The organism is Streptomyces sp. NPDC050704 (genome assembly GCF_040654355.1).
GTDB lineage: Bacteria > Actinomycetota > Actinomycetes > Streptomycetales > Streptomycetaceae > Streptomyces.
Map to the genome: position 1 here is coordinate 57,672 of NZ_JBFAHW010000032.1, position 44,708 is coordinate 102,379.

The 44,708-nt window shown below is 70.9% G+C and carries 40 protein-coding genes and 1 pseudogene (1 of these 41 only partly in view); 27 read left to right on the plus strand and 14 right to left on the minus strand.

Going from position 1 to position 44,708, the window contains the following annotated elements; genetic code table 11:
• From AB0I18_RS20360 to AB0I18_RS20390, 7 genes are all read left to right on the plus strand, one after another.
• A protein-coding gene (locus AB0I18_RS20360; RefSeq protein WP_363106924.1) for a hypothetical protein crosses the window boundary here: on the plus strand, window positions 1-81 show its end. The gene continues 174 nt to the left of window position 1, outside the view; 81 of the gene's 255 nt are visible here — the last part of the coding sequence; the start codon falls outside the window, past its left edge; the stop codon is at window positions 79-81.
• Window positions 82-110: 29 nt separating this feature from the next.
• Window positions 111-1,208, plus strand: a complete 1,098-nt coding sequence (locus tag AB0I18_RS20365) for a BMP family ABC transporter substrate-binding protein (protein ID WP_363106925.1) — start codon at window positions 111-113, stop codon at window positions 1,206-1,208.
• Window positions 1,209-1,224: 16 nt separating this feature from the next.
• Window positions 1,225-2,808, plus strand: coding sequence for an ABC transporter ATP-binding protein (locus tag AB0I18_RS20370; RefSeq protein WP_363106926.1), 1,584 nt, complete (start codon window positions 1,225-1,227; stop codon window positions 2,806-2,808).
• The gene (locus AB0I18_RS20375; RefSeq protein ID WP_363106927.1) at window positions 2,805-3,926 is read left to right on the plus strand and encodes an ABC transporter permease; all 1,122 of its coding nucleotides are present in this window, start codon (window positions 2,805-2,807) and stop codon (window positions 3,924-3,926) included. Before AB0I18_RS20370 ends, AB0I18_RS20375 begins: the two co-directional genes overlap by 4 nt.
• Entirely contained in the window at window positions 3,923-4,858 is a 936-nt protein-coding gene (locus AB0I18_RS20380; protein ID WP_363106928.1) for an ABC transporter permease, read from the plus strand. Before AB0I18_RS20375 ends, AB0I18_RS20380 begins: the two co-directional genes overlap by 4 nt.
• A 152-nt stretch (window positions 4,859-5,010) precedes the next feature.
• Entirely contained in the window at window positions 5,011-5,823 is an 813-nt protein-coding gene (locus AB0I18_RS20385; protein WP_363106929.1) for an SAM-dependent methyltransferase, read from the plus strand.
• A gap of 91 nt (window positions 5,824-5,914) precedes the next feature.
• Window positions 5,915-6,910 carry an NAD-dependent epimerase/dehydratase family protein gene (locus AB0I18_RS20390; protein ID WP_363106930.1) on the plus strand — a complete coding sequence of 332 codons (996 nt, stop codon included), beginning with the start codon at window positions 5,915-5,917 and terminating at the stop codon, window positions 6,908-6,910.
• A gap of 30 nt (window positions 6,911-6,940) precedes the next feature.
• Here AB0I18_RS20390 and AB0I18_RS20395 read toward each other — a convergent pair whose 3' ends face one another.
• Both AB0I18_RS20395 and AB0I18_RS20400 read right to left on the minus strand, forming a co-directional pair.
• Window positions 6,941-8,053 (minus strand): HAMP domain-containing sensor histidine kinase, encoded by a 1,113-nt coding sequence (locus tag AB0I18_RS20395; protein WP_363106931.1) that lies wholly within the window; start codon window positions 8,051-8,053, stop codon window positions 6,941-6,943.
• A gap of 3 nt (window positions 8,054-8,056) precedes the next feature.
• Window positions 8,057-8,839 carry a response regulator transcription factor gene (locus AB0I18_RS20400; protein ID WP_363106932.1) on the minus strand — a complete coding sequence of 261 codons (783 nt, stop codon included), beginning with the start codon at window positions 8,837-8,839 and terminating at the stop codon, window positions 8,057-8,059.
• Window positions 8,840-8,943: 104 nt separating this feature from the next.
• Between AB0I18_RS20400 and AB0I18_RS20405 the strand changes: the two genes are divergently transcribed.
• The 3 genes from AB0I18_RS20405 to AB0I18_RS20415 are packed head-to-tail and all read left to right on the plus strand — an operon-like array spanning window position 8,944 to window position 11,251.
• Window positions 8,944-9,711, plus strand: a complete 768-nt coding sequence (locus AB0I18_RS20405; RefSeq protein ID WP_363106933.1) for a glycosyltransferase family 2 protein — start codon at window positions 8,944-8,946, stop codon at window positions 9,709-9,711.
• Window positions 9,708-10,325: a DUF2064 domain-containing protein gene (locus tag AB0I18_RS20410; RefSeq protein ID WP_363106934.1), complete on the plus strand. Its 618-nt coding sequence runs from the start codon at window positions 9,708-9,710 to the stop codon at window positions 10,323-10,325. The genes AB0I18_RS20405 and AB0I18_RS20410 overlap by 4 nt, the downstream gene beginning before the upstream one ends.
• Window positions 10,322-11,251: a class I SAM-dependent methyltransferase gene (locus AB0I18_RS20415; protein ID WP_363106935.1), complete on the plus strand. Its 930-nt coding sequence runs from the start codon at window positions 10,322-10,324 to the stop codon at window positions 11,249-11,251. Before AB0I18_RS20410 ends, AB0I18_RS20415 begins: the two co-directional genes overlap by 4 nt.
• A gap of 322 nt (window positions 11,252-11,573) precedes the next feature.
• On the opposite strand, the gene AB0I18_RS20420 is transcribed toward AB0I18_RS20415, so the two are convergent.
• Window positions 11,574-12,833 (minus strand): molybdopterin-dependent oxidoreductase, encoded by a 1,260-nt coding sequence (locus AB0I18_RS20420; RefSeq protein WP_363106936.1) that lies wholly within the window; start codon window positions 12,831-12,833, stop codon window positions 11,574-11,576.
• A gap of 113 nt (window positions 12,834-12,946) precedes the next feature.
• Here AB0I18_RS20420 and AB0I18_RS20425 point away from each other — a divergent pair, with 113 nt between their 5' ends.
• The gene (locus AB0I18_RS20425; protein WP_363106937.1) at window positions 12,947-14,290 is read left to right on the plus strand and encodes a hypothetical protein; all 1,344 of its coding nucleotides are present in this window, start codon (window positions 12,947-12,949) and stop codon (window positions 14,288-14,290) included.
• Window positions 14,291-14,383: 93 nt separating this feature from the next.
• Here the strand turns inward: AB0I18_RS20425 and AB0I18_RS20430 are convergent, their stop codons facing one another.
• Window positions 14,384-15,589 carry a cytochrome P450 gene (locus AB0I18_RS20430; protein ID WP_363106938.1) on the minus strand — a complete coding sequence of 402 codons (1,206 nt, stop codon included), beginning with the start codon at window positions 15,587-15,589 and terminating at the stop codon, window positions 14,384-14,386.
• Window positions 15,590-15,820: 231 nt separating this feature from the next.
• Between AB0I18_RS20430 and AB0I18_RS20435 the strand changes: the two genes are divergently transcribed.
• Window positions 15,821-18,631: a SpoIIE family protein phosphatase gene (locus tag AB0I18_RS20435; RefSeq protein ID WP_363106939.1), complete on the plus strand. Its 2,811-nt coding sequence runs from the start codon at window positions 15,821-15,823 to the stop codon at window positions 18,629-18,631.
• Window positions 18,632-18,664: 33 nt separating this feature from the next.
• On the opposite strand, the gene AB0I18_RS20440 is transcribed toward AB0I18_RS20435, so the two are convergent.
• From AB0I18_RS20440 to AB0I18_RS20450, 3 genes are all read right to left on the minus strand, one after another.
• On the minus strand, window positions 18,665-20,329 hold the full coding sequence (locus AB0I18_RS20440; RefSeq protein WP_363106940.1) for an MFS transporter: 1,665 nt from the start codon (window positions 20,327-20,329) through the stop codon (window positions 18,665-18,667).
• An 88-nt stretch (window positions 20,330-20,417) separates the two neighbouring features.
• Window positions 20,418-21,965: an FAD-dependent oxidoreductase gene (locus AB0I18_RS20445; RefSeq protein WP_363106941.1), complete on the minus strand. Its 1,548-nt coding sequence runs from the start codon at window positions 21,963-21,965 to the stop codon at window positions 20,418-20,420.
• Between the two features lie 116 nt (window positions 21,966-22,081).
• Entirely contained in the window at window positions 22,082-22,492 is a 411-nt protein-coding gene (locus tag AB0I18_RS20450; protein ID WP_363106963.1) for a helix-turn-helix domain-containing protein, read from the minus strand.
• Window positions 22,493-22,720: 228 nt separating this feature from the next.
• On the opposite strand from AB0I18_RS20450, the gene AB0I18_RS20455 reads away from it, so the two are divergent.
• Window positions 22,721-23,461 (plus strand): anti-sigma factor antagonist, encoded by a 741-nt coding sequence (locus AB0I18_RS20455; protein ID WP_363106942.1) that lies wholly within the window; start codon window positions 22,721-22,723, stop codon window positions 23,459-23,461.
• Window positions 23,462-23,566: 105 nt separating this feature from the next.
• Window positions 23,567-24,706: an AraC family transcriptional regulator ligand-binding domain-containing protein gene (locus AB0I18_RS20460; protein WP_363106964.1), complete on the plus strand. Its 1,140-nt coding sequence runs from the start codon at window positions 23,567-23,569 to the stop codon at window positions 24,704-24,706.
• Here the strand turns inward: AB0I18_RS20460 and AB0I18_RS20465 are convergent.
• The 4 genes from AB0I18_RS20465 to AB0I18_RS20480 form a co-directional block, all read right to left on the minus strand.
• The gene (locus AB0I18_RS20465; protein WP_363106943.1) at window positions 24,647-25,414 is read right to left on the minus strand and encodes a sulfite exporter TauE/SafE family protein; all 768 of its coding nucleotides are present in this window, start codon (window positions 25,412-25,414) and stop codon (window positions 24,647-24,649) included. The two genes, AB0I18_RS20460 and AB0I18_RS20465, sit on opposite strands and share 60 nt — an antisense overlap.
• A gap of 195 nt (window positions 25,415-25,609) precedes the next feature.
• The gene (locus AB0I18_RS20470) at window positions 25,610-27,031 is read right to left on the minus strand and encodes an aldehyde dehydrogenase family protein (RefSeq protein WP_363106944.1); all 1,422 of its coding nucleotides are present in this window, start codon (window positions 27,029-27,031) and stop codon (window positions 25,610-25,612) included.
• Window positions 27,028-27,906 carry an SDR family oxidoreductase gene (locus tag AB0I18_RS20475; RefSeq protein ID WP_363106945.1) on the minus strand — a complete coding sequence of 293 codons (879 nt, stop codon included), beginning with the start codon at window positions 27,904-27,906 and terminating at the stop codon, window positions 27,028-27,030. The genes AB0I18_RS20470 and AB0I18_RS20475 overlap by 4 nt, the downstream gene beginning before the upstream one ends.
• Entirely contained in the window at window positions 27,903-29,222 is a 1,320-nt protein-coding gene (locus AB0I18_RS20480; RefSeq protein ID WP_363106965.1) for an NAD(P)-binding domain-containing protein, read from the minus strand. The genes AB0I18_RS20475 and AB0I18_RS20480 overlap by 4 nt, the downstream gene beginning before the upstream one ends.
• A 255-nt stretch (window positions 29,223-29,477) precedes the next feature.
• On the opposite strand from AB0I18_RS20480, the gene AB0I18_RS20485 reads away from it, so the two are divergent.
• Window positions 29,478-29,972, plus strand: a complete 495-nt coding sequence (locus AB0I18_RS20485) for a GNAT family N-acetyltransferase (RefSeq protein WP_363106946.1) — start codon at window positions 29,478-29,480, stop codon at window positions 29,970-29,972.
• 160 nt (window positions 29,973-30,132) lie between these two features.
• Window positions 30,133-30,342 carry a cation transporter gene (locus AB0I18_RS20490; protein ID WP_363106947.1) on the plus strand — a complete coding sequence of 70 codons (210 nt, stop codon included), beginning with the start codon at window positions 30,133-30,135 and terminating at the stop codon, window positions 30,340-30,342.
• Between the two features lie 91 nt (window positions 30,343-30,433).
• On the opposite strand, the gene AB0I18_RS20495 is transcribed toward AB0I18_RS20490, so the two are convergent.
• Complete coding sequence (locus AB0I18_RS20495; protein ID WP_363106948.1) at window positions 30,434-31,294, minus strand: FCD domain-containing protein; 861 nt, start codon at window positions 31,292-31,294, stop codon at window positions 30,434-30,436.
• Between the two features lie 243 nt (window positions 31,295-31,537).
• Here AB0I18_RS20495 and AB0I18_RS20500 point away from each other — a divergent pair, with 243 nt between their 5' ends.
• The 6 genes from AB0I18_RS20500 to AB0I18_RS20525 are packed head-to-tail and all read left to right on the plus strand — an operon-like array spanning window position 31,538 to window position 38,317.
• Window positions 31,538-32,434 carry a proline iminopeptidase-family hydrolase gene (locus tag AB0I18_RS20500; protein ID WP_363106949.1) on the plus strand — a complete coding sequence of 299 codons (897 nt, stop codon included), beginning with the start codon at window positions 31,538-31,540 and terminating at the stop codon, window positions 32,432-32,434.
• A 19-nt stretch (window positions 32,435-32,453) separates the two neighbouring features.
• Entirely contained in the window at window positions 32,454-34,178 is a 1,725-nt protein-coding gene (locus AB0I18_RS20505; protein ID WP_363106950.1) for an ABC transporter substrate-binding protein, read from the plus strand.
• Window positions 34,175-35,203, plus strand: a complete 1,029-nt coding sequence (locus tag AB0I18_RS20510; RefSeq protein ID WP_363106951.1) for an ABC transporter permease — start codon at window positions 34,175-34,177, stop codon at window positions 35,201-35,203. The genes AB0I18_RS20505 and AB0I18_RS20510 overlap by 4 nt, the downstream gene beginning before the upstream one ends.
• A gap of 3 nt (window positions 35,204-35,206) precedes the next feature.
• Window positions 35,207-36,175, plus strand: coding sequence for an ABC transporter permease (locus AB0I18_RS20515; protein WP_363106952.1), 969 nt, complete (start codon window positions 35,207-35,209; stop codon window positions 36,173-36,175).
• Window positions 36,168-37,271 (plus strand): ABC transporter ATP-binding protein, encoded by a 1,104-nt coding sequence (locus AB0I18_RS20520; RefSeq protein ID WP_363106953.1) that lies wholly within the window; start codon window positions 36,168-36,170, stop codon window positions 37,269-37,271. Before AB0I18_RS20515 ends, AB0I18_RS20520 begins: the two co-directional genes overlap by 8 nt.
• 50 nt (window positions 37,272-37,321) lie before the next feature.
• The gene (locus AB0I18_RS20525; protein ID WP_363106966.1) at window positions 37,322-38,317 is read left to right on the plus strand and encodes an oligopeptide/dipeptide ABC transporter ATP-binding protein; all 996 of its coding nucleotides are present in this window, start codon (window positions 37,322-37,324) and stop codon (window positions 38,315-38,317) included.
• On the opposite strand, the gene AB0I18_RS20530 is transcribed toward AB0I18_RS20525, so the two are convergent.
• Complete coding sequence (locus AB0I18_RS20530; RefSeq protein WP_363106954.1) at window positions 38,307-39,326, minus strand: LacI family DNA-binding transcriptional regulator; 1,020 nt, start codon at window positions 39,324-39,326, stop codon at window positions 38,307-38,309. The two genes, AB0I18_RS20525 and AB0I18_RS20530, sit on opposite strands and share 11 nt — an antisense overlap.
• Window positions 39,327-39,448: 122 nt before the next feature.
• Here AB0I18_RS20530 and AB0I18_RS20535 point away from each other — a divergent pair, with 122 nt between their 5' ends.
• The 5 genes from AB0I18_RS20535 (at window position 39,449) to AB0I18_RS20555 (ending at window position 44,506) form a co-directional block, all read left to right on the plus strand.
• Complete coding sequence (locus AB0I18_RS20535) at window positions 39,449-40,621, plus strand: Gfo/Idh/MocA family oxidoreductase (protein ID WP_363106955.1); 1,173 nt, start codon at window positions 39,449-39,451, stop codon at window positions 40,619-40,621.
• Window positions 40,622-40,631: 10 nt separating this feature from the next.
• Window positions 40,632-41,372 carry an SUMF1/EgtB/PvdO family nonheme iron enzyme gene (locus AB0I18_RS20540; RefSeq protein WP_363106956.1) on the plus strand — a complete coding sequence of 247 codons (741 nt, stop codon included), beginning with the start codon at window positions 40,632-40,634 and terminating at the stop codon, window positions 41,370-41,372.
• A gap of 217 nt (window positions 41,373-41,589) precedes the next feature.
• The gene (locus tag AB0I18_RS20545; protein ID WP_363106957.1) at window positions 41,590-42,189 is read left to right on the plus strand and encodes a hypothetical protein; all 600 of its coding nucleotides are present in this window, start codon (window positions 41,590-41,592) and stop codon (window positions 42,187-42,189) included.
• Between the two features lie 123 nt (window positions 42,190-42,312).
• On the plus strand, window positions 42,313-43,716 hold the full coding sequence (gene sthA, locus AB0I18_RS20550) for a Si-specific NAD(P)(+) transhydrogenase (protein WP_363106958.1): 1,404 nt from the start codon (window positions 42,313-42,315) through the stop codon (window positions 43,714-43,716).
• A gap of 169 nt (window positions 43,717-43,885) precedes the next feature.
• The gene (locus tag AB0I18_RS20555; RefSeq protein WP_363106959.1) at window positions 43,886-44,506 is read left to right on the plus strand and encodes an L-threonylcarbamoyladenylate synthase; all 621 of its coding nucleotides are present in this window, start codon (window positions 43,886-43,888) and stop codon (window positions 44,504-44,506) included.
• Between the two features lie 15 nt (window positions 44,507-44,521).
• On the opposite strand, the pseudogene AB0I18_RS20560 reads toward AB0I18_RS20555, so the two are convergent.
• A pseudogene (locus AB0I18_RS20560) lies at window positions 44,522-44,708 on the minus strand (GDP-mannose pyrophosphatase); the annotation flags it as partial.

Sequence of the window (44,708 nt, forward strand, 5' to 3'; positions counted from 1 at the left end):
GCCCTGTCCGCCGAGGAACGCGAGACCTGCTTCGACCGGGCGCTGCGCATCGCCGCCACCGCCCTGCTCGCCGACGTCTGAAATTCCCACCCCGGAACAGGAGACTGATGATGAGGTACGGCAGAAGCGCCGTCGTCACCGTGGTGGCGGGGATGCTCGCACTGGCCGCGTGCGGAGGATCGGACGAGGACAACTCCGGTACGGGGACGGGACCGGACAAGCCGCGTATCAAATTGGTACTCAATGGCGGGCTGGGCGACAAGTCCTTCTTCGACTCCGCCTACGCGGGCCTGAAAAGGGCCCAGAAGGATCTCGGCTACGACCTCAAGGTGGTCGAACTCGGCTCCGACCGCACCAAGTGGCAGCCCGGCTTCGAGGACGCCGCCTCGGCCGACGACTACGACATCCTCGCCGCCGGCACCTTCGAGGTCACCGACTACATCGGCGAACTCGCCCCGCGGTTCCCGGACAAGAAGTTCTGGGTCTTCGACGCCCCGGTCGACTACAGCGGCAAGAGCGGCGCGTGTTCCGACAAGTGCGAGAACGTCTACTCCGTCACCTTCAAGCAGAACGAGGGCGGTTACCTCGCCGGATTCCTGGCGGAGAAACTGGTGGCCGCGAAAGCCCTCAAGGGGACCGGATCGCTGAACAAGGTCGGTGTCATGGGCGGCGTGAAGACCCCGTTGATCGAGGACTTCGTCGTCGGATTCAAGGCGGGGTTCACGGCGGCCGGCGGAAAGAACTCCGATGTCCTCGTGCAGTACGTGGGCGGCGACAAGCCGTTCAGCGACCCGGCCAGGGGCAAGGAGATCAGCACCTCGATGTACGGCCAGGGCGCCGCACTGGTGTGGCCGGTCGCCGGGCTCTCCGGGCTCGGCACCTTCGAGTCGGCCGTCGCCGCGAAGCGGTACACCTTCGGCGTCGACTCCGACCAGTACCGGACCCTCACCGACCAGGCGCAGAAGGACACCGTCGTCACCTCCATCCTCAAGAACGTCGGCACCGCCCTGTACAAGGCCGCGCAGGCGGATCAGCAGGACTCGCTGAAGTACGGCGCCGTCGACACCCTGGGCCTCGCCGAGGACGCCGTCGGCTATGTGAACGACGACCACTTCAAGGAACTGGTGCCCGAGAAGATCCGTACCGAGGTCCAGAAAGCCGCCGACAAGGTCAGGTCCGGCTCCGTCACGGTCCCCAGCGCCGTCTAACCGAACGGCCTTGCCGATGAACGAACCATGGGGCGAGGACGGACCGGCGGTCGCCTCCCGCGCCGTGACCAAGACCTATGCCAACGGGGTGCGCGCGGTGCGCGGTGTGGACCTGGAGGTTCCGCCGGGCGAGATCCGGGCGGTCGTCGGCGAGAACGGCGCGGGCAAGTCCACGCTGATGAAGATGTTCTACGGCCTGGAGCAGCCCACCGCCGGCGAGGTCCTGATCGGCGGACGGCCCCGCACCCTGCGCGGCCCGGCCGCGGCGATCGCGCTGGGTGTGGGCATGGTGCACCAGAACCTCATGCTGGTGCCCTCCTTCACCGTCGCCCAGAACGTCGTCCTCGGTGTCGAGCCGGGCCGTCGCGGCCTCGTCGACCCGAAGGCCGCCGTGGAGACGACCGCCCGGCTCGCGCGGGAGGCGGGCCTCGCCGTCGACCCCAGGGCGCGCGTCGACGAGGTGTCGGTCGGCATGCGGCAGCGCACCGAGATCCTCAAGGCGCTCCACCGGCGGGCGCGCGTGCTGATCCTCGACGAGCCGACCGCCGTACTCACCCCGCAGGAAACCGAGGACCTGTTCGCCGCCGTGCGCCGGCTGCGCGACGCGGGGATGACCGTGCTGTTCATCTCGCACAAACTGCGTGAGGTACGCGAGATCAGCGACCGGGTCAGCGTGATGCGCGCCGGTTCGCTCGTGGGCACGGTCGCCACCGCCGACGCCACCGAGCGGTCGCTGGCCGCCATGATGGTCGGCCGCGACCTCTCCCCGGACGTGGACCGCGCGCCCGCCCGCCGCGGGGAAGTCACCCTGCGGGTACGGAACTTGGCGTACGAGGCGCCGGTCGGGCAGTCCCTGCACGGCCTGGACTTCGACGTGGCCGGCGGCGAGATCGTCGGCGTGGCCGGCATCGAGGGCAACGGCCAGAGCGAACTCGCCGAGATCCTGGCCGGGTTGCGCCATGTCACGGCGGGCACGGTCCACGTCGGTGGCACCGACACGGCCGGTCTCGATGTCGCGGGCCACCGCGCGGCCGGCATCGGCCACGTACCGGAGGACCGGCTGCACAACGGCGCCGCCCTCGACGCGTCCATCGCCGACAACCTCGTCGTCGACCGCCACGACCGCCCGCCCCTCGCCCTCCGCGGCGTACTGCGCCCACGTGCCGTACGTGCCCACGCCGAGAAGCTGATCGACGAGTACGCCATCCGCACCCCCGACCCGACGGTCCCGGTGCGGGCGCTGTCCGGCGGCAACCTGCAGAAGGTGATCGTCGCCCGTGAACTCTCCGCCGGACCACGGCTGTTGATCGCCTCCCACGTCACCCGCGGGGTGGACGTCGGCGCGATGCGGTTCATGTACGAGCGGCTGGTCGCCGCGCGCGACGCGGGCGCCGCCGTCCTGCTGATCTCCGCCGACCTCACCGAACTGCTCGCCCTGTCCGACCGGTTGCTCGTCCTGAAGGACGGCACCCTGGTCGCCCGGTTCGACGACACCGCGGGACTCACCGAGAAGCGGGTCGGCCTCTACATGCTCGGCGTCGAGCGGCACGACCAGGACCACCTCACGGCGGGCCTGGCAGACCCGGGGAAAGCCCGGTGACCCCCACTCCCCTGACGCTGATCGAGGCCGAGGACCGACGCCAGTACCGGGCGACCCGGCGCCGCGACCTCGCCGTCGACCTCAGCATGGCCCTGGCCACCGTCACGGCCGCCCTGGCCATCGGCTTCCTCGTCATGTTGGTCACCGGCAACGACCCGGTGCGGGCGTACGAGGTGATGCTCACCGGCCCGCTGGAACGCTCCTTCCGTGTCGGCCGCTGGCTGGAGGACGCCACCACCCTCACCCTGCTCGGCCTTTCGGTCGCGATCCCCTTCCGCGCCCGGCAGATCAGCCTCGGCGCCGACAGCCAGCTCTACGCGGGGGCGCTCGCGGCTGCCGCCGTCGCGATCTTCCTGCCGCTGCCGGCGGTCGCCGCCGTGATCGTTCCGATGGTCGCGGCCGCCGCGGCAGGCGCCGGAATGGGCCTGGTGCCGGGGTCGATGAAGGCACGCCTCGGCGCCAACGAGATCGTGGCCACGCTGATGCTCAACGCCATCGTCGTGCGCGTCTACGACTACCTGGTCAACGGTCCGCTGAAGGAGTCGGGCAGCAGCGCCGTGCACTCGAAGTCCGTCCAGCCCGACTCCGCGCTCACGCCGCTGAGCGACTGGTTCGGAGTCCCGCTGGGCCGGGCCAACATCGGTCTCGGCGTGATGCTGCTGACCGCCGTCGCGCTATGGCTGCTCATCACCCGTACCCCGCTCGGCTACCGCATCCGGATGACCGGCGCCAACCCCGACTTCGCGGCGTACGGCGGGATCCGGGTGCCCCGGGCCATCGAGTGGAGTTTCGTCATCGGCGGCGCGGTGGCGGGCCTGGCCGGAGCCCATCTCGTCCAGGGCGTGTACGGGCGACTCGAACCCGGACTCGCCGGCAGCCTCGCCTTCGAGGGCATCGTGCTGGCCCTGCTGGCCAGGAACAACCCCCTGGTGGTCGTGGTCGCCGGGCTCTTCTACTCCTACCTGCGCGCCGGGGGCGACATCATGGAACAGCAGACGGACGTCGGCACCGAGATCGTGGTGGTCATCCAGGCGGTCATCGTGCTGCTGGTCACCGCCCAGGCGCTGCCGGACCTGCTCAAACGCCGGATCGCGCGCAGACAGGTGGGCGTCCGATGAGTTCCGTGCTCGACGTCGTCCTCAGCAGCGCCTTTCTGGCGGCCGTGCTGCGGATCGCCACCCCGTATCTGCTCGCCGCGATCGGCGGGCTGGTCGCCGAACGCTCCGGCATCGGCAACATCGCCCTCGAAGGCCAGATGCTCAGCGCCGCCTGCACCGGCGCCCTGGTCGCCGGCTACAGCGGCTCCGTCGCACTGGGCGCGCTCGGCGGGGTCGCGGTGGCGACGCTGCTGGGCGTCCTGCTCGCCGCGCTGCGGCTGGAGTTGGGCGCCGACACGATCATCGCGGGCATCGGCCTCAACCTGCTCGCCTCGGGCGGCACCGCCTACGCGGTCCACAGCCTGCTCGACGACAAGGGCGGCACGTCCGGCCTGAAGAGCGGCACCCTGCCGACGGTCACGCTGCCGGGCATCGAGAGCGTGCCGGTGCTGGGCGAGGTGGTCAGCGGGCAGAACTTGGTCACCTGGCTGGCCTTCCTGGCCGCGCCGTTCGTGGCCTGGCTGTTCTACCGCACCCGCTTCGGCTTCCACCTGCGGGCGGTCGGCGAGATGCCGGACGCCGCCGCGTCGGTCAGCATCCCGGTACGGCGTGTCCAGTACGCCGGTCTCGCGCTCAGCGGCGCGCTCGCGGGCCTCGCCGGGGTCTTCCTCAGCATGGGGTACGTGTCCTTCTTCGTACGGGACATGACGGCGGGGCGCGGCTTCATCGCCCTCGCGGCGGTCTTCCTGGGCGCGCTGCGCCCCTGGGGCGTCTTCCTCGCCGCGCTCGGCTTCGGGACGGCGGAAGCCCTGGCCGTACAACTCGGCACGCTCGACGTTCCGCCCCAGCTGGTGTCGACGATCCCGTACGCGATGACGCTGGTGGCACTCGCGGCATACGCGTGGCGACGCAAGCGCCGGGGCACCACCGGAGAGGTCGCCACCTCCCTCTGACCGGCCTGTCATCAAGGGACCGAGTCGGGGCGGGCAGCCCGAATCCCCGGACGCCGTGATCCGCGGGCGGCACAATGGCGGCGACGGCCCGGTGCCGCGTCCGCGGCCACATACGCCCGGAACGCCGCGCGGGTGCGCAGGGAGGGAAAGACGTGAGAGAGAGCCAGGCCCCGTCGGGCGGGTCGGGGAGGCTGAACACCCGGGTGGCGAACAATGCCCGGGTCTGGAACTACTGGATCGGCGGACAGGACAACTACCAGGTGGACCAGGCGGTCGGTGACCGCGTCGCCGAGTTGTTCCCGGTGATCCGCGACGTGGCCCGCGCCGACCGGGAGTTCCTCGCCCGCGCGGTCGGCCACCTGGCCGCCGACTGCGGCCTACGGCAGTTCCTGGACATCGGCACCGGACTGCCGACCTCGGAGAACACCCACGAGATCGCCCAGCGGATCGCGCCCGAGTCGCAGGTCGTGTACGTCGACAACGACCCCATAGTGCTGGCCCACGCCCGCGCCCGGCTGACGAGCAGTCCCGAGAGCGCCACCGACTACGTCGACGCCGACGTCCACCAGCCGGACACGATCATCCAGCGCGCGGGGGCGTCCCTCGACCTCACCCGACCGGTCGCGGTCATGATGCTCGGTGTCCTCAACTTCGTCCTCGACACCGGTCAGGCGCGGGACATCGTGCGCCGGCTCATGGCGGCGGTCCCCTCCGGCAGCCATCTGGTCCTGACCCACCCGACCACCGACGCCGGGCTTGGCGGCGAGGGCAACTTCGCGGCCATGAAGTTCTGGAACGAGAACGCCGTCCCGCCGATCACCGCCCGCAGCCGGGCGGAGATCACCTCCTTCTTCGACGACCTGGACCTCCTCGCCCCGGGCCTGGTCTCGTGCGGGCAGTGGCGCGCCGAACCCGACCGCTCGTCCCCGGTCCCGCAGTACGGCGCGGTGGCGAGGAAGGCCTGACGGGCCTGCCGCGCCTGACAGTCTTACGGACCCGTGACGTGACGGGCGCGGTGCTGCTGCGCGATGCCTTCGCGGTCCTAGCCTTCGGCGTATGCGAGTACTGGTCACCGGCGGAGCCGGGTTCATCGGATCCCATGTTGTCGAGGCGTTGGTCGCACACGGCCACGAGACGGTCGTGTTCGACCTGCGGGACGGTCTGGACGTGCGGGACGCCGAGGCGGTCGCGTCCGCTCTGCCCGGCGTGGACGCCGTGTGCCATCAGGCGGCGATGGTGGGACTCGGCAAGGGTTTCACCGATGCCGTCGAGTACGTCTCGTGCAACGACCTCGGTACGGCGGTGCTGCTCGGCGCGATGGCCGAGGCGGGGGTGCGTCGGCTCGTCCTCGCCGGATCGATGGTGGTCTACGGCGAGGGCTCGTACGCGTGCGAGTGGCACGGTGTGGTGCGGCCGCTCCCCCGGTCCGTCGCCGATCTGGACGCGGCCCGCTTCGAGCCCGCGTGCCCCGTGTGCGGCGAGGAGCTGACCCCGGGGCTGGTCGGCGAGGACGCCCCGGTCGACCCCCGGAACGTGTACGCGACGACCAAGCTGGCCCAGGAGCACCTGTCGGCGGCCTGGGCGCGGTCGACGGGCGGTTCGGCGGTGTCGCTGCGCTACCACAACGTGTACGGCCCCGGCATGCCGCGCGACACCCCCTACGCGGGCGTCGCCTCCTTCTTCCGGTCCGCGCTCGCCCGGGGCGAGGCCCCGCGCGTCTACGAGGACGGCGGACAACGACGGGACTTCGTGCACGTACGGGATGTGGCGGCGGCCAACGTGGCGGCGCTGGAGGCCGGTTCGCCCGACGGTCTGCTCACCGCCTACAACACCGGCAGCGGCGAGCCGCACACGGTCGGCGAGATGGCGCGGGCCCTGGCTGCCGCGTACGGCGGGCCCGCGCCCGTCGTGACCGGGGAGTACCGCCTCGGCGACGTACGCCACATCACGGCCGACTCGTCGCGGCTGCGGGCCGAGTTGGGGTGGAAGGCCGAGGTCGGCTTCGAGAAGGGCATGCGGGAGTTCGCGGCGGCGAGGCTGCGCGGGCAATAGCGTGCCCGCGCCTCATGCCTGCGCCATGCCTCATGCCTGAGCCATGGGGAGCGTCACCTCGAAGCGGCAGCCGCCGGGGACGTTGTGCACGACGGCCTGTCCCTGGTGGGCCTCCACGATGCCGCGCACGATGGCCAGGCCGAGGCCGGCGCCGGCGGGTGGCGTACGGGCGTGCGTGCCGCGCCACCCGGTGTCGAAGACGCGCGGGAGGTCCTCCTCCGGGATGCCGCCGCAGCCGTCGGTGACGGACAGGACGACACCGGCCGGGGAGCGCTCGGCGGCGATCGCGACCGTGCCGTCGGAAGGCGTCCGCCGGATGGCGTTGACGAGCAGGTTGCCCAGCACGCGGCTCATCTCCTTGCCGTCCACCTCGACCGGCAGGGGCTCGATACGGCCGCCGACGAGCCGTACGCCCAGTTCGCGGGCGAGCGGGTCCGCTCCCGCGAGAGCGTCGCCGACGAGGTCGTACAGGGAGATGCGGGACGGCGAGAGGGCGAGCGCGCCGGCGTGGATGCGGGAGAGTTCGAAGAGGTCGCCGACCATGTCGTTGAGCCGCTCGACCTCGGTGCGGATCTGGCGCAGGTAGCGGTTCGGGTCGGCGGCGACCCCGTCCTCCAGTGCCTCGGACATCGCGCGCAGCCCGGCGAGCGGGGTGCGCAGGTCGTGCGAGATCCATGCGACGAGTTCGCGCCGGGAGGTCTCCAGGGCGCGTTCACGGTCGCGGGACTCGGCCAGTTTCGCGCTGGTGATCGCCAACTCGCGCCCGAGCGCGGAGAGTTCGGCGGTGGCGGGGCCGGCGGGCGCCGCGAAGTCGCCGCCGTCGCCGAAGGAGCGGGCGGCGAGCTTGAGGGCCTCGCTGCGGGCGACGACCCAGCGGCCCAGCAGCAGCGCGGTGGCCAGGGACACGACGGCCGCCATCGCGACGACCATGGTGACGACCTGCAGGTCGTGCGAGTTCAGGAACATCGCCCACGCCACGGCCAGTGTTCCCGCGAGCATCGCGGTCACGGCGGTGGCGGCGACCACGGCGAAGGACGCGGTCAGCGACCGCTGCCGGATCAGCCGCAGCACACCCGCGCCGAGCAGTCCGGCCGCGGCGGCGCCGAGGAAGGCGAAGAGGGCGATGAGCAGCATGTCGCGCATGGTCTACCGCCCCTCGGTGGAGGTGTCGGTGGAGGTGTCGGCGTCGGTCTCGGCGGCCGCCGCCTCGAAGCGGTAGCCCACCCCCCAGACCGTCTGGATCAGGCGAGGGCTGGCCGGGTCGTCCTCGACCTTGCCCCGCAGACGGCGTACGTGGACCGTGACCGTCGACAGGTCGCCGAAGTCCCAGCCCCACACCTCGCGCATCAGCTCCTCGCGGCTGTACGCGTGGCCGGGGTTGCGGAGGAAGAACGCCAGGAGGTCGAACTCCCGGATGGTGAGGGCGAGTTCGGTGCCGTTCTTGGTGGCGCGGCGGGCGGCCGGGTCGACCGTGAGGCCTGCCGTATGCACGACGCGAGCCGCGATCGCGGGCCGGGTGCGACGCAGGACCGACTCCACTCGCAGGACCAGCTCCCGGGGGCTGAAGGGCTTGGTGACGTAGTCGTCGGCGCCCACTTCCAAGCCGAGGATCCGGTCGTCCTCGTCACCGCGTGCGGTGAGCATGATGACCGGCACGGGCCCATGACCGCGCATCCGCCGGCACACCTCCAGGCCGTCCATGCCGGGCAACATCAGGTCGAGCACCACCAGGTCGGGCCAGTGCGCGGCGGCCCGCGCGAGCGCGGACGGCCCGTCCCCGGCCCGGTCCACGTCGTAGCCGGCGCGGTCGAGGTAGCCGGAGACGACCTCGGCGACGGTGGGGTCGTCGTCCACGACGAGGACGCGGGTCGTGCCCGCGGACCCGCGCTGAGCGGGCCCGGCACCTGGGGATTCGTACGGCTGCTGCATGACGCCAGCTTCCCACCGAGGCCCGCCGCCCCGGCAGCCACGCGTCCCGACGTCCGTGTTTCGTAAGGACCTGAAGTCCGTTTTGTACGTTTCGTGCTCGTAGGGTGATTGACGTGACGACCTCTCCCAGCACGGAACCGGCACGGCACGCGGGGCCCGTGGACGTGATCCTGCCCTGTCTCGACGAGGCCGAGGCCCTCCCGTGGGTGCTCGCCCGCATTCCGCACGGCTGGCGCGCGCTCGTCGTGGACAACGGCTCCACCGACGGCTCCGCGGACATCGCCCGCTCACTCGGCGCGACCATCGTGACCGAGACCCGCCGCGGTTTCGGCGCCGCCTGCCACGCCGGGCTGACCGCCGCCACCGCGGACATCGTGTGTTTCTGCGACTGTGACGCCTCGCTCGACCCGTCCCTGCTCGTCCCCTTCGTGCGCCGGGTGCGTGCCGGTGAGGCCGATCTCGTGCTCGGCCGGCGCCGCCCGCGGGGCCGGGGGGCCTGGCCGGCGCACGCCCGGGCGGGCAACCTCGCGCTCGCCCGGATGCTGCGGCGCCGCACCGGGCTGCGTCTCCACGACCTCGGCCCCCTGCGGGCCGCCCGCCGCGAGCCCCTCCTGGCCCTGGGGCTCACGGACCGGCGCAGCGGCTATCCGCTGCAGATGGTCGTCCGCGCGGCGGACGCCGGCTGGCGTGTCGCCGAGTACGACGTGCCCTACCTCCCGCGCAGCGGCGCCTCGAAGGTGACGGGGACCTGGCGCGGCACATGGCAGGCGGTACGGGACATGAGCCGCGTCCTCGCGGAACCACCGGCCCATCAGGACGAGCCGGACACCGGCTCCAGCTTCTCCGCATCCCAAGGAGGCACCACCCAGTGACCACTCTCCTGGTCATCGCCAAGGAACCGCGACCGGGACGGGTGAAGACCCGGCTCACACCGCCGTTCACGCCCGCCGAAGCGGCGATGCTCGCCGAGGCGGCCCTCGTGGACACGCTGCGGACCGTGGCGGCGACACCCGCGAGGCGCCGCGTGCTGGTGCTCGACGGCACGCCCGGCCCGTGGCTGCCGCCCGGCTTCGACGTCGTCCCGCAGCCGGGAGGCGGTCTGGACGAGCGGCTGGCCGCCGCCTTCGCCGGCTGCACCGGCCCCGCCCTGCTCATCGGCATGGACACACCTCAGGTGACGCCCGGACTCCTCACCGTGGACTTCGCCGGCTGCGACGCGTACTTCGGCCCGGCGCTGGACGGCGGCTTCTGGGCCCTGGGCCTTGCGCGTCCCGAGCCCGGACTTCTGCAGGGCGTACCGATGTCGACGCCCACGACGGGTGCCGTGCAGCGCGAGCGGCTCGTCGCCGCGGGCCTGCGCGTGCGCGATCTGCCCCGCCTCCGGGACGTCGACACGGCCCGCGACGCGGAGACGGTGGCCGCGTCGGCGCCCGGCAGCCGCTTCGCCGCCGAGCTGGGGCGCCTCACGGCGGTCACCCCTCGATGAGCACCGCGCGCGAGATGGCTCCACCGCTCGGCGCGGAGCCGTCCACACCGACCATCGGGCACGAGCCCGCGCCGGGCGGCACACAGCGGCCGGGCGACGACTTCGCCCAGCCGGGGATCGCCGACTCCGGTCACTCCGTGCCCCTGCCCCTTCCCGTGTCCGTATCCGTATCCGTCTCGGCCGAAGGCACCCCGCGCCCCTGGGCGGCCGATCCCTACTCCGACGCCCTGCTCACCGGCCGCGGCCCGCTCTTCCTCCGCAGGACCGACGGCTGGCTGCTGCCCTTGGAGGTGGAACGGTGGTGCGCGCGAGCCGACGAGGTGGACCTGCGGGTGCTGAAGCGCTGCGAGGGTGCCGTACTCGATGTGGGATGCGGACCGGGGCGGCTCGTCGCCGAGCTCGCGGCCCGGGGCCGGCCGGCGCTCGGCATCGACGTCAGCGAGGCCGCCGTCGCCCGCACCGTGCGGCTCGGCGGACAGGCCCTGCGACGCTCCGTCTTCGAAACGCTCCCCGGTGAGGGCCGCTGGGACACCGCCCTCCTCATCGACGGCAACGTCGGAATCGGCGGCGATCCCGCCGCACTGCTGCGACGGATATCCCAACTCCTCACCTCCGACGGCCTGTTGATCGTGGAGACCGTTCCGGAGGTGGACGTCGACGAACGCGTCCGGGTCCGGGTCACCGACGCCCGCGGCACCGCGGGCCCGGCCTTCCTCTGGGCCCGCCTCGGCACCCCGGCACTCCGCCGGCTCGCGGCGCGCGCCGGCTGGCGCCCGGACGGTCAGTGGGCGACCGGCGGCCGCTCCTTCATCGCCCTGCGCAACCGCAGGACGAACAGCAGCGCCGAGCCGCCGAAGAGCACCGCCGTCACCAGCAGCCAGCGGGCCAGGAACACATCGCCCGGCAGGCCGGTCGCGGACTCGTAAGGCCTCGCCACCCGACCGCTGATCAGCGGGAACCACACCAGCAGGAGCAGCCCGGAGAGGGCCGCCGGAACGCGGACGTACATCGTCCACGCCCGGCGGCCGCCGGCCCCGAGCATGCGTACTACGGCCCGGTCCGCGGCGGCGTACACCGGAAGCAGCACCAGATCGTGCAGCACCGCGGCGCCCACGAACCACAGCGCGACGCCGAACCAGTCGTCCGCGAGCAGTCGCACTCCCGCGTATCCGGCGAGCGCGAACGAGCAGCCGAGCAGCAGGAGTTGCAGCGGGCTGCCCAGGACCATCTTCTGCCAGGGTCGTCGCATCACAGGTCTCCGAACGTCATCCGGGCCACCCATTTGGTGTTCAGCACGCCCGGCGCCGCCGGGACGATGACACGCGCCGGGTAGCCGTGGTCGGGGGTCAGCGGCTCGCCGTTGACGAACAGGGCGAGCAGGGAGCGCGGGTCGGCCACCTGGTTGGCGCGCAGGGCCGCCCGGCGGAACGCCCCGCGCCGCTGAAGGGACTCCACCAGGACGTCGGGCGGCTGCTCCTGGCCGACGAGCCGCGCCAGATCCCCCAGCCGTACGCCCCTCCACCACTGGTCGGACGTCGACCAGCCCTCCACGCACGCGATGGGCAACGCGGCGCTGTACAACGGGAGTTGCAGCAGGTCCTCCCGGCTCAACCGGACCGTGTCCGTGGGTCCCTCGACGACCAGCCGCCATGCCTCGTCGCTCGTCTCCTTCGGGCTGATCCCGCGCGACGCGGCCGTCTTGTTGATCTGGAACCCGGCCGGTCCGCCGCCGGGCTCGGGGCCACCGTGCGGCGCGAGCACGGCGGTGGCCCGGAGCGGACCGTCGAAGTTGCGCCCCACCGTCGTGCCGAACAGAAGCAGCGAACCGCCGCCGACCAGCCAGAGCGCCCCGCGCCGCGAGACGGTCGGCTCCGCCGGATCGGGTGAGACCAACTCCCCCTTCTCCTCTTGGAGTTCTCCCCCGCTCTCCGCTTCGAGTTCTCCTTCTCGGAGGCGACGCAGATTGCGTAGGGCCGCCGGTACCCGCAGTACCGCGTGCGTCACGAACGCGGCGAAGAACACCCACGCGCCGTAGAAGTGCAGCGGGTAGAAGGAGCCGGGGAAGAGGTAGTCGAGCTGGACGTTGAGCACGCCCGTCGTGAACTCGAACAGCGCGCCGCCGACCAGCAGGAGCAACGAGATCCGCTCCAGCGCGTGCGCGAGCGACCGCGCGGGCGGCAGTGCGAACAGTTTCGGCACCACGGACCACAGCTTCGCCAGGAGGACCGGGATCAGCGTGATGCCGAGCGTGACGTGGACGCCCTGGGTGAGCCGGTAGAGCCAGGGCGGGTCGGTCGGCCAGGAGAAGAGATAGAAGCCGAGGAGGCCCTTGTCCGGGGTCTTGTCGTTCACCGGCGACAGGCCCGGGTTGTACGCGGCGTACGAGAGCAGGCCCGTCACGAACAGCACGGTGATGCCGACGAGGAGCACCACGCCGAGCACCGAGGTGAACCAGGGACCGCGCACGGGACTGCGCCAGAAGGCGGGAGAGGAAGGAGAGCGTGCCATGTGCTGACCGTAGGCAGGGAACACCCCGCGAACGGGGACTCGAACCATGACGAAACGCTGACGTCGGCGCCCGGCGGAGCCCCGGGGCGCCCATCCCGCTCTAGCGTTCCCGTGTGAACCGCGATCTTCTGCGTGACCTGTCGGCGGCCCTGGCCGCGGCACTGCTCGTGGTGGCCGCCGCCCTGGTCGGCGCCGCCATCAAGCGGGAAAAGGACACCCTCCATGTCGGCCTGCCTCCCCTGTACGCCAACTGGGGGCCCCATGTCGGGCCCGGCACCCCCGCCGCACTCGCGGTCGCGGTCGCCGTCGTGGCGTACGGCCCGGTGCTCGCCGCCCGGCTGCCCTGGCGCGGGCTGCTGTACGCCGTCTGGGGCACGGGCACGGCGTGGACGTTCTCACTCGCCCTCGTCGACGGCTGGCACCGCGGGATCGCCCGGCGGCTGACGACCAGCTACGAGTACCTCCAGGTCATCGACCGCTTCGACGACATCCCCGGCACCCTGCGGGACTTCACGAACCACATCCTGATCGACTCGCCCGACCACTGGCCCGCGCACATCGCCGGGCACCCGCCGGGCGCCACCCTCACCTTCGTCCTGCTCGACCGGATCGGCCTCGGCGGCGGTGCGTGGGCGGGCGTCTTCGTCATCACCGTCGGCGCGACGGCGGGGGCCGCGATCCTCGTCACCGTACGGGCGCTGGCCGGGGAGGCCCTCGCCCGACGTGCCGCGCCCTTCCTCGTCCTGGCCCCGGCCGCCGTGTGGGCGGGCACCTCCGCGGACGGCTACTTCGCGGCGGTCGCGGCCTGGGCCGTCGCCTTCCTCGCCCTCGCGGTGACAGGCCACCGACCCCGGCTGACGGGCCTGGCCTCCGGCCTCCTCTTCGGCCTCACCCTCTACCTCTCCTACGGACTCACCCTCTTCGCGGTGATCGCCTGCGCCGTCCTGCTGCTCGGCTCCCGAAGAGTGCGGCCCCTCCCCTACGTTCTCCTCGGCCTGGCCGTCGTCCCGGCCGCCTTCACCCTGGCCGGCTTCAACTGGTGGGAGGCGTACCACCTGCTGGTAGAGCGCTACTACCAAGGGGCCGGCGGCTTCCGCCCGTACGGCTACTGGGTGTGGGCGAACCTCGCGTGCACGGTGCTGGTGGTGGGCCCGGCGACGGTGGCGGGCCTGCGGCGGGCCGGCGCGGCTCCCGTCCGCGCGCGTGTCCGCACCTGCCTGCGCACACCCGGCGCCGCCGCCGAAACCCGCCTGGCGCTGCTCGTGCTCGGCGCGCTGCTCGCGCTCCTGGTCGCCGACCTCTCCGGGATGAGCAAGGCGGAGACGGAACGCATCTGGCTGCCGTTCGCGATGTGGCTGCTCGCTGCGGGCGCGTTCGTCACCCGGCCCCGGGCCTGGCTCGCCGCGCAGGCGGTCCTCGCCCTGCTCCTCAACCACCTGCTGCTGACCGGCTGGTGAGGCGGCCCCGGATGCGGGCCATGCCGATCAGCATGGCCCGCGGCACGGTCCTGGCTGTCCGAGGCGCCGCCACGGCCCGGCCGGCCGCGGGGATCACCAGCGCACCGGGAGCTTCCGTACACCTCTGATCAGCAGCCCCGCCACCCACGACAGCTCGGCCTCGTCCGCGTCCGGCGCCAGGCTCGGACAGCGTTCCAGCAGGGTGCGGATCGCGATCCGGCCCTCCAGCCGCGCCAGCGGGGCGCCCAGGCAGTGGTGCAGGCCGTGACCGAACGCCATATGGCCGCGGGCGTCCCGGCGGATGTCGAACCGGTCCGGCTCCCCGAAGCGCTCGGGATCACGGTCTGCGTCCGCCATGACGATCAGGACGGTGGAGCCCGCGGGTATGGTCACCCCGCCCATCTCCACGTCCGCCAGGGCGAGGCGGTCCGTGCAGGCCTCCACCGGGCCGTCGTAGCGGAGCATCTCCTCGATCGCCCCGTCGAGCAGGCCGAAGTCGGCGCGCAGGTCAGCCAGTTGGCTCGGATGCGCGAACAGCGCCCGCATGCCGTTGCCGATCAGGTTGAGAGTGGTCTCGTGACCGGCGATGAGCAACAGGACGGACATGCCGATGAGTTCGTCCGGCGCGAGGCGGTCACCACCCTCGTCGGCCGTGTGGATGAGGGCACTCAGAAGATCCTCACCCGGATGTGCCCGCTTGTCCGCGACCAGCTCGGCGAGATACGCCGGCATCTCCTGGTAGGCGCGTGCCTCGGCCTCCGGACTGGTGCGGGCGACCATCTCGTTGGACCAGCCGCGGAAGGCGTCCCGGTCCAGCTCGGGAACGCCGAGCAGTTCACAGATGACGGTCATGGGCAGCGGGAAGGCGAAGGAGGCGATCAGATCGGCCCGCCGCTCGTCCCGGGCCAGCATCGCGTCGAGCAGCTCGTCGGTGACCTGCTGGATGCGAGGGGCCAGGGCGTCGATGCGGCGCGGGGTGAACTCCCGGGCGACCAGCCGTCGCAGCCGGGTGTGGTCCGGCGGGTCCGACATCAGCATGTGGGCCAGGGCGGGCTGGTCCTGCTCGGTGTTGACGATCTGGCTCATGTTCCCGGACCTCCGCCAGTCCCGGCTGAGTCGCGGATCGGTGAAGGCGGCCCGGCACGCGTCGTAACCGACGACGAGCCACACCTCCTCGCCGTCGAGGTCACGCACCCGGTGAACGGGCCCGGCCGCACGGAGCTCGGCGTAGACGGGATAGGGATCACGGGTGAAGTCCCCGCCGAGCCCCTGCAGATCAACGATGGATCCGGCTGCCATGCTGTTCCCCCTGTTTCCCCCAGTGACTGGTCGCACAGCACGCTAACCGCGCCTCTCCCACTGGCCAACCTTCATTTCGGACAGGGCTTTCCGGCTCCGCGACGCGCAGTCCCGGAACGCGGCGGCCGGGCGATCTCCGCCACTGGTCTGGACCACCTTGGCCCGCATCGCCACCAGTCACAGCACAGGGTGCCTCTCGCCTCTTGGCGCCGAGCAGTGTAGACATGGCACATGGTCCGACTATTGGGTCGATCATGGGCTCAGTCGACCCGCCGCCTCAACGGTCTGCGCGCCCGGCGCAGGCGTGATCGCGCTCCCCGGGCGCACGAACAGCACGTGCGGCAGACACCGCACAGACCGCTCGGTCGGCGAGGGCCGCACGAGAGCGGGCCCGAGCAGGGGCCGTCCCCCCGGCTGCGGTCGGCCCTGAGCGGGCGCAGCGTCGCCGGTCAGGTGTTCGTGCTGCAAGTGGTGATCGTGCTGCTGCTGGTCGTCTCCGCGGCGGTGGCGCTGGTGCTGCAGGTAAAACACGACAGCACGGAGGAGGCCCGGAACCGTTCGCTCGCGGTCGCCGAGACGTTCGCCAACGCGCCGGGCACCCGTGAGGCGCTGCGTGCCTCCGATCCCACCGCGGTGCTCCAGCCGCGGGCCGAAGCCGCCCGCCGGCTGTCCGAGGTGGACTTCCTCGTCGTGATGAACACCGACGGGATCCGCTACACCCACCCCAAGCCGGACCGGATCGGAAAGAAGTTCGTCGGGAACCTCGGACCCGCGCTGGCCGGCCGCCCCCTCACCGAGGAGATCACCGGAACCATCGGACCGCTGGTGCAGGCGGTGGTGCCCATCAAGGCACCCGACGGCTCCGTCGTGGGGCTGGTGTCGGCCGGTATCACGACCGCGAACGTGGGGGGTCTCGCGGACCGGCAGCTCCCGATCCTGCTGACCGCGGCGGCCGCCGCGCTCGCCCTGGCCACGGCGGGCACGGCGCTGGTGAGCAGGCGGCTGCTGCGCCAGACGCGCGGCCTGGGCCCGTACGAGATGACCCGGATGTACGAGCACCACGACGCGGTGCTGCACGCCGTCCGGGAGGGCGTGATCATCATCAGCGGCGAGGGACGGTTGCTGCTCGCCAACGACGAGGCGCACCGACTGCTCGATCTGCCCGTCGACTCCGAGGGGCGCCCGGTCCTGGAACTGGGCCTCGACCCGGACACCGCCGCCCTGCTGTCCTCGGCACGCGTCGCCACCGACGAGGTGCGCCTGGTCGGGGACCGGCTGCTGGCGATCAACCAGCGGCCCACGGACCTCCAGGGCGGCCCGCCCGGCAGCGTCGCGACGCTCCGCGACTCGACCGAGCTGCGCGCGCTGTCCGGCCGGGCCGAGGTGGCCCGCGAGCACCTCAAACTGCTGTACGACGCCGGGGTGGGCATCGGCACCAGCCTGGACGTGACCCGTACCGCCGAGGAACTGGCGGAGGTGGCCGTCCCGCGGTTCGCGGACTTCGTCACCGTGGATCTGGCCGACGCCGTGCTGAGCGGCGAGGAACCGGAGGCGGTCACCGAGCTCCAGCTGCGCCGCACGGCGTTCGGCGGAATCCGCAAGGACTCCCCCCTGTACCCGGTGGGCGAGCGGATCGGATTCGTCGCCTCCTCACCACAGGCCCGCAGCCTCAGAACCGGCCGGGCGCTGGTCGAGCCCGACCTCGGAGAAGCCCCCGGGTGGCTCGCACAGGACCTCGAGCGCACCGCGCAGGTCGTGGAGTACGGCATCCACTCACTGATCACCGTTCCGCTGCGGGTGGGACACCTGGTGCTCGGCGTGGTCAACTTCTGGCGCTCCGAGAAGCCCGAGCCCTTCGACGAGGAGGAGCTGGCGCTCGCCGAGGAACTGGTCGCCCGTGCCGCGGTCTCCATCGACAACGCGCGCCGCTACACACGCGAGCACACCATGGCCGTGACGCTGCAGCGGAGCCTGCTGCCGCGCAACCTGCCCGAGCAGAGCGCCCTGGACATCGCCTACCGCTACCTGCCCGCGCAGGCGGGGGTGGGCGGCGACTGGTTCGACGTCCTGCCGCTGTCCGGTGCCCGGGTCGCGCTCGTCGTGGGCGACGTCGTCGGCCACGGGCTGCACGCCGCGGCCACGATGGGACGACTGCGTACCGCGGTCCACAACTTCTCCGCGCTGGACCTGCCGCCCGACGAACTCCTCGGGCTCCTCGACGAGTTGGTCGGCCGCATCGACCAGGACGAGGCGGCGGACGACAGCAGCGCCGCGATCACCGGCGCCACCTGCCTGTACGCCATCTACGACCCGACCTCCCGGCAGTGCACCGTCGCCCGTGCCGGGCACCCACCACCGGCCCTGGTCCGTCCTGACGGCAGTGTCGAGTTCCCCGACGTGCCGGCCGGTCCGCCGCTCGGCCTGGGGGGACTCCCCTTCGAGACGGCCGAACTCAAACTGGAGGAGGACAGCCGTCTTGTGCTGTACACGGACGGGCTCGTCGAGGACCGGGAACGGGACATCGACGTCGGACTCGACATGCTGCGCACCGCCCTGACCGGGGCCGGCCGGTCGCCGGAGGACACCTGCCAGGCCGTGCTCAACGCGCTGCTCCCGGCCCGGCCGAGCGACGACATCGCCCTGATCGTCGCCGGCACCCGTGCACTCGACGCCGACCGCATCGCCCACTGGCAGGTACCGTCCGAACCGGCGGCCGTCGGTGAGGTGCGCGCCTCGGTCACCCGGCAACTGGCGGAGTGGGGGCTGGGCGACATGGCGTTCGCCACCGAGCTGATACTCAGCGAGCTGGTCACCAACGCGATCCGTTACGGCAGTGGCCCCATAGAGGTCCGCGTGCTGCGCGACCGCAGTCTGATCTGCGAGGTCTCCGACAGCAGCAGCACCTCACCCCATCTGCGCTACGCGGCCACCACCGACGAGGGCGGACGCGGCCTGTTCCTCGTCGCGCAGATCGCCGAACGGTGGGGCACCCGCTACACCCCGGCCGGCAAGATCATCTGGGCCGAACAGCCGCTGCCCTGAGCCGACTTCGGCACCCGAGCCGGTCGTCGGCGGTCAACCGTGGGGAGGCTCCTTACGCGGGTCCGGCTCCTGCTCCGGCGGGTCGGACGGCGGCTCCGTCACGTCCACCCCCGTCCTGTCGGCGCGATGCTCCGGGGCGTCGTCCCCGGCCGGTACGAGTGGCAGGGCCCCGCCGCCCTGCAGGCGTTCCAGGTCGGCGGGGCGCACCTGGATGACGAGCAGGGCGATCAGCGCGGCCAGGATGGCGATGAGGGCAGCGACGATGAAAGCCACCGAGATGCCCGATGCCAGCACCTGGTCGCTCCAGGGCGCCGGGAGTTGGTCGGTCCTGCGGAACTCCGCCTGCTGGACCGGGGTCGCCTCCGCCAGGAAGCGGGGCACCTGATCGGTGGCCTCGTTGCGGCTGGCCGTACCGAAGACGGTGACCAGCACGGACAGGCCGAGCGAACCGCCCACCTGCTGGGTGGCGTTGAGGACCCCGGAGGCCGCTCCGGCATCCTGCGGCGCCACACCGGACACCGCCATCAGCGTCAGCGACACGAAGTTCAGACCCATGCCGAAGCCGAAGACCAGCATGGGGCCGAGAATGCTGCCGGGATACGTACTGTCGACATCGGTGAGGGTCAGCCAGCCCAGTCCCGCGGCGGCCAGGATCGAGCCCGCCGCCATGAAGGGCTTGGGCCCCCATCTGGGCAGCAGTTGGGAAGCGAATCCCGCGCCCAGCGCGATGATCCCGCTCACCGGCAGGAAGGCGAGACCGGCCCGCAGCGGGCTGAAGTCCAGGATGTTCTGCACGAACAGGGTCAGGAAGAAGAACATCCCGAACATCGCCGCGGCCAGGCTCAGCATGACCGCGTAGACGCCGGCGCGATTACGGTCGCGGAACATCCAGAGCGGCGTGATGGGCTGCCGCGACCGGCGCTCGACGGTGATGAACGCGGCGAGCAGCACGACAGCGGCCGCGAAGGCCCCGAGGGTCATGCCGTCGCTCCAGCCCTCCTCCGAGGCTCGGATGAATCCGTAGACGAGCAACACCATGCCCACCGTGGACGTGAGTGCGCCGAGGACGTCGAAATTGCCCGGTCGGCGCTCGGACTCCCGGATGTAGCGAGGCGTCGCCAGCACGATCAGCAGACCGATGGGCACGTTGACGTAGAGGACCCAGCGCCAGTCGAGCCACTCCACGAGCAGCCCGCCCGCGAGCAGCCCGATCGCGCCGCCGCCGGCCGAGACCGCGGCGAACACTCCGAACGCCCTGTTCCGTTCCGGCCCTTCGCGAAACGTCGTGGTGATCAGCGAGAGAGCGGTCGGGGAGGCGATGGCGCCGCCGACGCCCTGCAGCGAACGCGCCGCGAGCAACTGCCAGGACTCCTGCGAGAGTCCGCCGAGCAGCGAGGCCAGCACGAAGAGCAGGACACCGAACATGAAGACCCTGCGGCGGCCGAGGATGTCGCCCAGGCGTCCGCCGAGCAGGAGCAGACCACCGAAGGTCAGCGTGTAGGCGTTGATCACCCAGGACAGGTTCTCGGTCGAGAAGCCGAGCGAGGTCTGGATGTGCGGAAGGGCGATGTTCACGATGGTGATGTCGAGGACCACCATCAGCTGGCACGAGGCGATGACGAGAAGTGCGATACCGCTGCCTCGGCCCCGCTCCGGGGATTCGGCAGGCGGCGGAGGTGTCGCGTGAGCGCCTGTCATGGGATGTGCACCCGTGTGTCAGGTCGGAAGTGAACGTGGAAGTTCACTCCATCGACGTTAGTCCTGCGCGCCCGGCCCCACCAATCGATCACCGGGTCCGGGCCTGGCCGGCCGGGTGACGCTGTTCGAGCGGTCGGGTCGCGGGGCCCTGGACGATCTTCCCGTCGGGGTCGAAGCGAGAGCCGTGGCAGGGGCACTCCCAGGCTCGTTCCGCCCGGTTGAAGGCGACCAGACAGCCCAGGTGCGTGCAGCGGGCGGAGACTGCGTGGACCTCCCCGTCCTCGTCGCGGTAGACGGCGCAACGGTGTCCGCCGACGCGGACCACCGCACCGTCCCCCGGGGCGATGTCGTCCACCGAGCCCCCCGTCGACGCCGAAAGCCGGTCCCCGACGAAGTGCCGGGCGACCTGAGCCTGATGTTTGAGGAAGGCCGGCGCCTCACGCACGGCCGTGCGCACCCGTCGGGGGTCGTACAACTCGCTCCACGGCGGTTTCTGACCGGTGATCAGATCCGAGAGAAGGCGGCCCGCCATGATGCCTCCGCTCAGCCCCCAGCCGCCGAAGCCGGTCGCGACGTAGGTGTGCCGGCTCCCCGCGTGGAGCGGGCCCACCAGCGGTACGGAGTCGGTGGAGTCGTTGTCCTGCGTGGCCCAGCGATGGGTGACGGTGAGCTCCCCGAAGTGCTCGCCGGCCCAGCCGGCGAGCCGCCCGAACCGCTCCTCCACGTCGCTCGTGCCCGGGGTGAAGTGCTCGCCGGTGACGATCAGCAGCCGCTTTCCGTCCTCGTACGGGGCGGTGCGCAGCGACCGGGTGCCCTGCTCGGGCGTGATGAACATGCCGGACGGAGCGAGGCCGGCCTCGACGGGCGCGGTCAGGACGAGTTCGCGGCGCGGGGAGAGCCTGGTGAAGAGGAGGGCACGGTCGAAAACCGGATAGTGCGTGGCGACCACGACGTCCGTGGCGGTCACCGTCGCCCCCGCACCGGTGGTGAGACGGCAGGGCTCGCCCTCCCTGAGCCCGACGACCCGGGTGTGCTCGTAGATCCGTGCGCCCCTGCGGAGCAGGTCGTCGGCGAGGGCCAGCAGGTACTTCCGCGGATGGAACTGGGCCTGCTCCGTCACCCGGACCGCGCCCGCGACAGGGAACGGCAGACCCGTCTCGGTCACGTACTCCGCGGACAGACCGGCTTCGCGGGCGGCGTCCGCCTCGGCCATCAGTTCGCCGATGCGCCCGGGGTCCTGCGCGTAGGTGAAGGCCTCCGTCTCCTCCCAGTCGCAGTCCACGCCCAGTTCGTCCGCGATCGCGGCGGCGTGCCGGATCGCTTCGGTCTGGGAACGCCCGTACAGCTTCGCGGCCTCGGTCCCCCGGGTGCGCCGCAGCCGTTCGTAGATGAGGGTGTGCAGGGCACTCAGTTTGGCGGTGGTGTGCCCGGTGACCCCCGTGGCGATCCGGTCGGCTTCCAGTACGGCCACGCTGCGGCCGCCGCGGACCAGCTCCCAGGCGGTACTGAGCCCCGCGATTCCCGCGCCGACCACGGCGACGTCCACCGTGAGCGTGGCGGCCAGGGGCGGATGCAGGTTCCCCGGTGGCGCCGTCTCGATCCAGTACGAGTTCCGCTCGCCCGCATGCTTGTCCATGGGCGCCGGGTTCCCCGAAGCCGTACGACGAAGCGTCACGGTCGCGGGCCGGCCCGTGCGGCGATTCCCGGCCTCGCCCGGGGTCCGCGCACCGGCCGGCGGATCCGCTGCCGGGGTCACTGGTCGACGGTGCGCCCTCGATCGTAGGCGGATGCCGCTTCCCGCAGCCGCTGCGGTCTGTTGTCCCGCCGGCCATCACGCTGGGTATCACGTTGGACATCACGTTCGGCGTCGTGCTGGGCCAGCACGCCGAGCAGGTCCGCCACGGTCAACCCGGCGTCGGCCGGATGCCGCAGGATGGTCCCCGACTCGATGCGGTACTCGTTCGAGCGCCCCTGCCGGGTGTGAGTGAGATAGCCCTGCTGCTCCAGATCAGAAATGATCTTCTGAACAGCGCGCTCGGTGAGCCGGCAGCGCGCGGCGATGTCCCGGATGCGGGTGTTCTGGTTTTCGGCGATCGCCGCCAGCACGCGGGCGTGGTTGGTCAGGAACGTCCAGCCGGAATGTGTCTCAGGTACTCCACCCATGCGCCCCAGCATATGACTTACCATTCACGCATACAAAAGGGTGAAACAAATTTCATGTATCCCTTGACGTGTGAAGGCCGAGAGCTGAGCCTGGAGGAGGTAGGGACGGTGGATGCCTCGGGAGCGACTGCCATGCCAGAACCTGCATCAACCGCGCAGCTCGAGAGCGGGTACGGAACCGTCTGCGCAACGTCGGTCGACTCGGCGCGGGGTCACCCGCCGACGTTCTTGAAGATCGAGACGCACGCTTTCGGTGAGCGGACGGCCGTAGTGATCACCGGTGAAATCGACATCGACACCGACCAGGCACTGCAGCACGCCTTGCGCAAGGCCGTCGCCCAGTCCGTCAGCGGCGTGGATCTCGATCTGAGCGGAGTCGACTTCTTCGACTGTTCCGGGCTCAACGTGCTGCTGCACATCCGCCGGCGCGCCCTGGAGAGTGGCAAGACGGTCGCCATCCGGGCTGCCGGTCCCCCGGTCGAGAGGGTCCTCGGCCTCACCGACACGTCCTCGCTGTTCACGCTCACAGGGAATGCCGCCATGGACATGACCCCTATGTGCCAGGACACGCGTCCCCGTGCGACGCACAACCCCACGGAGGAGGACGCGTTGCCCGAGAATGCCGAGCAGGACCTGCGCATCGAAGTCGTCCAGCTCAAGCGTGCCATGCAGACCCGGCCGGTCATCGACCTGGCCCGCGGGGTCCTGATGGCCTCCTTCGCGCTGAGCCCGGAGGACGCGTGGAGCGTTCTGGTCGCCGTCTCCCAGAACACCAACACCAAGCTGCACCACCTGGCCCAGGACCTGGTGGGTGCCGTCCAGGGAGAGGCGCTGCCCGAGCAGCTCCAGCAGCAGCTGGCCGCCGCGGTCACCGATGTCGTCACACCCCCGCCGGCATCCACCGGCCCGGCCGACGACCCGGGTGATGAACCGCCCCAGGAGGAAACGGCCCAGGAAGCCGAGCCGTGAACCGAAGGCGCGCCAAGGGCCGGATCGGGGGCTTCAGGGGCCAAACGCGGTTGCCGGTGAGGCCCGGTTGCTTACAGTGGTGCGCTCAGGAAGAAGGTGAGCGCGATGTTCGTCGCCGACGGTCCGGCGAGTGTTCCGGGAACCAGCCGCAGCACCTCGGCCACCATCCAGCCGAACATCCTGCGCTACCTCGCCTCGGTCGCCGACGAGAGCGGCGTGGACCTGCGGCCGCTGCTGAAGCAGGTGGGGCTGGACGAGACCCTCATGCGATCGGCGGCGCTGCGTGTCTCGTACCGCCAGGGCAGCGCGGTGATCCGCCGCGCGTTGGAGCTCACCGGTGACGAGCACCTGGGGATGAAGGTGGGGGCGGCCCAGCACCTGACGGCCTGGGGGCTGCTCGGCTTCGCCCTGATGGCCGACGACACCCTGCGGCACGCCATCGAGACCGGAGTGCGGTACCAGAACCTGTCCGGGGCGATGATGGTGTGGTCGGCCGGCGAGGAGGACGACGGTTTCGTGCTGCGGGCCGCGCTCCCCGACCCCGCCATGGACCCGGCCGTCGCCGTCTTCCTGATCGAGGAGGCGCTGACCTCCGTGATCACTCTGGCCCGCTTCGCCACCGGCCCGGCCTTCACTCCGCGTGGCGTGGAGTTCGTCTTCCCCGCGCCGCGCCGGAGCGACCTGTACGCGGATCTCTTCAACTGTCCGGTCCGCTTCAACGCGCCGGTCAGCCGCCTGGTCATCGACCCCGTCCGGGCCCGGGCGCCGATGCCGGGCCGGGATCCGGTGACGTACGCCTCGGCGCTGGAGACGCTCGACGCTCAGCTGGCCTCCCGCCGCCATCAGCAGGAACTGCTGGAGGTCATGGAGGTCTCCATCGCGCAGAGCCTCCCGGTGGTTCCCTCGTTCGCCGAGCAGGCACGTCGGCACGCGACCAGTGAGCGGACGCTCCGGCGGCGCCTGGCCGACTGCGGCACCACGTACGAGGCGGTCGTCGACGGGGTACGCCGGGAACGCGTCGAACTGCTGCTGCGCCGCCCCGAACCGACCTTGCGTGACATCGCCCATCAGGCGGGGTTCTCCGACGCGCGGACCCTGCGCCGAGCCGTACGCCGCTGGCACGGCACGTCTCCCCAGCGGCTGCGGGAGGAGATGGAGCTGGGCGAACCTGGCGAATGGCAGAGCTCAGTCGCGGAGCAGCTGGACGAGGGCGACGGCGCCGATCGTCACGATGAGGGTCCGTAGGACCGCGGGGCTGAAGCGGCGGCCCACGGTGGCTCCGAAGTGGCCGCCGAGCGCGGAACCGGACGCGATCAGTGCGACGGCGGTCCAGTCGAAGTCCGCGACGAAGAGGAAGAAGACCGCCGCCACCCCGTTGACGACGGCTACAAGGACGTTCTTGACGGCGGTGAGGCGTTGCAGCGACTCGTCCAGGAGCATGCCCATCAGGGACACGTAGACGATTCCCTGCGCGGCGGCGAAGTAGCCGCCGTAGACGCTGGCGAGCGTCAGGCCGGTGTACAGCAGCGGGCCACCGTCGCGGCGGGCGGAGTCAGGGGTTCGCGCGCGGCGCCGGTGCAGGACCTTGCCGATCAAGGGCTGGACGGCGACCAGGACGAGGGCGAGACCCACCACGGCCGGCACGATCTTCTCGAACGCCGCCGCGGGCAGGGCCAGCAGGAGCATGGCGCCGGTGAGGCCGCCCAGCAGGGCGCCGACGCTCAGTTTCAGGATGCGCCGGCCCTGTCCGGCGAGTTCCTTCCGGTAGCCGAACGCTCCGCTGACCGAGCCGGGGATCATGCCCAGGGCGTTGGAGACCGTGGCCGTGACGGGCGACAGGCCGGTGGCCAGCAGTACGGGAAAGGTGATCAGCGTCCCGGAGCCGACGACGGAATTGACGCCGCCGGCGGCCACGCCCGCGGCGAAAACGGCGAGCGCCTCCCCCGGTGTCACCGAGCGCCTCCCCGCGCGCCATCGTTGCCCGCGGGTACAGGCCATGCCGTCTGGCACCCGGTGTCCGACGAGGTGTTCATGGAGCCGACGCTAGACGGCGAACGCTTCGGCACGCACCGAAGCATCCCGGCACGTCCACCACCGCCACCGCCACCGCCACGGCACCGGCACCGGCACCGGGTCAGCGGCTACGGGTCAGCGGCTACGGATCCAGATGGTCTTCTCCCTGGTCCACTGCTCGAAGGCGTTCGTGGATTTCTCCGTACCGCCGAATCCGGACTCCTTCCAGCCGCCGAAGGGGGCCGTGATGTCGCCTTCGCTGTAGGAGTTGACCGAGACGACCCCGGCTTCGATGCCGCGTGCCAGGCGGAGGGCCGCATCGAGGTCCCTGGTCCACACGGAGGCGGCCAGCCCGTACGCGGTGGCGTTGGCCAGGCGTATCGCCTCCGTCTCCGAGGCGAAGGTCTGGAGAGTCACCACGGGCCCGAACAGCTCCTTGGTGAGCACGTCACTGCCCTCGGGCGCGCGGGTGATCACGGTGGGCGGGTAGTAGGCACCGCGCGGCGGCAGCCCGTCGGGCAGGCCCACGGTGTGGACGCGGGCCCCGGCGGCCCGGGCGGCCGCCACGGCTTCCGCGACCCGGTCGAAGGCGGCCTGGTTGATGAGCGGCCCGATGTGTGTCCGGGGGTCGGCCGGGTCGCCGATGACCAGTTCCCTCGCGGCGGCCGTGAACCGGACCAGGACCTCGTCCGCGATGCTGTGGTGGACCAGGATGCGGGAGCCCGCCGTGCAGTTCTGGCCCATCGTCAGGAACGCGGCCTCGATCATGCCGTCGATGAGGTCCTGCCCGTAGGTGAGGGCGTCGGCCATCAGCACCTGCGGGCTCTTGCCGCCCATCTCCAGCGAGACCCGCTTGAAGTTGCTCTCGGCCGCGTCCTTGAGGATGCGCCGCCCGGTCCCGGTCGAGCCGGTGAACGACAGCGCTCCTACGACAGGACTGCGGGCCAGTGCGGTCCCGGCCACCGGGCCGTGGCCGGGCAGCACCGTGAGGACCCCGTCCGGGAGGCCGGCCTCGGCGGCGAGCGCGGCCAGCCGAAGCACCGAACGCGGGGTCGCCTCGGCGGGCTTGACCAGCAGGCAGTTTCCCGCGGCCAGCGCGGGTCCGACCTTCCACGCGGCCATGGCCAGCGGGTAGTTCCACGGCAGGATCGCCGCCACCACGCCGATGGGCTCCCGGCTCATCAGGCCCAGACAGTCCGCCCCGGTGGGGGAGACACGGCCGAAGACCTTGTCGGCCGCCTCGGCGAACCAGCGGATCGACTCGATCGCGCCGGGTACGTCACCCTCCCGGCACTCGGAGATCGGTTTGCCCGCGTCCTCGCTGTCCAGCCGGGCCAGGAGTTCGGCGTCGCGTTCCATCAGACCGGCAAGGCGCAGCAGCACCGCGCTCCGCTCACGGACCGGCAGCCGGGACCACACCCCGGAATGGAACACCTGCCGGGCCTGCTCGGCGGCCTTGGCGACGTCCTCGGCCGTCGCGGCGGGCAGGGTGGTGTTCAGCTCCCCCGTCGTGGGATTGACGACACGCAGCACGGGCGGGCTCTCCACTGTGGTCATGCTTCCTCCACCAGTTCCCATCGGTCATCGGTCCTGCGCACCAGTCCCCTGCGGCGCAGGTCCTCCAGATAGCGGGCCACTCCGCGATCGCCCCGCTTGCGAAAGAGCGGGAAGACCTTGGGCAGCAGGTTGGGCGCGAGCATCGCGAACCGCACCAGCCGGGACTCGCCCGGCCGGGCGTACGCCTCAAGGCGGGGCCTGTCCAGCAGACTCACCACCGCCGCCACCACGTCGGCCGGCTGTTGCGGCGGGTCCTGGAACTGCATCGAGTTTCCGCCGTCCACGGCCTCCTGGCGCAGCATCCGGGTGTCGGTCGCGGACGGCAGCACCGATCCGGCGAGGATGCCCTTGTCCTTCAGGTCGAGCCCGATCGAGAGCATCGCGCCGCGCAACCCGAACTTCGAGGCCGTGTAGATCGGTGTCTCACCCAGCGGGAAGATCCCGCCGAGGGACACGGTGGTGACCACCCGGGCGTCGCCGGAGGCCCGCAGCAGCGGGATCGCGAGCCTGGTCGCGACCAGCGGGGAGAGCAGGTTGAGGTTGAGCTCCCGCTCGATGCTCTCGATGCTGCGCACGTCGAAGCGTTCGGCGCTGGTCATACCGACGTTGTTGACCAGCACGTCCAGCCGGCCGTGGTCGGCTGTGACCTGGTCGAAGAGATCCTGCACCTGCGCGCGGTCCAGCAGATCGCAGCCGATACCCGCGTGTCCGGCACCGGGAAGGTCGTCGGCGACCTTCCTGGCACGCGCCGCGTCGATGTCGACGACGAGGCAGCGGGCGCCCCCGGCGGCGAAGCGGCGGCACATCGCGCTGCCGATCCCGCCGGCGCCACCGGTCACCAGCATGACCTTGTCGGTGAAGTCGAAGCCGCTCATGACACCGGCTCCGCACGCCGTGCGGAAGTCGCGGCCGGCGGACGCCCCTCGGTACGCCAGCTCATCGCCGCCGCGACCTTGGCCAGGTACTTCACCAGCGCACTGCTGTCGACGTAGCCGGTGTGGCGGGGCGAGGCGACGAACTTCAGACCGCCGGACAGGTCCGGACGGTCGCTGCGGACCATGCGGGCGAACCGTTCGACGTTCGGCAGCCCGTTCCGCGTGTCGTGGATGTACCCGGCGATCAACTGCGCCTGTGTGTCGAAGAGTTTGTACGCGCCGGAGTTCGTCTCGACGAAGCCGACGCCGAACAGTCCCTCGTGCTCACGGGAGAACGCCGACAGGTACAGGTCGGGGTGCTGTTCGTCGCCGAAGTACTTCTGCGCGGCGGGCACCTTGTGGACATAGCCGGTCGCCAGCAGGATCAGGTCGAAGTCGTCGCGGGTGCCGTCCGTGAAGTGCACCGTCGTGCCCTCGGTACGGGCGATCCCCGGCTTGGCCGTGATGTCGCCGTGCTGAAGGTGGTGGAGCAGCATCGAGTTCAGCGCGGGGTGGGTCTCGAACAGCTTGTGGTCGGGCTTCTGCAGGCCCAGCCGGGTGGGGTCGCCGTTGATGACCCTCAGGAGTGCGCCGAAGACCTTCTGCTCCAGCCACATCGGCATCTTCGGTCCACCGGCGGCGATGGTGTCCACCGGCCGGCCGAAGAGGTGCTTGGGGATGAACCAGTAGCCACGGCGCATGCTGATCACCGCGTGGTCGGCGGAGCGGGCCGCGTCACAGGCGATGTCGCAGCCGGAGTTCCCGGCACCCACCACCAGCACCCGCTTGCCGCGCAGTTCGTCACTGCTGCGGTAGCCGACCGTGTGACGGACCTCCCCGGTGAAGTCGCCCGGCAGGTCGGGGATGTTGGGATGCCACTGCGAGCCCGTACACACCACGACCTGACCATGGACGCTCTCCCGCCCGTCGGCCCGGGTCACCGTCCACGTGCCGTCCGAGTTCTTCTCGACGCCGCTGACCTCGACACCGAACTCGATCCGGTCCGTCAGGCCGTACGCCTCGGCGAACGACGTCAGGTAGGCCAGGATGTGCCGGTGCGACGGGTAGTCCGCGAAGTGGTCCGGCATCGGCCAGCCGCCGAAGGCCGAAAGGGTCCTGCTGGAGATGAAGTGGGCCGACTCGTACATCGGACTACCGGGGTTGTCGATGTCCCACAGGCCCCCGGGCCCCTCGTGCCGCTCGATGTGCGTATAGGGCAGACCCCGCTCCGTCAGCGCCCTCGCGACCGCCAGCCCGGCAGGTCCCGCTCCGATCACGCATGTGTCGTACTGGCCTGTGTTCGCTGTCTTCACGATCCCGCCTCCCTTCTCATCACGCTTCACCGGTGTTGACGGGGAACCTATGCACCGGGCGCCCGGCGAGAACTGGCCCGCGCGGCCAGGGAGAGGACCTCAGCGGCCACGTGGCTGACTTCCCCGGACCTCCCCCGGGGCCGTGCCTGCTCACAGCACGCCGACTGAGATGATCCAGCCGTGGAGGGCGGATCGGCGGGGCTCGGGGAGATGTCGGACATGGTGGTGCCCATACGGTTCGGGTCGGCACACGGCTCGTCATGGGCGCTGCGTTCCGCACGGACCGCGGACGTCGAGGTGATCGCGGAGCTGCGGGCCACGGTCATGCGTACGGATCTGGAACGGCTCGGCCGCTACGACGAGCACCGGGTACGGCAGCGGCTGCGGGATTCCTTCTCCGCCCGGCACACGTCCGTCATCATGGTCGACGGCGAACTCGCGGGCTGTGTCACGCTCCGGCCCGCCGACGGCGGACAGCTGCTGGAGCACTTCTACCTCGCCCCGCACCATCAGGGCCGCGGGCTCGGATCAGCCGTCCTGCGCACACTTCTGGAGAGCGCCGACGCCCACGGCACGACCATCCGCCTGAACGTCCTGCAGGGCAGCGCCGCCCGTCGGCTCTACGAGCGGCACGGGTTCGTCGTGGAACTCCAGGACCCCATCGACGTTTTCATGGTGCGCCCGGCGAACACGGGCGCCACCCCGAACGCCTGACCGGCGGCAACAGCACAACGAGCAACGGCGACGCGGGTGGCAGCCCGCAGAAGGCTCCGCCGGCGGACCGCGCCCTGAACACCCCCGTCGGTGAACGCGTATGAGATCCCGGAGCCGCTCCAACGGCGCGTGCACGCACGCCGGCAAGAGACGAGGGATCATGACTGAACAGCGCTATCACGTCATCGGCATGACCTGCGGCCGCTGTGCCGACGCTCTTGAAGTCAAGGTCGGCGAAGTCCTGGGCGTGGACCGGGTGGGCATCGACCTCGACATCGGAGCGGTGACCGTGGCGGGTGAGGCGCTCGACGGCTCGAAGGTCTGCGCGGCCATCACCGACGCCGGTTTCGAGGTCGCCGCCGTCCTCTGACAGCCGCAGCCGCCCCGCAGGCAGCCTTCGATGACAACAGCTGTGCCCGGCGACTCAAGTCCGTTGCCGGGCACGGCTGTTGTGAAGGCCGTCAGGACGGTTCCGCGGCGCGCACCCGGGCCAGTACGTCGCGGATCATGTCGGCGCTGATCGTGAAGTGGTCCCGGGCGATCTCCTCCGCCTGCTCGGGCTCGCCCGCCGCGATGGCCTCGTACAGGGCCTTGTGGCCGCCGCCGGCCCGGTGGAAGTGGGACCGCTCGCCCTTGCCCCACGGTTCGACCGGGAAGCCGAGGCTGATGCGGGTCAGCAGGTCGCGGCTGAGCATGGTGATCTGCGGGTTGTGGGTGGCCTCGCAGATGCTGCGGTGGAACGCGCCGTCGGCGGCCTGTTCCTCGCGGGGTGTCCGTGCGGACAAGTGAGCTGCCAGGGCCTCGCGCATCGGGTCGAGGTCCTCGGACCGTCGGCGGCGGGCGGCCGTGGCGGCCACCATGCCCTCCACCAGCCCCCGCAGGTCGAAGAGTTGCTCCAGCTCCTCCCAACGGGGCAGCAGCGTGCGGCGGACCGCGGCCGCCGAGGACTCGCTCCAGCTGTCGCGTACGAAGGCGCCTCCGTTGCGGCCGCGGCGGATCTCGATGACACCGACGGCCAGCAGACGTCCGATGGCCTCGCGCACGGTGGGGCGGCTCACCCCCAGCAGCCGGGTGAGTTCGCGTTCGACCGGCAGCCGCTCCCCCGGCAGGAAGTCCCCGACGGCGATCGCGGTGAGCAGCCGGTCGGAGACCTCGTCGACCGCCGAGGCGACGCGTACCGGACCCAGCTCCGAGGAGGGAGCGCCACCGAGGAGGACACGGTCGAGCACCCGGGAGAACTCGTCCGTCGGGCCGATCGCCGGTGCCGCGCCCTCCTCCGGGCGGTCGGGACGCCCGGACGGCTCGGCGGGCTCAGCGGACACGGTGGACTCCGGCAGCTTCAACGGCTGTCGCGGCTCGCGCGCCTGTGGTGCGGATGTCAGTTGTCCTCCTCCAGCCGGCCGGTCACGGATGCCGGACACGTAAACACGCAGTTACTTCTGCCTCGCCACCGATAAAAGGTCTTGTGCACTGACCTTTTACCCAATCAGTATGTCAGCCATCCCCCACACCCACCTTGTTTCAGACAGGACCGGCTGATTCTGGCTGGTCCGGAAGGCCCCCGCGTGGCGATCCCCGAACCGAACCACACCGGAACCGTCGACTTCAACGGCTGGTCCACCTGGTACCGGACGACGGGCGAGCCGGGCAGGACACCTCTGGTCGTCCTGCACGGCGGACCCGGCGCCGGGCACAACTACACACTCCGCATCGCGAACATCGCCCAGCAGGGCCGCCCCGTGGTGCACTACGACCAGCTCGGCGTCGGGCTGTCCACCCATCTGCCCGGCAAGGGCGCCGACTTCTGGACGGTCCAGCTCTTCCTCGACGAACTCGACAACCTCCTCAAGGCGTTGGGGATCGCCGACGGCTACCACATCCTCGGCCAGTCCTGGGGCGGCATGCTCGCCGCCGAGCACGCCGTACGCCGTCCTGCCGGACTGCGCGGTCTGGTCATCGCCAACTCCCCCGCGTCCATGGAGCTGTGGCTGTCCGGCGCGGCCGAGCTGCGGTCCGCCCTCCCGCCCGAGGTCCAGCGGACCCTGCTCGCCCACGAGGCGGCCGGGACAACCGACCATCCCGAGTACCTGGCGGCCGAGCAGGTCTACAACGATCGCCATGTCTGCCGGGTGGTCCCCACCCCGGCCGAGGTCCAGGCCACCTGGGACAACATCGCGGCCGACCCGACCGTCTACCACACGATGAACGGGCCGAACGAGTTCCATGTGGTCGGCACCCTCAAGGACTGGTCGGTCGTCGACCGGCTGCACCTGATCGAGGCGCCGACCCTGCTGGTGTCCGGGCGGTACGACGAGGCGACTCCCGCCACCCTCAAGCCCTTCGCCGACCACATCCCCGACGTGCGCTGGCACATGTTCGAGCACTCCAGCCACATGCCGCACGTCGAGGAGGAAGACCTCTACCTCCAGGTCGTCGGCGCGTTCCTCGACTCCAACGACTGACCCACCCACGGGAGTTCGGATGCCCCGCAGCACCAGACGGACGGCACTCGTCGCCGCCACCGCCGCCCTCGCCCTCACCGCCGCCGCCTGCTCGTCCTCCGACGACGGCTCCTCCTCCGACCCGACCAGTAGCTCCTCAGGGGCCCGGTCGTCCGCGTTCCAGCCGGAGCACAAGGGCGGCACCCTGCGCCTGGTCGCCAAGTCGGCGGCCGGCAGCTTCGACCCGCAGGTGAACTACACCCTCCAGTACTGGCAGCTGTACCAGTCGATGTACGACGGTCTGCTCGCCTTCAAGAAGACCGGGGGCCAGCAGTCGTTCACCGTCGTACCCGACCTGGCCGAGGCACTGCCCAAGGTGAGCGACGGCGGTAAGACGTACACCTTCACGCTGCGCAAGGGCATCAAGTTCTCCAACGGCAAGACGGTGACCACCGACGACGTGGTGGCGTCCTTCCAGCGCATCTTCAAGGTCTCCAGCCCCACCGCCGGCACCTTCTACAACGGCATCGTCGGAGCGGACGCCTGCATCAAGAAGCCCGCGGACTGCACGCTCGACAAGGGCGTCGTCGGTGACGCGTCGGCCGGCACGGTGACCGTCAACCTCACCGCTCCGGACCCGGAACTCTCCTACAAGCTGGCGGTCCCGCACGCGAGCGTGCTGCCGAAGGACTCGCCGGCCAAGGACGCGGGCACCAAGCCGCTGCCGACCACCGGCCCGTACATGGCGGCCTCCTACGACCCCAACCGGGCGCTGAAGCTGGTTCGAAACCCGCACTTCAAGGAGTGGTCGCGGGAGGGCCAGCCGCAGGGCTACCCCGACAAGGTCGACTACACCTTCGGCCAGACCGTCGAGTCCGAGGTCACCGCCGTCCAGAACGGCTCGGCGGACTGGATGTTCGACCCGCCGCCCGCCGACCGCCTGAACGAGATAGGCACCAAGTACGCCTCCCAGGCGCACGTCAACCCGCTGACCGCGCTCTGGTACCTGACGATGAACGTCAACTCGGCGCCGTTCGACAACAAGTTGGCGCGACAGGCCATCAACTGGGCGGTGGACCGCGAGGCCGTGATCCGCCTGTACGGCGGCAAGAACCTCGCCCAGGCCGCGTGCACCGTCCTGCCGACGGGCTTCCCCGGGCACGTCGACACCTGCGACTACACCAAGGGCGGCGGCAAGACCTGGTCGGCCCCGGACCTGGCCAAGGCCAAGGCGCTGGTCAAGGAGTCCGGCACGGCGGGGCAGGAGATCGGCATCGTCGTGCAGGACGACGAGGTCAACAAGTCGATCGGCCAGTACCTGCAGAGCCTGCTCAACGAGATCGGCTACAAGGCCACCCTCAAGCCGCTGTCGGCGAACATCCAGTTCACCTACATCCAGAACACCAAGAACAAGGTCCAGCTCGCTCTGACGTCCTGGTACCAGGACTACCCGGCGGCCTCCAACTACCTCAACGTGCTGCTGTCCTGCGCCTCTTTCCACCCAGGCAGCGATTCCAGCATCAACATCTCCGGCTTCTGCGACAAGGGCATCGACGCGAAGATGAAGACCGCGCTGGAGACCGGTCAGACCGATCAGAAGGCCGCCGACCAGCAGTGGGGCACGATCGACCAGGACATCATGAAGGAGTCCCCGGTCGCGCCGTTGATCAACCCGAAGATCATCGACTTCACGTCGAAGCGGGTCGGCAACTACCAGTTCAGCAAGCAGTTCTACATGCTCGTAGGGCAGTTGTGGGTGAAGTGAGCCGCTCCTCGCCCCTGCCCGCCACCACGGAGGCCCGGCGTCCGCCGGGTCCCTGGCGGACCGCCGCCGCCGACCTGCTGCACAACAGGGCGGCGGTGGCCGCGGCCATCGTCCTGCTCGTCGTCGTCGCGGTGTGCCTGTGCGCGCCCCTGTACGCCCACCACATCGCCGACACCGACCCGTTCCGGTCCCATGTCTCCGGCACCACGGTCGTGGACGGGAAGACCGTTCCGGTGCTCACCCCGAGCAGCACCGGCCTCGGGCTCGGCGTCACGCCGATCGGCCCGACCTGGGACCCGGCCCACTACTTCCTCGGCTCGGACAACCAGGGCCGTGACGTCATGGCACGCCTGCTCTACGGCGGCCGCACCAGCCTGCTCATCGGCGTCACCGCGGCCCTGGCGACCGTCGCCGTCGGCACGGCCGTCGGAGTCGTCGCGGGGTACGCGGGCGGTGTCGTGGACGCCGTCATCTCCCGGCTCCTGGACGTGATCTGGGCGTTCCCGGTGTACCTGCTGGCCATCTGCCTGTCCGTCGTACTGCTCACCAACGGGCTGCGCCTGGGGCCGATCACGGTGGACGCGGGGAGCCTGTGGCTGCCCGTCGTGATCATCGCGGCGATCTATGTGCCGTACGTGGCCCGGCCGTTGCGGGGTCAGGTGCTGGTGCTGCGCAACAAGGAGTTCGTCCAGGCGGCCGTCGGCTCCGGCGCGCCCGCCCTGCGCATCATGCGCCGGGAACTGCTGCCGAACGTGCTGCCCACGGCGATCGTCTTCCTGCCGCTGATGACCGCGCTGGCCATGCTCACCGAGTCGGCCCTGTCCTTCCTGTCCGTCGGCGTCCAGCCGCCCGAAGCCAGCTGGGGCACGATCATCGAGGACGGGCTCGGCCTGCTCTACACCCGGCCCTCCGTGACGATTGCCCCGGGACTGCTGATCGCGCTGACCACGGTGGCGCTCAACGTCCTGGGCGACGGGGTGCGCGACGCGCTCGATCCCAGTGCCCGGCTGCGCGGAGGGGTGTGACGGATGCTCTACTTCGCCCTCCGGCGCTTCTTCTCGGCCCTGTTCGTCATGTTCGCGATCAGCGTGCTGGTGTTCCTGATCTTCTTCGCCACGCCCGGCACGGACCCCGCGGCGCGCATCGCGGGCCGCAACGCCGACCCGGCCACGCTGGCCCAGGTGCGGCACTCCTTCGGGCTCGACCGGCCGATGCCGATCCGCTATCTGCTGATGATGCGGCACCTGCTGATCGACCGGGATCTGGAGTCCTTCGTCAACCGCGGCTCCCGGGTCATCCCGCAGATCGTGCAGGCGATGCCCGTGACGCTGTCGCTCGTGGTGGGCGCGGCGATCCTCTGGATGACCGTCGGCATCCTCATGGGCACGGCCGCCGCGACACTGCGCGGCACGGCCGTCGACCCGCTGATCATGCTGGTCGGCGTGGTCGGAGTGTCACTGCCCGCCTACTGGCTCGGCGAGGTCGTCAACCTGATCACCCAGAGCCAGTTGCACGACTCCGTCTTCTCCTGGGTGCCACCACCCGGGTACGTCGCACTGACCCAGAACCCCGGCCAGTGGGCACTGCACATGCTCTTCCCCTGGCTGACCCTGTCACTGCTGTACGCCGGGATCTACGCCCGGCTGCTGCGCGGCGAGGTCGTCACCGCCCTCAACGAGGACTACGTACGCACCGCGCGGGCCAAGGGCCTCTCCGAGCGCCGGATCCTCGTCCGGCACGCCCTGCGCTGCTCACTCATCCCGATCGTCTCCCTCTTCGGCCTGGACTTCGGCGCACTCGTGGGCGGCGCCGCCCTGCTCACCGAGGTGGTCTTCGGACTGCCGGGCATCGGCAAGCTCACCTTCGACGCGCTGCAGAACCTGGACCTGCCCGTGATCATGGGGACCGTCCTGTACGCGGCGTTCTTCGTGGTCCTCGCCAACGCACTGGTGGACATCCTGTACGCGCGACTCGACCCGAGGGCCCGCCATGCCTGATCAGTCACCCGACCCGCCCCAGCCGCTGCTGGACGTACGAGACCTGCGGGTGTCCTTCCGTACCCGACGCGGCCGGGTCACAGCCGTCGACGGCCTCTCCCTGTCGCTGGCACCCGGCGAAATCCTCGGTGTCGTCGGCGAGTCGGGCTCCGGCAAGAGCGTGTCGATGCTGGCCGTGCTGCGGCTGCTGACCAACCCGAACGTGACCGTCACGGGCGAGGTCCTCTTCCGCGGCCGTGACCTGCTCTCCCTCCCCGACAAGCAGATGCGGGCGATCCGGGGCCGGGAGATCGCCATGGTCTTCCAGGACCCGATGACCGCGCTCACCCCCGTCTACACGGTGGGCTGGCAGATCGCCGAGCAGATACGGGCCCACGAGCGGGTCTCCAAAAAGGCGGCGCACACCCGCGCCGTGGAGCTCCTGTCCGACGTCGGCATCCCTGACGCGGCCTCCCGGGTGAACGCCTACCCGCACGAGTTCTCCGGCGGCATGCGCCAGCGCGCGGTCATCGCGATGGCCCTGGCCTGCGGTCCCGCGCTGCTGATCGCCGACGAACCGACCACGGCCCTGGACGTGACGATCCAGGCGCAGATCCTCGACCTCATGCGGGACCTCAACGCACGCGGCTCGGCCGTCCTGCTCATCACGCACGACATGGGCGTGGTCTCGGAGATCGCCGACCGGGTCCTGGTGATGTACGGCGGCCGGGTGGCCGAGGAGGGCCCGCGGCAGGCGGTGTTCCATGGGCCGCGCCATCCGTACACCTGGGGTCTGCTCGACTCGGTGCCCCGGGTCGGCGGACCCCGGCTGCGGCGGCTGCCCACCATCGCGGGCATGCCCGTCTCGCCGGACGACCTCCCCGAAGGCTGCGCGTTCGCGCCGCGCTGCCCGACGCGGCACGACCGGTGCGACGAACAGCCACGGCTCGCCGCGGGCACCGGCGACGCCGCACACCGCGACGCCTGCTGGCTGCCTCCCGACGACCGCGCGCCGCTGCGGCTCGCGTCACGAACGGCGGGCCCCGGCACCGGCGTTGGACCTGTGGTGGGCAGGACGGACAAGGCCGAAGAAGCAGACAGGGAGGCGGCATCGTGACGACCCAGAACCTCGTGGCGGCGGACCACCAGACACGGCCGGGCGGCGATGTGCTGCTGCGCGCCACGGATGTCGCCAAGCACTACCCGCTGCGCGCCGATTCGTTCGCCGGGCGCCGGAAGGTGCTGCGGGCCGTGGACGGAGTCTCCCTGGAGGTGCGTACCGGGGAAACGCTCGGCATCGTCGGCGAGTCGGGCTGCGGCAAGTCCACCCTCGGCCGCTGCCTGGTCAGACTCACCGACATCACCAGCGGCCGGGTCGAGTTCGACGGCCAGGACATCACCACCCTGTCCACGCGCCGCCTGCGCCCCGTACGCCCGGGCATGCAGCTGGTCTTCCAGGACCCGCAGGCCTCGCTCAACCCCCGCCGCCGCGCCGGGGACATCGTCGCCGAGCCGCTGCTCATCCACCGGTACGGAAACGCCGCCGCGGTCCGGCGCCGGGTCGCCGAGCTGTTCGACGTGGTGGGGCTGGCCGCGGCGCATCTGGACCGGTACCCGCACGAGTTCTCCGGCGGCCAGCGCCAGCGCATCGGCATCGCGCGGGCGCTTGCCACCTCCCCGAAGCTGATCGTCGCCGACGAACCGGTGTCCGCCCTCGACGTGTCGATCCAGGCCCAGGTGCTGAACCTCTTCGCCGACCTGCAGGACGAGTTCGGGCTGACCTACGTCTTCATCGCCCACGACCTCGGCGTGGTCCGCCACGTCTCGGACCGGATCGCCGTCATGTACCTCGGCGAGATCGTCGAACTCGCCGAGACCGAGGCGCTGTACGCGGCCCCGGCCCATCCCTACACCGAGGCGCTGGTGTCCGCGGTCCCGGAGATCGACGACGGAACCGCCGCGGCGGACGGTGGTGCGGGCGCGCCACGCCGGGAACGCGTCATCCTCACCGGCGACGTGCCCAACGCGGCCGCCAAGCCCGCCGGTTGTACGTTCCACACCCGCTGCCCGTACGCCCGCGAGCGCTGCGCGGTGGAACGTCCCGCGCTCGTTCAGCTGGCCTCGGGCCGCCACGCCGCGTGCCATTACCCGCTCACCGGCTGAGCGGCGGCCCTCCGCGGGGCGGCCCCGTCGTGCCGCGTACTTCGAGGGCCGGGGCGCTGAGGACGACCTCACCGGGCCGGGCGGGGTCGTCGATGCGGTCGAGCAGGCACTGCGCGGCGCGGCGGCCGACGTCGTGGCCGGCGTTGTCCACGGTGGTGAGCCACAGGTGCCGCAGACGTGCCAGGTACGTGTTGTCGTAGCCGACGAGAGAGAGGTCGCGCGGCACCTGGAGACCGAGTTCCTCGGCCGCCGACAGCGCACCGACACAGGCGATGTCGTTGAACGCGAAGATCGCGGTGGGCCGTTCGCGGGCGCTGAGCAGCCGGACCGTGGCCCGGTAGCCGCCCTCCTCGGTCAGGTCGCCCTGTTCCACGATCGCCGTCGCGGCCGGCCCGTGCTCGCGCATGACCGCCTCGAAGCTGCGGCGGCGCAGTTCGCCGACCACGCCCTGCCCGGCGATGTGGGCGATGCGCCGGTGGCCGAGGCCGATGAGGTGCTCGGTGGCGAGGCGGGCGCCGTGCTCGTCGTCGCCCGCGACGATGTCCACCCCGGGCAGCACGGGCTCGCGGGCACCGGCGACGACGGTGGGCACCTGCTTGGCCGCCGTACGCAGCATCTCGGGACCCGGCAGCGTGCCGACGGCGATCAGTCCGTCGACCCGCAGGTCCGTGAAGGTGCGGGTGAGGTCCTCGCCGAGGCGCCGGTTGAGGTGACCGTCGGCCAGCAGCATGTGCAGGCCGCGCGCGTGCAGCACGGAGTTCAGGCCCTCAAGCAACTCCACGAACCAGGGGTTGCGCATGTCGTTCAACAGCACGCCGACCGTGCGGGTGCGCCGTTCACTGAGGCTGCGTGCGGCGGCGTTGGGCCGATAGCCGAGCTCCTCGACAGCCGCCAGAACGGCCTGCCGCTTCTCCGGTCGCACCTGGTCCGAGCCGCGCAGCACGAGGGAGACCAGGGACTTCGAGACTCCGGCCCGTTCGGCGACGTCGCGGATCGTCGGGGGTCTCATGGCCTGGACCGTTCCATATGCCGTGCGGGCTTGTCAAAGGAACCTGAGAGGGTTGACACGTGCTGGAACGGTGGCCAGTGTGGGCCGGGAAATCTTGTGGACCGGTCCAAAGAGGGGCAGTCATGGTGAGTACGCTCGGTGTCGCCGTCGTGGGATTCGGCTGGATGGGGCGGGTGCACACCCAGGCGTACGCCCGCGTCCCCCACCATTTCCCGCAGCTGTCCCTACGGCCCGAACTGATCGCCGTCGCCGACGAGGTTCCCGGCCGGGCCGAGGAGGCCGCCGGGCGGTACGGCTTCGCCACGGCGGCCCGGGACTGGCGGGAGGTCGCCGCCGACCCCCGGGTCGAGGCGGTGAGCATCGCCGCCCCGAACTTCCTGCACCGCGAGATCGGCGTCGCGATGGCGGAGGCGGGCAAGCACATCTGGATCGAGAAGCCGGTCGGCCTCACCACCGAGGACGCGCGGGCCGTCGCGGACGCCATGGCCAAGACGGGCGTCCAGGGCACGGTCGGCTTCAACTATCGCAACGCGCCCGCCGTGGCGGCCGCCCGCGAGCTGATCGCGTCCGGCGAGATCGGCGACGTCACACACGTCCGCATCCGTCTCTTCAGTGACTACGCCGCCCATCCCGAGGGCGCCCTGACCTGGCGGTACGAGCGCGAGCGCGGCGGCAGCGGGGTGCTGGGCGACCTCGCCTCGCACGGTGTGGACCTGGCCCGCCACCTGCTCGGCGAGATCGCCTCCCTGGCCGCCGACACGGCCGTCTTCGTCCCCGAACGGGCCCGCCCCACCGGCGCCACCGCCGGCCACACCCGTTCCGCGGGCGGCGCACTGGGCCCGGTGGAGAACGAGGACTACGTCTCCTGCCTGCTGCGCTTCGCCTCCGGCGCACGGGGCGTCCTCGAAGCCTGCCGGGTCTCGGTCGGCGAGCAGAACAACTACGGCTTCGAGATCCACGGCACCAAGGGCGCGGTCTTCTGGGACTTCCGGCGCATGGGCGAACTGGGCGTCAGCCGGGGCACGTCGTACCAGGACCAGCCCGTCAGCACGCTGTATGTCGGCCCCGGGCACGGCGAGTTCGGCGCCTTCCAGCCGGGCTCCGCCAACGCCATGGGCTACGACGACCTCAAGGTCATCGAGGCGCACCACTTCCTGCGTTCGGTGGCCGAGGGCACCGCGTACGGCGCCACCCTGGACGACGCCGTCCACAGCGCGGCCGCCCTGGACGCCATGGCCCGCTCCGCCGAGAACGGGACATGGGTGAGCCCGGGTCGAGCGGCCCGCGACGTATGATTGCCCGCTCATGGATGCGACCGCGCTGAACAAGATGATCGCTGTGCCGCCGGGGCAGGTCACGCTGTCGGACCGTCGGACGCAGCGCAGTTGGCCGGTCGAGGTCTCTCCCTACCGGCTCGCCGCCTTCCCGGTCACTCGGGCTGTCTACGAGCGGATCACCGGCCGGCTGCCGAGCGCCGCCGATGAGGGCCGGGCCGACGGGGACCGGGCCGACAGGGGCCAGTTGCCCGTCGAGGGCGTGTCCTGGTGGGACGCGGTCCGGTTCTGCAACGCGCTGTCCGAGCACGACGGGTTCACGCCCGCCTACCACCTCCACGCCGACGGCGAAGACGGCCAGGACGGCCAGGACGGCCAGGACGGCCAGGGCATCGAGTGGGACGTGTCCGCCGATGGATACCGGCTGCCGACCGAAGCCGAGTGGGAACACGCCTGCCGCGCCGGTACGGCAGGCCCGCGTTACGGACCGCTCGACGAGATCGCCTGGTACCGCGGCAACTCGCACGAGCGGATCCACGCCGTCGGCGGCAAGCGGCCCAACGCGTGGGGTCTGCACGACATGCTCGGCAATGTCTGGGACTGGTGCTGGGACGTCTACGACGCCGAGGTCTACGGCACCTACCGGGTGCTGCGTGGCGGCGGCTGGTTCGACGAACACTGGAGTTGCCGGGCCTCCGCGCGGCGCCGCAGCCACCCGAGTTTCCAGGTCGACGACGTCGGGTTCCGTGTCGCGCGCTCCGTCGTGCGCTGAACCGCACGACAACACCTCACACAACGTTCACATTAGTTGACTCTTCGCATTGTGGTGCACCAAGATCGCCGACGGATCAGCGATCGCGCCTCTCCGGAAGAGGCGCGAATTCGCGCATACCCGGAACGTGTTGACCGCGGCCCGCCAGGCCGCGCCACCACCGGCACCCGATCCTTCTCGCCGTTCTCGACACCCTTCCCCCATCAAGGAGTCTGCTTTGCTGCGCCACAAGACCGCTCTGCGCGTCGCCGCCCCCGCCGTCGTCCTCGCGCTCACCCTCAGCGCGTGCGGCGACGGGGACGACACCGCCGACGCGAAGAAGCCCTCCAAGCCGAAGGCCAAGGCCTCGCAGGCCAAGGCGGTCTCCGGGGGCGACATGGCCACCGGCGAGAGCGCCACGGGCAAGGTCGAGGAAGAGAACGGCACGGTCACCTACGACATCACCGCGCAGAAGGTGGATCTCGGTACCGAGGCCGAGGCCGCCAAGCTGGTCCAGGACAAGGCGGACGCCAAGGGGATGGCGCTCGCGGTCGCCCACGTGAAGTACACGCACAAGTCCGGCCCGGCCCTCACGAGCGACTCCGACGCGGGTGACGGCACCACCATCTGGGCCGACGGGACGAGGGGGACCCTGCTCATCGGCGCCTCCGACGACGCGCCCGGCTGCGAGGACCCGTACGACGTCGAAAGCTGGAAGTCGGGCGAGAGCCACACCTTCTGCGAGTCGTACCTCGTCCCCGTGAACGCCAAGTCCCTGGAGGTCCACTGGTCGGAGGAGGACGGCGAGCCGTACATCTGGAAGTTCCCCAACCAGTAAGGCTCTTGACCGACGACAACCGCTGGGCGGTCGCCCCGGCACGCGGCAGGCGTTGGCCGGGCGGACGAACTGACACCCGTTCGCCCTTTCGGCCGGGAGGCTCGGGCTGACAGACTCCGGAGGGTGCCAGACTTCGACATGCTCGTCATCGGATCGGGTCCGGGCGGCCAGAAGGCCGCCATCGCCGCGGCCAAGCTCGGCCGCCGGGTCGCCGTCATCGACCGTCCCGACATGGTCGGCGGGGTCTCCATCCACACCGGGACCATCCCCTCCAAGACCCTGCGCGAGGCGGTCCTCTATCTCACCGGTCTCACCCAGCGCGATCTGTACGGCCAGAGCTACCGTCTCAAGGAGGACATCACCGTCGCCGACCTGACCGCGCGCACCCAGCACGTGGTCAGTCGCGAGGTCGACGTCATCCGCAACCAGCTCTCCCGCAACCACGTGTCGCTCTTCGCCGGCACCGGCCGCTTCGTCGACGACCACACGGTCGCCCTGCGCGAAGTGACCGGCCACGACCGGATGTTGAGCGCCGACAACATCATCATCGCCACCGGGACCCGCCCGGCCAGGCCCGCGACCGTCGAGTTCGACGAGCGGACGATCCTGGACTCCGACAACGTCCTCAATCTGGAGCGGGTGCCGCGCTCCATGGTCATCGTGGGGGCCGGTGTGATCGGCATGGAGTACGCCTCCATGTTCGCCGCCCTCGGCAGCAAGGTCACGGTCGTCGAACAGCGGCCCGGGATGCTCGACTTCTGCGATGTCGAGGTGATCGAGTCGCTCAAGTACCACCTGCGGGACCTGGCCGTCACCTTCCGCTTCGGGGAGACCGTCGCCGCGGTCGAACGTCATTCCCGGGGCACGCTCACCATCCTGGAGAGCGGCAAGAAGATCCCGGCCGACACCGTCATGTACTCGGCGGGCCGGCAGGGCCTCACCGACGACCTCGACCTGGACAAGGCGAGCCTCTCCGCCGACAAACGCGGCCGGATCAAGGTCGACGAGTACTACCGCACCGAGGTGCCGCACATCTACGCCGTCGGTGACGTCATCGGCTTCCCGGCGCTCGCCGCGACCTCCATGGAGCAGGGGCGTACGGCGGCGTACCACGCCTGTGGCGAACCGGTGAACCGGATGCACGACCTCCAGCCGATCGGGATCTACACCATCCCGGAGATCAGCTTCATCGGGAAGACCGAGGACCAGCTCACCGAGGAGTGCGTGCCCTTCGAGGTCGGCATCTCCCGCTACCGGGAACTCGCCCGGGGCCAGATCATCGGCGACTCGCACGGCATGCTCAAGCTGCTGGTCTCCCCCGACGACCGCAAGCTGCTCGGCGTGCACTGCTTCGGCACCGGGGCCACCGAGCTGATCCACATCGGGCAGTCGGTGATGGGCTGCGGCGGCACGGTCGACTACCTGGTCGACGCGGTGTTCAACTACCCGACTCTCGCGGAGTCCTACAAGGTCGCCGCCCTGGACGCGACCAACAAGATCCGGCATATCGACCGGCTCAGGGACTGAGCCGGACCGGAAGACCGAGGCCGAACTGACCCAAACGGGCAGGACTGACCTAAACAGACAGGGAGCAAAGGGTCCCGGCGTGCACCACGAGGGTGTCGCCGGGTGCCGGTGCCGCACCGCCGCCGAGGTCTGCGCAGTCGTGGGCCGGTCCAGCGCATAAGCTCGGCAGGTGGCCAAGTACTTCGACGTTCATCCCGACAATCCCCAGCAGCGCACCATCACCCAGGTCGCCGACTCGATCCGCGGGGGCGCGCTCGTCGTGTACCCCACGGACTCCTGTTTCGCGCTGGGATGCCAGCTGGGCAGCCGTGACGGTATCGACCGGATCCGCGCGATCCGCAATCTCGACGACCGTCATCACTTCACCCTCGTGTGCCAGAACTTCGCCCAGCTCGGCCAGTTCGTACACGTCGACAAGGACGTGTTCCGCGCCATCAAGGCCTCCACGCCCGGCAGTTACACCTTCATCCTGCCCGCGACCAAAGAGGTGCCGCGCAAGCTGCTGCACCCGAAGAAGAAGACGGTCGGGGTCCGCATCCCCGACCACACGGTCGCTCAGGCCCTGCTCGCCGAACTCGGCGAGCCGCTCCTGTCCAGCACCCTGCTCCTGCCGGACGAGGACGAACCGATGACCCAGGGCTGGGAGATCAAGGAGCGGCTCGACCACTCGGTCGACGCGGTGATCGACTCCGGCGACTGCGGAACCGAGCCGACCACGGTCATCGACTTCTCCAGCGGCGAGGCCGAGATCGTACGCAAGGGAGCGGGCGACACCGCACGGTTCGAGTGAGCCGGGCCCGGTGCCCTACTCGGTGCGCACGCTCGTCCCCCTGAACGGCCCTTCCAGCGCGGCCCACTGCAGCAGCATGATGGTTTTCGCGTCGGCGATCTCGCCGGTGCGGATCATGCCCAGGGCCCTGCGGAAGGGCAGTTCGACGATCTCGATGTCCTCGCCCTCCTCGTCCAGTCCGCCGCCCTCGTGCGTCCGGGTC

Coding starts and splice junctions, on each gene's coding strand:
- AB0I18_RS20365 (WP_363106925.1), top strand. CDS start 111: ATGAGGTACGGCAGAAGCGCCGTCGTCACCGTGGTGGCGGGGATGCTC.
- AB0I18_RS20370 (WP_363106926.1), top strand. CDS start 1,225: ATGAACGAACCATGGGGCGAGGACGGACCGGCGGTCGCCTCCCGCGCC.
- AB0I18_RS20380 (WP_363106928.1), top strand. CDS start 3,923: ATGAGTTCCGTGCTCGACGTCGTCCTCAGCAGCGCCTTTCTGGCGGCC.
- AB0I18_RS20390 (WP_363106930.1), top strand. CDS start 5,915: ATGCGAGTACTGGTCACCGGCGGAGCCGGGTTCATCGGATCCCATGTT.
- AB0I18_RS20395 (WP_363106931.1), bottom strand. CDS start 8,053: ATGCGCGACATGCTGCTCATCGCCCTCTTCGCCTTCCTCGGCGCCGCC.
- AB0I18_RS20400 (WP_363106932.1), bottom strand. CDS start 8,839: ATGCAGCAGCCGTACGAATCCCCAGGTGCCGGGCCCGCTCAGCGCGGG.
- AB0I18_RS20415 (WP_363106935.1), top strand. CDS start 10,322: ATGAGCACCGCGCGCGAGATGGCTCCACCGCTCGGCGCGGAGCCGTCC.
- AB0I18_RS20420 (WP_363106936.1), bottom strand. CDS start 12,833: ATGGCACGCTCTCCTTCCTCTCCCGCCTTCTGGCGCAGTCCCGTGCGC.
- AB0I18_RS20430 (WP_363106938.1), bottom strand. CDS start 15,589: ATGGCAGCCGGATCCATCGTTGATCTGCAGGGGCTCGGCGGGGACTTC.
- AB0I18_RS20435 (WP_363106939.1), top strand. CDS start 15,821: ATGGTCCGACTATTGGGTCGATCATGGGCTCAGTCGACCCGCCGCCTC.
- AB0I18_RS20440 (WP_363106940.1), bottom strand. CDS start 20,329: ATGACAGGCGCTCACGCGACACCTCCGCCGCCTGCCGAATCCCCGGAG.
- AB0I18_RS20445 (WP_363106941.1), bottom strand. CDS start 21,965: ATGGACAAGCATGCGGGCGAGCGGAACTCGTACTGGATCGAGACGGCG.
- AB0I18_RS20450 (WP_363106963.1), bottom strand. CDS start 22,492: ATGGGTGGAGTACCTGAGACACATTCCGGCTGGACGTTCCTGACCAAC.
- AB0I18_RS20460 (WP_363106964.1), top strand. CDS start 23,567: ATGTTCGTCGCCGACGGTCCGGCGAGTGTTCCGGGAACCAGCCGCAGC.
- AB0I18_RS20470 (WP_363106944.1), bottom strand. CDS start 27,031: ATGACCACAGTGGAGAGCCCGCCCGTGCTGCGTGTCGTCAATCCCACG.
- AB0I18_RS20475 (WP_363106945.1), bottom strand. CDS start 27,906: ATGAGCGGCTTCGACTTCACCGACAAGGTCATGCTGGTGACCGGTGGC.
- AB0I18_RS20485 (WP_363106946.1), top strand. CDS start 29,478: ATGGTGGTGCCCATACGGTTCGGGTCGGCACACGGCTCGTCATGGGCG.
- AB0I18_RS20490 (WP_363106947.1), top strand. CDS start 30,133: ATGACTGAACAGCGCTATCACGTCATCGGCATGACCTGCGGCCGCTGT.
- AB0I18_RS20505 (WP_363106950.1), top strand. CDS start 32,454: ATGCCCCGCAGCACCAGACGGACGGCACTCGTCGCCGCCACCGCCGCC.
- AB0I18_RS20515 (WP_363106952.1), top strand. CDS start 35,207: ATGCTCTACTTCGCCCTCCGGCGCTTCTTCTCGGCCCTGTTCGTCATG.
- AB0I18_RS20520 (WP_363106953.1), top strand. CDS start 36,168: ATGCCTGATCAGTCACCCGACCCGCCCCAGCCGCTGCTGGACGTACGA.
- AB0I18_RS20530 (WP_363106954.1), bottom strand. CDS start 39,326: ATGAGACCCCCGACGATCCGCGACGTCGCCGAACGGGCCGGAGTCTCG.
- AB0I18_RS20535 (WP_363106955.1), top strand. CDS start 39,449: ATGGTGAGTACGCTCGGTGTCGCCGTCGTGGGATTCGGCTGGATGGGG.
- AB0I18_RS20540 (WP_363106956.1), top strand. CDS start 40,632: ATGGATGCGACCGCGCTGAACAAGATGATCGCTGTGCCGCCGGGGCAG.